We start from the raw sequence: 57671 nt of genomic DNA on the forward strand, positions 1-57671 counted from the left end.
GCGGGCTTTCAGGTCATCGAGCCGAAGGACAGCCACCTGTGCTGCGGCTCGGCCGGCACCTACAATCTCATGCAGCCCGCGATCTCCTCCGAACTGAAGAGCCGCAAGGTCGCCACGATCGAGGCGACCCGTCCGCAGGTCATCAGCGCCGGCAACATCGGCTGCATGATGCAGATCGGTTCTGGCACCGGCATTCCGGTCGCCCATACCGTCGAGCTGCTGGACTGGGCTACCGGAGGTCCGCGGCCGCCGAGCCTTCGGAACCTCGCCGCCGCTCATGCAACGGGGAGCCTGCCGGCCGCGCGTGCAGCGCAGGCGGTCGGCAATCCATAGGGCGGCGGTGCCGCAATTGCATCAAACCAAAAATGGGCACCGTTCTTTGGATAAATTTGATGCACAAACAAAGAGAGAGCAAAATGGCGATTCAGATTTCGCTCTATCGCGCCCCCAGGCGGTTGGATACCGCGCTCGCGGCGTCGGTCACCCAGCGGCCGATCTCGCGGATCCGCGTGTCGGGCATCCTGATTGTCGGACCCGAGATGGAGATGCCCGCCACCGCCTCGCCATGGCTGTTCAGGATCGACGCCGCGACGCAGCGCATGCCGACGGTGCGCTCCTCGTCGTCAAGGGAATAGCCGCGCTGCCGCGTCGTCCGGATGTCCTCGCGCAGTCGCTCCGCCGTCGTGATCGTCTTGTCCGTGAAGCGGTCGAACCTGGCTGTCCGGATGAACGCTTCGAGCCGCTCATCCTCGAAGGCACTCAACAGGGCCTTGCCGATACCGGAGGCATGCAGGGGCGCTCTCGTGCCCGGCGGAAAGAAGGCCCGGATCGTCTCGTGGGTCTCCACCTGGCTGACGAACAGGACATCGCCGTCGCGCTCGATTCCGAGATTGGACGTCTCGCCCGTTCTGACCATGAGCTCTCTCATGACCGAGCGGCTCCGCTCGACGATGTTCGTGCGCCGCAGGAAGGCCGAGCCCAGCCTGAACGCCTCCGGGCCGATGAACCATTCCTGGCGTTCGGGATCGCTTTCGACGTACTGTCGCTGCTCCAGCGTCGCCAGGACGCGATGCATCGTCGCCGCCGATTGCCCGAGATGGACGGCCAGCTCGGTCAGCGTGACGCCTCCATGGGCTGCCAGCGCCTCCAGGACATCGAGCGCCCGGTCGAGGGCCTGAATGGTCGATGCCGGCTGCGCGGACAGCATCCCCTTCGGCCGCCCCCGGCGGCGGGCGGGCTGTTGCATCGAGACACCTCACAACCGCTGATTCCAGATAAAAATATGGCCATGAAATTCGCTTGCGTACAATGAAAAATTATAGGACTTTGATATAAAATGATTATCATCATATATGCGTTGCAATGAAAAAATATTTCAAAAAAATTTACCGGATGGGCGCCCTGTGCTAGTTAGCATTTCACGCAAGGAGGAGCGCCCAGAGGAGCCGCCCATGAGCAGCCAGAATCCGATCTTCATTCCCGGTCCGACGAATATTCCCGAGGTGCTGCGCAAGGCGGTGGACATGCCCACCATCGACCACCGCAGCCCGCTTTTCGGCAAGATCCTGCACCCCGCCCTGGAGGGCGTGAAGAAGGTGCTGAAGACGACGCGGGCGCGGGTTTTCGTCTTCCCCTCGACCGGCACCGGCGGGTGGGAAGCGGCGATCACCAATACGCTGTCGCCCGGTGACAAGATTCTCGCCACGCGCAACGGCATGTTCAGCCACCGCTGGATCGACATGTGCCAGCGCCATGGCCTCGATGTCACCATCGTGCCCCAGAACTGGGGCGACGGCGTCCCCGCCGACCGTTTTGAGGAAATCCTGACCGCCGACAAGGCGCATCGGATCAAGGTCGTTCTGGCCACTCATAACGAGACCGCAACCGGCGTGCGCTCCGACATCGCCGCCGTCCGCCGCGCGCTGAACGCCGCCGGCCATCCGGCGCTGCTGTTCGTCGATGGCGTCAGTTCCATCGGCTCAATGGATTTCCGCATGGACGAATGGGGCGTCGATGTCGCCGTTGCCGGTTCGCAGAAGGGCTTCATGCTGCCGCCGGGTCTGGCGATCGTGGGCGTCTCGCCCAGGGCGATCGAGGCGATCGAGACCGCGACGCTGCCGCGGACGTTCTTCGACATGCGCGACATGGCGAAGGGTTACCTCAACAACGGCTATCCCTATACGCCGCCGGTCGGCCTGCTGAACGGGCTGAAACTCGCCACGGAAATGCTGCTCGAAGAAGGCCTGGAGAACGTCTTCGCCCGGCACTACCGCATCGCGGAGGGCATCCGCCAGGCTGTGGCGGCGTGGGGGCTGGGGTTCTGCGCCGTCCGGCCCGAGCTATACTCGGACACGGTCACCGCCATCCGCGTGCCCGAGGGCTTCGATGCCAACAAGATCGTCGCCCACGCGCTGAACGCCTACGGCGTCGCATTCGGCACCGGACTTGGCGATGTTGCCGGCAAGGTCTTCCGTATCGGCCATCTCGGCAGCCTGACCGACGTGATGGCACTGTCGGGCATTGTGACCGCCGAGATGGTCATGGCCGATCTGGGCCTGCCGGTGAAGTTGGGCTCGGGCGCAGCTGCCGCGCAAGAGCATTACCGTAAGAGCGGAGCCCTGGCGGCACGCAGGAGAAGGCCGCGTGAAGAAGGACGCATCCATGTATATTCCAACGCTTCATGATATGTTGGCGGCGCGCGAGCGGATCGCGCCGCATGTGCACCGCACGCCGGTTCTGACCTCGTGCATGCTGAACGAGCTGACCGGGGCCGAACTGTTCTTCAAGTGCGAGAACCTGCAGAAGGCCGGGGCCTTCAAGGCGCGTGGCGCCTCGAACGCGGTTTTCGGGCTGTCGGAGGAGCAGGCCGCCAAGGGGGTTGCGACCCATTCGAGCGGCAACCACGGCACGTGTCTGTCCTATGCCGCGGGGCAGCGGGGCATTCCCTGCACCGTCGTGATGCCGCGCACCGCGCCGCAGGCGAAGAAGGACGCGGTCCGCGGCTACGGCGGGCGCGTGGTGGAATGCGAGCCCTCGACCTCGAGCCGCGAGGCGGTCTTTGCCGAGGTCGTCAAGGAGACGGGGGCCGAGTTCGTTCATCCCTATAACGACCACCGCGTGATCGCGGGGCAGGCGACCTGCTCGGCGGAACTGATCGAGCAGGTCGAGGGGCTCGACGCCGTCGTCGCGCCGATCGGCGGCGGCGGGATGGTGTCGGGCACCTGCCTGACGCTCTCGAACCTCGCGCCGCATGTGAAGATCTACGCGGCCGAGCCCGAACAGGCCGACGACGCCTACCGCAGCTTCAAGGCCGGCTACATCATTGCCGACGACGCACCGGACACAGTCGCGGACGGGCTCAAGGTGCCGCTGAAGGAACTGACGTGGCACTTCGTCAGCCATTACGTCACCGACATCCACACCGCTTCCGAGCAGGAGATCGTCGACGCGATGAAGCTGATCTGGAAGCGCCTGAAAATCGTCATGGAACCCTCGAGCGCCGTCCCGCTGGCGACGATCCTGAAGCATCCGGAGGTTTTCGCCGGCAAGCGCGTCGGCGTGATCGTCACCGGCGGCAATGTCGACCTCGACAAATTGCCATGGAACTGAGCGCTTTTGGAACTGAGGAGAGGAACGATGAACCTGCCCGCGAAGAATTTGCCCGAGAACCTTGCCGGCCTCGAAGTCGGTTACGACGTGCCCGCCCTGCCGGGCATGGACGAAGCCGATATCCAGACGCCCTGTCTGATTCTCGATCTGGACGCGCTGGAGCGCAACATCAGGAAGCTGGGCGACTACGCCCGGGCGCACGACATGCGCCACCGCGCCCATGGCAAGATGCATAAATCCGTCGATGTGCTGAAGCTGCAGATGGAACTGGGCGGTGCCATCGGCGTCTGCTGCCAGAAAGTGTCGGAGGCCGAGGTTTTCGCCCGCGCCGGCATCAAGGATATTCTGGTCACCAACGAGGTGCGCGATCCGGCCAAGATCGACCGTCTGGCACGGCTGCCGAATTACGGCGCGAGCGTCATCGTCTGCGTCGATGACGTGAGCAACATCGCCGATCTCTCGGCTGCGGCGCAGAAGCACGGCACCGAGCTTGGCGTCTTCGTCGAGATCGATTGCGGCGCCGGGCGCTGCGGCGTGAAGACCACGGCAGACGTCCTCGACATCGCCCGCGCGGCGGCAGCGGCGTCCAATCTGGTCTTCAAGGGGTTGCAGGCCTATCAGGGCGCGATGCAGCACCTCGATCGCTACGAGGACCGCAAGGCCAAGCTGGATGCCGCGATCGCCCAGGTGAAGGAGGCCGTCGAGGCGCTGAAGGCCGAGGGGCTGAAGCCCGAGATCGTCTCGGGCGGCGGCACGGGATCGTATTATTTCGAAAGCAATTCGGGCGTCTACAACGAATTGCAATGCGGCTCCTATGCCTTCATGGACGGCGACTACGGCCGCATCCTGGACAAGGATGGCAACCGCATCGATCACGGGGAGTGGGAGAATTCTCTCTTCATCCTGACCTCGGTCATGAGCCACGCCAAGCCGCACCTTGCGGTGGTCGACGCGGGTCTCAAGGCACAGTCGGTGGATTCGGGACTGCCCTTCATCTACGGCCGCGACGACGTGAAATACATCAAGTGCAGCGACGAGCACGGCGTGGTCGAGGATCCGCAGGGTGTCCTCAAGATCAACGAGAAGCTGCGTCTGGTGACGGGCCATTGCGATCCGACCTGCAACGTCCACGACTGGTATGTCGGCGTCCGCAACGGCAAGGTCGAGACGCTGTGGCCGGTCTCGGCCCGCGGCAAGGGATACTGAAAGGCCGGGGTCGCTCCCCCGAACCGGAGGCAAATCAATGATCATCGTTCCCGAACGCGAGATTGCAGGTCTCATTTCGGCGGCCGATTCCCTCGCCGCGGTCGAGCGGGTCTTTGCCTCCATGGCGAAGAAGTCGGCCTACAACTTCCCCGTCATCCGGGAGGCCATCGGCCACGCCGACGCCCTCTACGGGTTCAAGTCGGGCTTCGACCGCGAAAGCCTGGCTCTCGGCCTCAAGTCCGGAGGCTTCTGGCCGCACAATGGTGAGCGGGGCCTGACGAACCATCAGTCGACGGTGTTCCTGTTCGACGCGGACACGGGCCGGTGCCGCGCCGCGGTCGGCGGCAACCTGCTGACCGCGCTGCGGACGGCCGCCGCCTCGGCCATTTCGATCAAGTATCTGGCGCGCCCGGATTCCCGGGTGCTCGGGATCATCGGGGCCGGCCATCAATCGACGTTCCAGCTCCGGGCCGCGCTCGACCAGCGGCCGTTCGACAGGATCGTGGGGTGGAACCTGCATCCCGAGATGCTGGGCCGCCTCGAAGCGGTGGCGCGGGAAAGGGGTCTTCCGTTCGAGGCGGTTGATCCCGACCGGCTCGGGGCGGAGGCGGACGTGATCATCACCATCACCTCGTCGTTCGCGCCGATCCTCAAGGCCGCGCAGGTGCGGCCGGGAACGCACCTCGCCTGCATGGGAACGGATACCAGGGGCAAGCAGGAAGTCGAGGCCGAGCTTGTTGCCGCCGCTGCCGTGTTCACGGATGAGATCGCGCAGGCGGTGACGATCGGTGAATCCCAGCATGCCGTCGAGCGGGGTCTGATCGCCGCGGGCGACATCGTCGAGATCGGCGCCGTCATCAATGGTGACCATCCGGGCCGCCTCGACGCCGAGGAGATCACCCTGTTCGACGGCACCGGCGTGGGCCTTCAGGACCTCGCCGTGGCCTCCGCCGCCGTCGATCTCGCGGTTTCGAAGGGCGTGGCCATCGAGGTGGATTTCTAGAACTGAGAGGGGGGGAGGGCAGGAGAAAGGTCGCGGCCGCGGACGACAAGAACGCCGCCAGGCGTCAGGAGCGCCCGGCTGCGTGACGAAGCCGATGGCGGGCGGCCGCGACCTTTCGAACGCGTGCAGTTTCAATTCAGGCGGACTATGGATGATCGGGTGTTTCCATCCGGGGGCAAGCGCACTATAGCATCAAACCCAAAAGTGTGCGCACTTTCTGGAAAAATTTGATGCGTTAACAAATGGATAGAGCAAAATAGCGATTCAGGTTCAATCCAATTTGCTCTAAAAGCCTCTACCCGATTTTGTTCTGTCGAAAGAATCCGCATGACCGGCGCCGGAACCAACCATAGCCTTACGCCCATGACGGGCGGGCCGCAGATCATCCTCGTCGAGCCGCAGATGGGCGAGAACATCGGCATGGCCGCCCGCGCGATGGCGAACTTCGGCCTGTCCGACATGCGCATCGTCAACCCGCGCGACGGCTGGCCCAACGAGCGCGCCACGGTGACCGCCGCCAACGCCGCGCACGTGCTGGAGCGGGCGCGGGTTTATCCCGATCTTCTCGCGGCGGTGGCGGACCTCAACGCCGTCTACGCCACCACGGCGCGCGAACGCGGACAGATGAAGCGCGTCTTCGACGCCGACGCCGCCATCGGGCAGGTGCGCGGGCGAATCGCGGGCGGCGAGAAGGTCGGCATCCTGTTCGGGCGCGAGCGAACCGGCCTCGACAACGACGAGGTCGCGCTCGCCGACGCGATCATCACCTTTCCGGTCGATCCCGCCAATGCCTCGCTCAATCTCGCGCAGGCAGTGCTGCTCGTCGGCTACGAATGGTTCAAGCAGGCGCACGGGCAGCTGCCGTTCAACCTGGAGGAGCGCTCCCCGCCGGCGAAGCGCGAGGCGCTGGTGTCGTTCTTCACCTGGCTCGAGGACGAGCTCGACGCCTGCGGCTTCTTCCCCGCCGTGGAGAAGAAACCGGCCATGATCCGCAATCTGCGCGACATCCTGCTGCGCCTCTCCATGACCGAGCAGGACGTGAAGACCCTGCGCGGCGCGGCCGGCGCCCTGCGGCGCGGGCCGGTGGGGCCGGCGAAAAAGGATGATCCGTTAACGGATAAGGACTAGAGTTGCGCCGGATTGGCAGGTGAGGAGCAGTCCGGAATGACCGCTGACCGTGCATCGACAGACACGACCGATGCCCCGCGCGTGCTGGTATTCGATTCGGGCGTCGGCGGGCTGACCGTCTATTCCGAGCTGCGCAAGGCGCGTCCGGACGCGCGCTTCGTCTATGTGGCGGACGACGCGGGCTTTCCCTATGGCGGCATGGAGGCCGACGCGCTGCTGGCGCGGGTCGTGGATCTCATCGCGGGGCTCGTCGGGCGCCTGTCGCCGGATATCGTCGTCATCGCCTGCAATACCGCATCCACGCTCGTGCTGCCGGCGCTGAGAGCGCGCTTCGCGATTCCCTTCGTCGGCACGGTGCCGGCGATCAAGCCCGCCGCCGAGCAGACGGCGAGTGGCGAGGTCACCGTGCTGGCGACCCCCGGCACGGTGGCGCGCGACTACACGCACGACCTCATCCGCAAGTTCGCTGATTCGTGCAACGTGCACCTCGTCGGCTCGACGCGGCTTGCGGGTTTCGCCGAACGGGAGCTCGCCGGCGAGCCCGTTGACGACGCGACGCTGCGCGACGAGATCGCGCCGGTGTTCATCGAGCGCGGCGGCGCGCGCACGGACATGGTGGTGCTCGCCTGCACGCACTACCCGCTGCTGCTCGACCGCCTCATCCGGCTCGCGCCCTGGCCGGTGACGTGGATCGACCCCGCGCCGGCCATCGCGCGGCGGATGGTGCAGCTCATCGGCGGGATGCCGGCGGATGCCCGGCCGGCCGGCCGGGCGACGGCGCTGTTCACCGCGGGCAAGCCCGTGCCCGCGCCCTTGAAGCGGGCGCTGGCCCTGCGCGGGCTCCATGTCGATGAGCGCGAGGATACCGACGAGCACGAGGAGCTGCCGGCGGAAAATCGGCTCTCCGATGTGACAGGCGTTTGACATCCGCCGCAAACGGCGATAGGAAGCACCACCTGCGCGGGCCTTGACGGCTCGCGCTGGCGTTTTGCGCTCCCGTGGCCCGTCCGTTCCGATGAACGGGCCGGCCTGTCGTCTCCCTCGTGGGGGAAGAGGAGGGCGCGTTCCTCATTGTCGAGCCTGTTTGAGAGGACACGCGAATGTCGAAGAGAATTTCGGCCAAGTACAAGATCGACCGCCGTCTGGGCGAAAACATCTGGGGCCGCCCGAAGAGTCCCGTCAACCGCCGTGAGTACGGCCCCGGCCAGCACGGCCAGCGCCGCAAGGGCAAGCTGTCGGACTTCGGCACCCAGCTTCGCGCCAAGCAGAAGCTGAAGGGCTACTACGGCAACATTTCCGAGAAGCAGTTCCACCGCTACTATGTCGAGGCTTCGCGGCTTCGCGGCGACACGGGCGAGAACCTGATCGGCCTGCTGGAGCGCCGCCTCGATGCGGTCGTCTACCGCGCCAAGTTCGTGCCGACCGTGTTCGCAGCGCGCCAGTTCGTCAACCACGGCCACGTCAAGGTCAACGGCCGCCGGGTCAACATCCCGAGCTACCTCGTCCGTCCGGGCGACCTGATCGAGGTCAAGGAATCCTCGCGCCAGCTCACCATCGTGCTGGAAGCCATTTCGCTGGGCGAGCGCGACGTGCCGGAGTATGTCGACGTCGACCACAACAAGCTCACCGCCCGTCTCGTGCGCGTGCCGAACCTCAGCGACGTGCCCTATCCGGTGCACCAGGAGCCGCATCTGGTCGTCGAGTTCTACTCGCGCTGACCCGGTTGCCGGAACGATTGTGGCAGGCCGCCCGCAAGGGCGGCCTTTTCGTTTGGGGTCATGCGGTTTCGGTGTCGCGGCTGCACCAGACGGCGGTCGCCATCAGCGCGCCGATCCACCAGCCCTGCCATGCGCCGTGGAAGACGCTCACCACCGCCGCGGCCGCGACCGTGCTCGCCACCCCTGCCGCCAGCATATGATCGTCGCGGCCGGCGATGGCGCGGAGAACGAAGTAGCCGTTGAGCGCCGCGAGCAGCGCGCCCACGATGCCAAGCTCTGCCCAGATCTGCAAAAACCCGTCATGTGGATGGCCGGCGGCGAGCAGGCGGCCGCGCTGCGGCGGGATATCGGCCGCGAAGGGCGCTTCGGCCATCTTCGCGCTGGTGCCGAACCCCGCCCCCGTCACGGGGCGCTGGTGGACGACGGCGGCGAAATCCTGCCAGATCTCGATGCGGTCAGCGGCGTGGACCGATTCCAGCCGCTCCAGCAGCCAGGCGGGCATCAGCGCACCGAGGATATCGCCCTTCACGGGCGCGACGAGCAGGCTGCCCGCCAGCGTCACGGACGCCAGGACGATGCCCAGACGCCGGCTCCACAGGGCCAGGAGGAAGGCCGGCAGCGCCAGCAGCAGCCCGAGCATGGCCGCGCCCGAGGTGGCGCTCTCGATGGTGAGGATCAGCAGTGCGCCCAGCATCACCGCCCATGCCCGCCAGCGAAGGCGCGCCATATGGATGGCGAGCGGGAAGAACAGCATCAGCAGCGTCATCACCGGGCGGTTGAAAATGAAGGTCTCCGCCCTGAGGCCGAGCGCCTGGCGCGAGGCTAGCCCCAGCGCCAGCTCGACGATGATGACGAGGCAGGCCGCCGCAAACGACAACGCCGCGGTCCGCACCGCCCATGGCGCGAGGCGGCGGGGCAGGGCGGAGAGCAGCAGCGTGCCGCCGATGAAGGGCAGGCCCGCCTCGGCCATCACGAACAGCGACGTCGCAGGGGCGTGACTCCACGTGAGCGACGCCATCGCCCAGCCGATGAAGGCGAGCGCGGCGAAGAGCGCCGGGCCGGCCTCGGGCAGCAGATCGCGCAGCCCGCGCCCCTCTACGAGGCGCGCGGCCAGCGCCAGCGCGCCGGCGACGACCACCACGCCCGCCGCCGAGCGGTTGGCGAACGCCATGACGACCGGCAGGACGGCGAGCAGCGCCAGCGCAGCGTGATCGAGGCGGCGGGAATGGATGGTGCTGGCGGACATGCGGTCTCTGACGGCTGATGGAATCGGCCCAACCGCCATATCACAGATCGCCATCGCCGGCCGCACTCCGCCGGGGCGATCTCATCCATGTGTTGATTGTCCACGTGTTGATTGTCCATGTGTTGATCGTCGATCGCCATTCGGCTGTCGACCGCTCTTAACTGTCGATCGCTCTTGATTGCCGATAGCTCTTGGCCGGCGCCGCGCCATGGTCTATGCATTTGCGTCTTCCCGGTTCCCGACCGTTTCGTCGTCTCCTTGCAGCGCGGGTGTTCATCCTGTCCCGGACTGGTTCTCGCACCTCTTCCATCCTGCTCGCGCTCGCGGAAGGCGACGGCGAACGTTTGACGCTCGGCGAGATCATGCAGGTTCTGGGCCCGCAGACGTTCGGCGTGCTGATCGTGCTGCTGGGGCTGCCCAACTGCCTGCCGATGCCGCCGCCGATTCCCATGATATGCGGCTTCCTGCTGGTCAGCCTGGCGCTGCAGATCGTTTTCGGGCGCAGCACGCCGTGGGTGCCGCGCCGCCTGCTCGACAAATCGGTGTCGCGCGCCGACGCCGCGCGTGCGGTCCATCGCGCCTTGCCCTACGTGCGGCGTCTCGAACAATGGTCGCGCCAGCGCCTGGTGTTCTTCGGCACACCGCTGCGTTTCCGCCTGCTCGGCGTGGGGTTCCTGCTGGTGGCGCTCAGCCTGTTGACGGCAGCGCCGGTCGTCGGCCAGATTCCGCCTGGTATCGCGGTCTGTCTCATCGGCCTCGGCCTCGTGGAGCGCGACGGCCTCGTGGTGCTCAGCGGGCTCGCCGTCGGCGCCGTGGGCGTGAGCCTGAGCGCAAGCTTCATCCTGGCCCTCGTCACCGGCCTGACGGCTGTATTTTGAAGGAGTTGGTCATGCGTCCGCTGATCGGCGTCGTTGCTGACGTCAAGCCGAGCCACAAGCACGTCTGGCACAGGGTGCAGGAAAAATACCTCTACGCCGTGGCGCGCGGCGCCGACGCGCAGGTGGTCATCCTGCCGGGCCGGCTTTCCGCCACCGACGCCGGCGAACCGGTGCTGCCGCCCGATCTCGAACGCCTGCTGCGGGCCGTCGACGGCGTGTTCCTGCCGGGGAGCCCCTCGAACGTCGATCCGGCGGTGTACGGCCGCGGGCTCGATTTCGCCGCCGACCTGCTCGATCACAGCCGCGACGACCTCTCGCTGCCGCTCGTGCGCGCCGCCGTGGAGCGCGGGCTGCCGCTGCTCGGCGTCTGCCGGGGCTTTCAGGAGATGAACGTCGCCCTGGGCGGCACGCTGCATCAGCACGTCCACGCCGTCGACGGCTACGACGATCACCGCGAGCCCGACGGCGATGTCGAGGCGCAGTATGCGACCGCTCACGAGGTCGAGCTCGTCGAGGGCGGCATCCTGCACGGGCTCTTCGGAGAAACGCGCGCGCCGGTCAACTCTCTCCACCACCAGGGTATCGACAGCCTCGCGCCCGGCCTCGCCGTCGAGGCGCGCGCGCCCGATGGCCTCGTCGAGGCGTTCCATGTCGAGGCGGCGCGGGCGCGGGGCGGCTTCGCGCTCGCGGTGCAGTGGCATCCGGAATGGCGTCCGTGGTCCGATCCGCTGTCGTCGGCGCTGTTCGCTGCGTTCGGCGCGGCGGCGCGGGCTTACGCGGCGAACCGCTGACGGGCGCGCACGCCCTGCAGGCGCTGCTGCAGGCGGTCGAACAGCAGGTAGACCGCCGGCGTGGTGTAGAGCGTCAGCAACTGGCTGAGCACAAGCCCGCCGACGATGGCGACGCCGAGCGGCTGGCGCATCTCCGCGCCCTCGCCGAAGCCGATGGCGAGCGGCACCGCCCCCAGAATGGCGGCGAACGTCGTCATCATGATGGGGCGGAAGCGCAGCAGGCACGCCTCGATGATCGCCTCTTCCGGCGACAGGTTCCGGTTGCGCTCGGCGTCGATGGCGAAGTCGATCATCATGATGGCGTTCTTCTTGACGATGCCGATCAGCAGGAAGAGGCCGATCAGCGCCACCAGGCTGAACGCCATGCCGGTGAATATCAGCGCCAGCATCGCGCCGATCCCGGCCGAGGGCAGGGTGGAGAGGATCGTCAGCGGGTGGATGTAGCTCTCGTAGAGCATGCCGAGCACGATATAGATGGTCAGCAGCGCGGCAGCGATCAGCCACGGCATGGAATCGCTCGCCTGCTGGAAGGTGCGGGCCGTGCCCTCGAAGGTGCCGTGGAGCGAGCGCGGCACGTTGAGTTCGGCCGTGATGCGGTTGATCGCGGCGACGGCGTCGCTCAGCTCCGCGCCTTCCGTGAGGTTGAAGGAAATGGTCGAGGCGGCGAACAGGCCCTGATGCTGCACGGATAGCGGCGTGGTGCCGAAGGCATGGCTCGCCACCACCGAGAGCGGGATCATGTCGCGCATCGCCGTGCTCACGGCCGAGCCCGTCGACGCCTGGGTGCGGCCGGTGACCGCGATCTGGTTGAGGCGCTGGTTGCGCACCGGGTCGTTGGCGATGTCCGCGGCGGTGGTGGTGGTGTCGGCGCCGGTCGAGACGGTGCCGGTGAGCGCGCCGCTCAGCTGCGTGGCGCTGATCGTGCCGCCGCGTGCGCTGACATAGACGGCGGCGAGCGATTCGGGATGCTCCAGATATTCCGGCGCGAGCCCCATGATGACGCTGTACTGGTTGAGCCGGTCGTAGATGGTGGACACCGCCCGCTGGCCGAACGCGTCGTAGAGCGCGCCGTTGATCTGGCTCATGCTCAGCCCGAAGCGCGCCACCGCATCGCGGTCGACGGCGAGGTTCACCTGCAGGCCGGATTCCTCGCGGTCCGAATCGATGTCGGTCAGGATCGGTTCCAGCCGCATCGCCTGCGCAACCTTCGGCGTCCACTCGCGCAGGGCGGCGAGATCGTCGCCGCGCAGGGTGAACTGATATTGCGAGCTGCTCTCGCGCCCGCCCACACGCAGGTCCTGCACCGGAAACATGAAGGTGGAGGCGCCCTCGACGGCGGCGAATTGCGGCCGCAGGCGGTCGATAACGCGGCCCGCCGAGATGCCGCGCTCACTGAGCGGCTTGAGCGTGACGTGGAGAAAGGCCGAATTGGCGCGCCCGCCCGTGGAGACGACGACGTTCTCCACCGCCGGGTCGGCGCGTATGATGCGCTCGAACTCCACGATCTTGTCGCGCAGATTGAGGAACGAGGTGCTCTGATCGGCCCGCACGCCGCCGATCAGCGCGCCCGTGTCCTGCTGCGGCAGCAGGCCCTTGGGCACGACCGTGAAGAGATGCACGTTGAGCGCCACCGTTACCAGGAGCGTGAGCACGACGAGCCAGGGATGGCGCAGCGTGATGCGCAGCGTCCGCTCGTAAAACCCGAGCACGGCCCGGCGGCCGCGCGACGGCTCCCTCTGCGCGTGGCCGCGGCGCAGGAGGCGCGCGCACATCATCGGCGTCGTGGTCAGCGAGACGACGAGCGAGACGAGGATCGTCACCGTCAGCACCACGGCGAACTCGCGGAACATGCGTCCCGGCAGCCCGCCCATCAGCAGCAGCGGGATGAACACGGCCACGAGCGACACGCTCATGGACAGCACGGTGAAGCCGACCTCCTGCGCCCCGAGGAGCGCTGCCTTCACGCGGCCCATACCCGCTTCGACGTGGCGCATGGTGTTTTCCAGCACGACGATGGCGTCGTCCACCACGAAGCCGGTGGCGATGATCAGCGCCATCAGCGAGAAGTTGTTGAGGCTGTAGCCCAGCCAGTACATCGCGCCGAAACTGACGATGAGCGACACCGGCACCGCGACGGCCGGGATGAGCGTGGCCCGCCAGTCGCGCAGGAAAAGATAGACGACGAGGATGACGAGCGCGATCGAGGCCAGAAGCGTGAACTGCACATCCACCATGGAGGCGCGGATGGTGGTGGTGCGGTCGAGCGCGATGGTGAGATCGACGCCCGCCGGCACGCTCGCCCGCAACTGCGGCAGCAGCGCCTTCACCGCATCCACCGTCTCGATGATGTTCGCGCCCGGCATGCGCGACAGCGTCAGCAGCACGGCGGGCTCGCCGTTGAACAGGGCGCGGTTGCGCACGTCCTCGACGGAATCGGTGACCGTCGCGACGTCCGCGAGGCGCACCGGCGCGTCGTTGCGCCACGCGATGATCAGCGGCCTGTAGTGCTCGGCGAGCCGGTAGGGCTCGTTGGTGTAGATCTGCCAGCGCCTCGCGCCGTATTCGATCATGCCCTTGGGGCTGTTGGCGTTGGCGGCGGTGAGCGCGGCACGGACATCCTCGAGCCCGATGCCGTGGTGGAAGAGGGCGGTGGGGTTGATGTCCACCCGCACCGCGGGCAGGGAGCTGCCGCTGATGCTGACCTGGCCGATGCCCTTCACCTGCGACAGCTTTTGCGACAGCACCGTCGAGGCCGTGTCGTAGAGCTGGCCGAGGCCGAGCGTCTTCGAGGTCAGCGCGATGAGCATGACCGGCGCATCGGCGGGGTTCGCCTTGCGATAGGTGGGGTTGGAGCGCATGGCGGCGGGCATGTCCGCGCGCGCCGCCGACAGCGCGGCCTCCACGTCGCGCGCCGCGCCGTCGATGTCGCGGTCGAGCCCGAACTGCAACACGATGCGTGTCGAACCCTGCTGGCTCGACGAGGTGATCTCGGTGATGCCGGCGATCTGCCCCAGATGCCGCTCCAGCGGCGTCGCCACGCTGGTGGCCATGATCTCGGGGCTCGCGCCGGCCATGGAGGCCGACACCATGATGGTGGGGAAATCGACCTGCGGCAGGGGTGCGACGGGCAGGCGGAAATAGGCCAGCATGCCAGCGAGCGCCAGCCCGATGGTGAGCAGCGTCGTCGCCACCGGCCGGCGGATGAAGGGCGCGGAGATGTTCACGGCAAGGCCCTCTCCGGCGCGGGGTCGTCCGGATCCTCCTCATCCGGCTCCCACAGGTCCTGCCGGCCGCCGCCGAACGTCCGCGCCAGCCGGTCGAAGGCGAGATAGATGACCGGCGTCGTGAACAGCGTCAGCACCTGGCTGACGATGAGGCCGCCCACGATGGTGATGCCGAGCGGCTGGCGCAGCTCCGAACCCGCGCCCTCGCCGAGCATCAGCGGCAGGCCGGAGAACAGGGCCGCGAAGGTCGTCATCAGGATGGGGCGGAAGCGCAGCAGGCATGCCTCGAAGATCGCATCGCGCGCCGACAGGCCGCGGCTGCGCTCGGCATCGAGCGCGAAGTCGATCATCATGATGGCGTTCTTCTTGACGATGCCGATCAGCAGCACGATGCCGATGATGCCGATGATGTCGAGTTCCCGCTCCAGCCAGATGAGCGCCAGCAGCGCGCCAAGCCCCGCCGAGGGCAGCGTCGAGAGGATCGTCAACGGATGGATGTAGCTCTCGTAGAGCACGCCGAGCACGATATACATCGCCATGACCGAGGCGATGAGCAGCAGCACCTGGCTGACGATCGCCGCCTCGAAGGCGAGCGCCGCGCCCTGAAACGAGGTCGTGACGCTCGCCGGCAGGCCCATGCTGGCGGCGGTCGCGCGGATGACCTCCACCGCCTCGCCCAGCGCCACGCCCGGCGCGAGATTGAACGAGATGGTCGCGGTGGGGAACTGGCTGCGGTGGTTGATCTGCAGCGGCGCCAGCCGCTCGGTGACGGTCGCGATGGCCGACAGCGGCACCTGCCCGCCGCCCGCCGACGGCAGGTAGATGTCGCGCAGCGACTCGGGCCTGAACCGCATGGCGGGATCCGCCTCGAGGATGACGCGGTACTGGTTCGCCTGCGTGAAGATGGTGGAGACGATCCGCTGCCCGAAGGCTGAATAGAGCGCGTTGTCGACGGTCGCCGAGGTAATGCCGTAGCGCGCCGCCGTGTCGCGGTCGATGGAGACCTGCGCGGCGAGCCCGCGCTCCAGCAGGTTGCTCGTCACGTCCGCAAGCTGCGGCAGGGCGGAGAGCGCCTCCACCATGCGCGGCACCCATGCGGAGAGCACCTCGGGGTCCGCGTCGTCGAGCACGAACTGGTATTGGGTGCGGCTGAAGGTGGAGTCGGTGGTGAGATCCTGCACCGGCTGCAGGAACAGGCCGATGCCGGGCACCGACGCCGCGGCGGCAGTAATCTCGCGCGCGATCGCGGCGGCGGAACGGGTGCGCTCGCTGCGCGGCTTCAGCTCGATCTGGAACCGGCCGGTGTTGAGCGTGAGGTTTGTGCCATCTACACCGATATATGAGGTAACGCCGGCAACATCCTCGTGTTTCAGGATGATATCGGAAAGTCGTTGCTGCCTTTCGGCCATGCCGGCGAACGAAATCGATTGTTCGGCCTCGGACACGCCCTGGATCAGGCCGGTGTCCTGCACCGGGAAGAAGCCCTTCGGCACGACGATATAGAGCCACACCGTCAGCGCCAGCGTGCCGGCGGCGACAATGAGCGTCAGCCAGCCGTGATCGAGCACGACATTGAGCACCCGGCCGTAGACGGCGATGAGCCCGTCGAACCAGCCGCGCCGCTCCCGCTGCCGGTGGCTGACCCGGCGCAGGATCTTCGCGCACAGCATCGGCACCAGTGTCAGCGAGACCACGCCGGAAATGAGGATGGTGACGGCCAGCGTGACGGCGAACTCGCGAAACAGCCGCCCCACCACATCGGCCATGAACAGCAGCGGGATCAGCACCGCGATGAGCGAGAAAGTCAGCGAGACGATGGTGAAGCCGATCTGCCGCGCGCCCTTCAGCGCGGCGTTGAGCGGCGTCTCGCCCTTCTCCAGATAGCGGGCGATGTTCTCGATCATCACGATGGCGTCGTCGACGACGAAGCCGGTGGCGATGGTCAGCGCCATCAGCGACAGGTTGTTGAGGCTGAAACCGGCGAGATACATCACCGCGAACGTGCCGACGAGCGACAGCGGCACGGACAGGCTCGGGATGATCGTTGCCGGAATATTGCGCAGGAACAGGAAGATGACGAGCACCACGAGGCCGATCGCCGTCATCAGCTCCACCTGCACGTCGTGCACCGAGGCGCGGATGGTCTCGGTGCGGTCCGACATCACCGCCACGTCGACGGAGGCGGGCAGCGTCTGGGTGAGCGAAGGCAGCAGCGCGCGGATGTTGTCGACCACGTCGATGACGTTCGCCCCCGGCTGGCGACGGATGTTGACGAGGATCGCGGGCACGCCGTCGGCCCACGCGCCGAGACGGTCGTTCTCCGCGCCCTCGATCACCTCCGCGACATCGGACAGGCGCACGGGCGCTCCGTTCCGGTAGGCGACGACGACGGCGCGGAAATCGTCTATATTCCTCAACTGATCGTTTGACTGAACGGAATAAGCTCTTTTGGGACCGTCGAAATTACCCTTCGGCGTGTTGACGTTGGCATTGCCGATGGTCGAGCGCAGATCGTCGATGTTGAGGCCGTAGGCGGCGAGCGCCAGCGTATTGGCGCGCACGCGCACGGCCGGCCGCTGGCCGCCGGCGAGCGTCACCAGGCCCACGCCCGAGACCTGCGAGATCTTCTGCGCCAGCCGCGTGTCGACCATGTCCTGCACCTGCGTCAGCGGCAGGGTGGCGGAGGTGATGGCAAGCGTCATCACCGGCGCGTCGGCGGGGTTGACCTTGGCAAAGATCGGCGGCGCGGGAAGATCGGAGGGCAGGAGGTTGCCGGCCGCGTTGATGGCCGCCTGCACCTGCTGGCCGGCGACGTCGAGGCCGAGATCGAGATCGAACTGCAACGTGACGACGGACGCGCCCGCCGCGCTCGTGGAGGACATCTGCCTGAGCCCCGGCATCTGGCCGAGCTGGCGCTCCAGCGGCGCGGTGACGGCGGAGACCATCACCTCCGGCGAAGCGCCGGGATAGAAGGTCTGCACTTGGATGGTGGGGTAGTCGACCTCCGGCAGCGCGGCGAGCGGCAGTTGGCGGAACGAGACGATGCCGACGATGAGCAGCGCCACCATCATCAGGGTGGTCGCCACCGGCCGCAGGATGAAAGGGCGCGAGATGTTCATGGTCGCCTCTTCATGGCCGCGACGTCGCCGCCTCCACGGGGCTCACGGCGCGACGCCGGGCGGCGGGCGCTGGCCCGAAGGGCCGTTCCCCGGCGCGTTCCCCTGCGGCGCTCGGCGCGGCCGCTGCTGGTCTCCCTGCGGCGGCGTCGTTTCCGACACGACGGGGCGATCGCCCGGCAGCGCGACCTGCATGCCGTCACGCAGGCGGTCGGAGCCGTCCGTCACCACGAGATCGCCGGGCGCGAGGCCGTCCACGACCGTCACCGTGTCGGAGGTGGCGTAACCGGTGGTGATCGGACGGATGCTGACGGTCTTGCTCTCCGGATCGACGAGCCAGGCATAGGTGCCCGGCGCACCGGTGAGGCGGGCGGAGGCGGGGATCGTCACCGCGTCCTCGATCGTGTCGACCAACAGCTCCACGTTCACGAACTGGTTCGGGAACAGACTTTCGTCGTCGTTGTCGAAGATGGCGCGCAGGCGGATCGTGCCCGTGCTCATGTCGATCTGGTTGTCGATGGTCGCAAGCCGCCCCTCGGCGAGCTTGTGCACGCGGTTGCGGTCGTAGAGGGTCACGGGTAGCGTCTGGCCCGCCGCGAGCCGCCGGTTGATCGGCGGCAACTGGTCCTCCGGCACGCTGAACAGCACCGATATCGGCTTCATCTGGGTGATGGTGACGAGGCCGTTCGCGTCGCCGGCCTGGGCGTAGTTGCCCTCGTCTACCAGCCGCAGCCCCGCACGGCCGCTGATGGGCGCGGTGGTGCGCGTGTATTCGAGGTTGAGCTCCGCCGTCGAGACCGCGGCGGCGCTGGCGCGCACGGTCGCCTCGAGCTGGCGCACGGTCGCCGTCTGGGTGTCGAGCTGCTGGCGGGCGATCGCGTTCTGCCGGACCAGCGACCGATACCTTTCGAGGTCGATCTGCGCGTTCGTCAGCTCGGCCTGATCGCGGGCGAGCTGGCTTTTCGCCTGTTCGAGCGCAAGCTGGTAGGGGCGGGGATCGACTTCCGCCAGCAGGGAGTCCTTCTCGACATGCTGGCCTTCGGAAAAGACGACGCGCGTGAGCTGCCCGGTGACGCGGGTGCGGGCGGTGACGGTCGCAAGCGGCGTGACCGTCCCGAGCGCCTGCAGGGTCACCGGCATGTCGTGCCGCGCGACGGCGGCGGCCTCCACCGGCACGCCCCCCGGCGGACCGCCGCGGCCGAACCGGCCCGGCCCGGTCTGCGTGGACGGGTCGGGCCGCCCGTACAGGACGACGGCCGCAACCGCCGCCGCCAGCACCACGAGCCAGACGAAGCGCACCAGCCACGGCCGCTTCCGGCCGGACGTAGCCGTGCGGTCATCGCCCTCAAGATCCGGGTCTTGCCGAGGCCCCGCAGGTGACAGCATCTGCCGCTCCCAGAGCATGATCCCCGCGGGCGGATGCCGCCTTCCGGAGAAAATCATGCATAAACAATAGACCGACCGGGATGGCGCTTCTGCGAAAGGTCATCCCGGCCCGATGCGCCTCGCCCACCGCAGCGCGCATCCCGCGCACGACCGGTAAAGCTGGGCGGATCAACCGGTTAAGGTGCCGGCAGCCATCGCCGCCGATGGCCCGTCCGCGCACCCGACGTCAAAAGCTATGACCCGATGCGGACCACCCAGGCAAGGCTTTTCGGGCGTCACCAGATTAAACATTGCTCATGTTGGCACACCATTGTGGCAAGCTATTGCCCGCTCCCGGGCAGTGGCGCAACTTCCCGCTTTGCATCGCAGCGGCATAGCTGTTACGCTCGCGTCAACGTGCAATGCGGGGATCGTCCCCGCAGACGGGCAGCGATCGGCGGTTTCGCCGCCGCGAGCATCCCGATGGGAACATGGGCCGTGACGGTCGACGATGAAGCTGGTTGCAGCTACAGCGGGACCACGGTCGAGCTGACTGATGAGTGTCAGAGGCGCGGCGTGGTCGCGATTGCGGAAACGTGTGTGCCCGATGCGAAGGGATCGCGCGGGCAAGGGCCGCGCTTTGACCGGCACCATTCCGACCGGCATCACCCTGATCGGCACCATCCTGATCGGCACCGTGGCGGCCGCGAGGGATCGCGCGGGGCGCGCACCTATGCGGCGCTCGATCTCGGAACCAACAATTGCCGCCTGCTGGTGGCGGAGCCGACGCGCGACAGTTTTCGCGTCGTTGACGCATTTTCGCGCATCGTCCGGCTGGGCGAGGGCCTGACCAGCCTCAACCGCCTCGGCGACGACGCCATCTTCCGCGCCATCGAGGCGCTCAAGGTCTGCCGCGCCAAGATGGACGCGCGGCGCGTCGGGCGCGCCCGTCTCATCGCGACCGAGGCCTGCCGCGCCGCCGTCAACGGGCAGGATTTCATCGACAGGGTCGCGAGCGAGACCGGCCTCGCGCTCGAAATCGTGGACCGCAAGACCGAGGCGCTGCTCGCGGTCGCGGGCTGCACCGGCCTTGCCGATCCGCGCGCGGAAAGCGTGATCGTTTTCGATATCGGCGGCGGCTCGACGGAGATCGTCTGGACCACCGCGCGCCGCCGTCACGGCCATGGCCACGGTCACGGGGGCGGACAGGTTCCGCACCGCAGCGGATACCCGCGCCAGCCGGTCGCTCCGCGGGCGAACGGCGATCATCGCGTCAGGGCGTGGGAATCGCTGCCGCTCGGGGTCGTCACGCTGGCGGAGCGGTTCGGCGGCGTGGAGGTGACGCGGGACATATTCGCCGCCATGGTGCGCGAGGTCGAACGCCACCTCGCCTCGTTCGCCCGCAAGGCAAACCATGCGCCGCGCATGCGCGGCTTCCACCTCCTCGGCACGTCCGGCACCGTCACCACGATCGCCGGCGTCCACCTCGATCTGCCCCGCTACGACCGGCGGCAGGTGGACGGACTGTGGATGAACGACGCCGATGTCGCCGAGATGATCGAGTTCCTCGCCGGTTGTTCGTATGCGCAGCGTGTGTCGAATCCCTGCATCGGCGCGGACAGGGCCGATCTGGTGCTGGCCGGATGCGCCATCCTGGAGGCCATCCGCCGCGCCTTTCCGGCGCCGCGCCTGCGCGTCGCCGACAGGGGGCTGCGCGAGGGGATCCTGCTCAACATGATGCAGGAAGACAACGTGTGGAACAGGAGGCCGTCGAGTTGAGCGCCGCCGGCAAGGGAAAGGGCGGTTCCGGCAAGGGCACCGCGAGCGACGGCGTGCGGTCGCTGAAGGTGCGGGTGAAGACGGCCGCCAAGCGCTCTGTCGCATCGGCCCGCTGGCTGGAGCGCCAGTTGAACGACCCCTATGTCGCGCGCGCGAAGCGCGAGGGTTACCGTTCGCGCGCGGCGTTCAAGCTGCTGGAGATCGATGAGAAGTTCGGGCTGCTGAAGCCGGGGCAGCGCGTCGTCGACCTCGGAGCCGCGCCCGGCGGCTGGTCGCAGGTGGCGGCCCGCAAGGTCGGCGTCGCCGCCGGCAAGGGCAGGGTGGTCGGCATCGATCTGCTGGAGATCGAGCCGCTTCCCGGCGTCGATTTCATCCAGCTCGACTTTCTCGCCCCCGAAGCGCCCGACCGCCTGATCGACCTGCTCGGCGGCCCGGCGAACGTCGTGCTCTCCGACATGGCGGCAAACGCCACCGGCCACAAAAAGACCGATCACCTCAGGATCATGGGGCTTGCCGAAACCGCGCTCGACTTCGCGCGGCAGGTGCTGGCGCCCGGCGGCGTGTTCCTGGCCAAGGTGCTGCAGGGCGGCACGGAGAACGCGCTGCTTGCCGACATGAAACGGGATTTCGCGGTGGTGCGCCACGTCAAGCCGGCGGCGAGCCGCAGCGACTCGTCGGAACTCTACGTACTCGCCACGGGCTATCGCGGCCGGTCCTTCCTGCCCGAGACGCCGGACGACGGCGCCTGAACACCGGCGCGCCGCGATTCCGGCGCCAAGCTGATTCCGGCGCCAAGGCAATTTTTGCGCCTGGTCAATCCTGATCCCGAAAAATGGCAGTAATCGCTAGGATTAGCCAAGATCACGGCGTTTGCCAAGCTCCGGGGAGACGGTTTTTCCTGAAACCATCTGAGACAAGAGTCTAGGTTGCGCAACCTGTGCGCTTGGAACATACCTCGTATGAACGTCGATCCGACTACACCATGATCGGCCGAACCGGCAGGCAGCCGCGCGACGCGTCGCGCGCGGCAGACGCCAAAAAGCGGAACGGGCAAGCCCGTCCGCACAGATTCGCATGAATCTGACATATGGTTACGAGGAGGATACCCTAGATGGACACGTCCGTGGCCGCACGTATTGCGGCCGATCCCAATTATCAAATACTGAAATCGACGCGATCCCGATTTGGCTGGTCGCTGACGATCGCCACTCTCGTCGTGTATTACGGCTTCATCCTGCTGATCGCCTTCGGCAAGAACCTGCTGGCGATTCCCCTGGGAAGCGGCGTCATGACGCTCGGTATTCCGATCGGCTTCGGGGTGATCATCTTCACCGTCGTGGTCACCGCCATCTACGTGAGGCGGGCCAACAGCGAATTCGACGTGCTTTCCGAGAAGGTGAAGCAGGAGGCGCTGAAATGAATCGCGTCGCCGACAACGTCTTCAAGACCCTCTCCCTTGCGGCGCTCGTTTGCGCGCCGACGCTTGCCTTCGCCGCGCCCGACATCGGTCCGGCCGAGCAGCAGCCCACCAACTGGACGGCGATCATCATGTTTGCCGTCTTCGTGATCGCCACGCTCTACATCACCAAGTGGGCGGCCTCGCGGACCAAGTCTGCGGCGGACTTCTACACCGCCGGCGGCGGCATCACCGGCTTCCAGAACGGCCTCGCCATCGCAGGCGACTACATGTCGGCGGCCTCGTTCCTCGGTATTTCGGCAGCGGTGATGGCGTCGGGCTATGACGGCCTCATCTACTCGATCGGCTTCCTCGTCGGCTGGCCGGTCATCACCTTCCTGATGGCGGAGCGGCTGCGCAACCTCGGCAAGTTCACCTTCGCCGACGTCGCCGCCTTCCGCTTCTCCCAGACGCCGGTGCGCATCTTCGCCGCCTCGGGCACGCTCGTCGTCGTCGCCTTCTATCTCATCGCGCAGATGGTCGGCGCGGGCCAGCTCATCAAGCTGCTGTTCGGCCTCGAATACTGGATCGCGGTGGTGATCGTCGGCGTGCTGATGATGGTCTACGTGCTGTTCGGCGGCATGACCGCCACCACCTGGGTGCAGATCATCAAGGCCTGCCTGCTGCTGGGCGGCGCGACCTTCATGGCCTTCATGGTGCTGTGGAACTACGGCTTCAGCCCGGAGCGCCTGTTCGCGGCCGCCGTCGACGTCAAGACGGGCATCGCCGCAGAAGCGGGCGCCGGCGCCGAGGAAGCACGGGCGAGTGGCCTGTCGATCATGGCGCCGGGCAACTTCATCACCGATCCGATCTCGGCCATCTCGTTCGGCATGGCGCTGATGTTCGGCACGGCGGGCCTGCCGCATATCCTGATGCGCTTCTTCACCGTGCCGAGCGCCAAGGAAGCGCGCAAGTCGGTGATGTGGGCGACGGGCTGGATCGGCTACTTCTATCTGCTCACCTTCATCATCGGCTTCGGCGCCATCACCTTCGTGCTGACCAACCCGTCGTTCCTCGACGCCGGCGGCGGCCTGCTGGGCGGCAGCAACATGGCGGCGGTTCACCTGGCGCAGGCGGTGGGCGGCAATATCTTCCTCGGCTTCATCTCGGCCGTGGCGTTCGCGACCATCCTCGCCGTGGTGGCCGGACTGACGCTCTCCGGCGCGTCCGCCGTGTCGCACGACATCTATTCGACCGTGCTCAAGGGCGGCAAGGCCGACAGCGCGTCGGAACTCCGGGTGTCGCGCATCACGACGGTGACGCTGGGCGTGCTGGCGATCGCTCTCGGCATCGCCTTCGAGAAGCAGAACATCGCGTTCATGGTGTCGCTCGCGTTCGCCATCGCCGCGTCGGCCAACTTTCCGGTGCTGTTCCTGTCGATCCTGTGGAAGGACACGACGACGAAGGGCGCCGTCATCGGCGGCTTCCTCGGCCTGATCTCCTCCGTGGTGCTGACGGTGCTGTCGCCGTCGGTGTGGGAAGCGACGCTCGGCAACCCGAAGGGCTCGGCGCTGTTCCCCTACACCTCGCCGGCGTTGTTCTCGATGACGATCGGGTTCGTGGGCATCTGGCTGTTCTCGGTGCTCGACAGGGGCAAGCGCGCGCGGCTCGACCGCGAGGGCTTCCTGGCGCAGCAGGTCCGCTCGGAGACGGGCATTGGCGCCGCCCAAGCTTCCTCCCACTGAGCCTCCTCCCAACGATCCGCATTCCCTCCCGCCGGAAAACGCTCCGGCGGGAGGCCCCGCTTCCCGGGACGAAGTCGGTCCCCCCGCCGCGGGGCGGGCCGGTTTCGCGCGTGAGCGGCGCGAGCTCGCGTCGCTGATGACGGCACGGGTGCGCGACGCCCACATCCGCCAGCCCCTCATCGTGGACGGCGGGATGGACCTCGTGAGCGTCTGCCGCCTGCTTTCCGAGCGCGGGATCGGCGATGCGCTGGTGCGCGACGGCGCGCGGCTCGGCGTCTTCACCACCACCAATCTGCGCGACGCGCTGCTGCGGCCCGAGCCACCCTCGGTGCTTCCCGTCAGCGCCGTCTCGTCGTTCGAGACGGTGTCGGTGTCGCTCGACGACGAGCTCTATCGCGCGCTGATCCTGATGTTGCGCCACCGCATCCATCGTGTCATCGTGATGGATGGCGAGGAGGTGGCGGGCTTGTTGAGCCAGTACGACCTGATGGCCTTCATGGCGCGCCACTCGCAGCTCACGACGCTGCAGGTGGCGGAAGCGCCCGATATCGCCGCCCTGCAGGCCGCCGCCCGCCAGGTCGACAGCCTGATCGCCGTTCTGCACGAGGACGGCGTGCGCGTCGACGTGATCGCCCGGCTCGTCGGCGCGCTGAACCGCCAGATCTTCGACAGGTTGTGGCAGCTTCTCGCGCCCGAGGAGCTGCGCGCCAACTCCTGTCTGATCGTCATGGGCAGCGAGGGGCGCAGCGAGCAGATCGTCAAGACGGATCAGGACAACGCCCTGCTGCTGCGCGACGGTTTCGCCCACCCCGATCTCGAAAAGGTCACGGAGGCGTTCACCGCGGCGCTGATTTCCCTGGGCTACCCGCCTTGCCCCGGCGGCATCATGCTGAGCCGTCCGCTCTGGCGCCAGTCCGTGGCCGATTTCAGCGCGACGCTGGCGCGCTGGATCCACGGCGGCGATCCCGAGGGGCCGATGAACCTCGCCATCTTCCTCGATGCGGCGGCTGTGGCCGGAGACGAAACGCTGCTTGACGCGGCGCGCGCGCGCGTCGACAAACTGCTGATGAACGACGACGGCTATTATGCCCGCTTCGCGGCCGCCATCGAGCAGTTCGACAGCGGCGGCTGGTGGTCGCGCCTGCCGGGGCTTTCCGGCCGTGCCGCGGCGCAGATCGACCTGAAGAAGCGCGGCCTGTTCCCGCTGGTGCACGGCGTGCGGGCGCTGGCGCTGCAATATCGCACCGGCGGGACCTCCACCGTGGCGCGGGTCGCGGCGCTCGAATCGGCCGGCCATATCGACGCGTCGTTCTCCCGCGACCTCACCGACGCGCTGCATTTCCTGATAGGGCTGAAACTCACCAGCAATCTGCGCCAGATAGCGGAAGGCCGCGCGCCCGACACCATGGTGCGCCTTGAGGATCTGGGCACGCTCGACCGGCAGGCGCTCAAGGATTCGCTCGCCATCGTCCGCCGCTTCCGCCAGTGGCTCCGCCTGCACTACCGGCTCGATGTGCTCTGAGGGGGCGCCCAAGGGGATGCAAAGAGGGTTGCAAAGGGGGGTGCCATGACCACGCGTATCTCGCTCGTGCTGAGCGCTATCGCTTTGCTCCTGCTGAACTTTCCGCTCATTCTCATCTGGGATCGCGATATCGCCGTCGCCGGGTTGCCGCTGCTGCCCGTCGCGCTGTTCGGCATCTGGGCGGCACTGATCGTGCTCGTCGCCGTCATGGGGGAGGCGCGCCCGCCGCGCCGTCCGCCTTCCGCGGGTTGAGGGATCATGTCCGCCCCGCTCATTCTCGGCGTCTCGTTCGGCTATCTGCTGCTGCTGTTCGCGGTCGCGGCCTACGCCGACCGCCGTGCGGCGGAGGGTCGCTCGGTGATCGGCAGCGGGCTGGTCTACGGCCTGTCGCTCGGCGTCTATTGCACGGCCTGGACCTACTTCGGCAGCGTCGGGCAGGCGGCGACGAGCGGCGTGTGGTTCCTGCCGACCTATCTCGGCCCGATGCTGGCGATGCTGCTCGCCGGCGTCGTCATCCTGCGGATGATCCGCATCGCCCGCACCTACCGCATTACCTCCATTGCCGACTTCATCGCCAGCCGCTATGGCAAGAGCCCGCTGCTCGCTGCCCTTGTGACGCTGATCACGGTGGTGGGGATCGTGCCCTATATCGCCCTGCAACTGGAGGCGGTTTCCACCGGCTACCGGCTGATGACGGCAGCCGAGGGGGGCGAGGGCGCATCCGCCTGGTGGCGGGATACGGCGTTCTACATCGCGCTGGCGCTCGCCGCCTTCACCATCCTGTTCGGCACGCGCCATCTCGACAGTGCCGAACGCCACGAGGGCATGGTGGCCGCCATCGCCTTCGAGTCCATGGTGAAGCTCGCGGCGTTCCTGGCCGTGGGTGCCTTCGTCACCTGGGGGCTGTTCGCCGGCCCGGCCGACATCTGGGAGCGGGCGCAGCAGGTGCCCGAGCTGCGCGATCTGGGGCGGCTCGGTGCCGGCAGCGGCGCGGGCGGCTTCGCGCACGCCCAGTGGTTCGCGATGATCCTGCTCGCCACGCTGTCCGTGCTGCTGCTGCCGCGCCAGTTCCAGATGATGGTGGTCGAGTGCGTGGACGAGCGGCATCTGAAGCGCGCTGCCTGGGTGTTTCCGGCCTATCTTTTCCTGATCAACATCTTCGTCCTGCCCATCGCCATCGGCGGCCAGCTCCATTTCGGGCGCGACACGGTCAATCCCGACACGTTCGTTCTGCTGCTGCCGCTGGCGGAAGGCGCGCGGCTTCTGGCGCTCTTCGTCTATGTGGGCGGGCTGTCGGCGGCGACCGCCATGCTGATCGTCGAGACCATCGCCATCTCCACCATGCTGTGCAACGATCTCGTCATGCCGGCCCTGTTCCGCTGGCGCGGCTTCGGCGCGCGCGTGGACGGCGAGCTCACCGGCCTGCTGCTCAACATCCGCCGGGTGTCGATCCTCGGCATCCTGCTGCTGGGCTATGTCTATTTTCGCGTGGCCGGCGGCGGGCACGAGCTCGTCAGCATCGGCCTCATCAGCTTCGCGGCGGTGGCCCAGTTCGCGCCGGCGCTGTTCGGGGGCATGTTCTGGAAGGACGGCACGCGGCTTGGTGCGTTCGGTGGCCTCGTCGGCGGGTTCTGCGTCTGGGCCTACACGCTGATGCTGCCCTCGTTCGCCCGCTCGGGCTGGATATCGGCCGATTTCGTCGCCCACGGACCGTGGGGGCTCGATCTTCTCGCGCCGGAAGCGCTGTTCGGGGTCGCGGGGCTCGACAACATCACCCACGCGCTGCTCTGGAGCCTGCTGATCAACGGCGGCCTCTATGTCGGCCTGTCGCTGTGGCGGGCGCCCACCGCGCGCGAGACCAGCCAGGCGCTGCTCTTCGTGGACATCATGAAGCGCGGCCACGACGGCGGCGAGGCCCCGGTGTTCTGGCGCGGCCGGGCGCGGATCGCCGACCTCAAGGCGTTGGCCGTGCGCGTGCTCGGGGAGGAGCGCGGCGGGTTGCTGTTCGCGGGCGAAGGCGGGTCCGCGCCCGGCGGTCCGCTGGCGGATGCGCGCCTCGTCGACCGCGTCGAGCGCCAGCTCGCGGGGGCGGTGGGTTCGGCCTCGGCGCGGGTGCTGGTGGCATCCGTCGTCGAGGAGGAGGCGCTCGACATCGACGACGTCATTGCCATCCTCGACGAGGCGACGGAGCTGCGCGCCGCCAACGAGAAGCTGAAAAGCCTCGACCAGCTGAAGGACGATTTCATCTCCTCCGTCACCCACGAGCTGCGCACGCCGCTGACCTCGATCCGGGCGCTGAGCGAACTCATGCTCGACACGCCGGACATGGATGAGGCGCAGCGCACCGAATTTCTCGGCATCGTGGTGGCGGAGAGCGAGCGTCTGAGCCGGCTGGTCAACCAGGTGCTCGACATGGCCAAGCTCGAGTCGGGCCATGCCGAATGGCACACCAGCGACGTCGACATGCGCGCGCTGATCCTCTCGGCGGTGGGCGGGATGGCGGGGCTCTTCGCGGAGCGCGGCACCGAGGTGGTGACGGAGCTGCCCGACGCGGTGCCGCCGATCCGCGCCGATGCCGACCGGCTGACGCAGGTGCTGCTGAACCTGCTGTCGAACGCGGTGAAATTCGTGCCCGAGGGCAGCGGGCGGATCGTGGTATCGCTTGCCGTGAATGACGATCACCTCGTCGTGCGGGTGCGCGACAACGGGCCGGGCGTGCCGCCCGCCGATCGCGCTCACGTGTTCGAGCGCTTCCGCCAGGGCGGCGACGCGCTGACGCGTCCGTCCGGCACCGGGCTCGGGCTTCCGATCAGCCGCCGGATCGTCCATCGTCTGGGCGGCGAGATGTGGCTTGAATCGGAGCCGGACCAAGGGGTAAGCCAGAAGTCGGGCCAAGAGTCGCAGCAAGAGTCGGGCCAGGGGGCATGCTTCGGCTTCCGGCTGCCGTTGCCGCCCGCGCGGGAAACGACAGGAGCGGAAAGAACAGAATCGGGGAGGACGGAACAATGAGCGCCACGGTGCTGATCGCCGACGATGAGCCGAACATCGTCATTTCGCTTGAGTTCATGATGAAGCGCGAGGGGCACCGCGTGCTGGTGGCGCGCGACGGAACGCAGGCGCTGGCGCTGATCCGCAGCGAGAAGCCGGCGCTGGTGCTGCTCGACGCCACCATGCCCGAACTCTCGGGATTCGACGTGTGCGAGGCGGTGCGCGCCGATCCCGAGATCGCCGGAACCCGCATCCTGATGCTGACCGCAAAGGGCCGCGAGACCGATGTCGCGCGCGGCCTCGGCGCGGGGGCGGACGCCTATGTCACCAAGCCCTTCGCGACGCGCGAGCTTCTGGAGCGGGTGCGGGAGATGCTGGCGTGAGACGCGATCGCCGCAGTTCCCGCGCTCATCTGCCGCTGCTGCTGATCGTGCCCGGCGTGCTGTTGGCGGCGTGGGAGGCGGTCGCGCTGTTTCTGGTGTTTTCCGGCTCCGATCCGGCCGCGCGGCCGACGTTGCTCGCGGCGCTCGCCGGACAGGCGCCGGTGCTCGTCGTCTGGTGGCTCGCGGCGGCGGGGGCGGCGGCGTTCGGCCTCTACCACCTGTATGATGCCTTCATCGCCGGGCCGGCCCGGCTCGCGGACGCAACCCGCGTGCTCGCCGGCGATCCGCTCGCGCCCGCGCTTCCGGCGCAGGAGAACGCCACGCTGGGGACGTTGACGGAAGCGATCAACGCCTTGGCCGGACGCAACCGCGCGCTGCGCCATGAAATGGATGAGCGCATCGCCGCCGCGAGCCGGGCCGTCGCCTATCAGCGCGACCAGCTCGCGGCGCTGATGGCCGAGCTCGAACAGGGCGTCATCGTCTGCAATCTCGAAGGCCGCATCCTGTTCTACAACCAGAGGAGCAGCGCGCTGTTCGCGCCCTCGGGCGGCACGGTGGGGCTCGGGCGGTCCGTCGATACGCTGCTCGACGCGGCGCTCATCGCCCACGCGCGCGAGGGGCTTGAACGGGGAACGGTCGGCGGCGCGCCGGCGCGTTTCGTGACCGGCCTTCCCGATGGCCACCTGCTGCGGGTGAGCATGGCGGGCGTGCGCCCGGCCGGCGAAGATGGCGGCGACGGCAGCGGCGGTGCCGCCGCGCTGACGGGCTTCGTGCTGCTGATCGACGACATCACCGAGGACCACCGCGCCCACGCCAGCCGCGACGCCCGGCTGCTGGCGCTCACCGAGGCGAGCCGCGCCTCGCTCGCGGCCATGCAGGCGGCGCTCGACCTTCTGGACTATCCCGACCTCGCCGAGGACGAACGGGCGCGTTTCCAGGCCATCGTCCGCGACGAGGTGGCGGCCATGAGCGCCCGGCTGGAGACGCTGGCGGCGGACGCGTCCGAGGACCTGAAAGGCCGCTGGCCCCTGCAGGACATGCTGGGCACGGACCTCATCGCCGCCGCTGCACGCCGGATCGCCGCGACCTCGGGGCTCGTGGCGGAGAACGACGCGGCGCAGGGGCTGTGGCTGCGGGTGGACAGTTTCGCCATCATCAGCGCGCTGGCCTTTCTGGTCGCCCGGCATGGCGCGCGCGCGCAAGATCCGCGGCTTTGGCTGCGGCTGCGGCGCGCGGGCGCGCGGGCGCATCTCGATCTGCTGTGGCGGGGCGAGGGGCCCGATCCCGCGACCGGCTGGCAGACGGAGCCGATGGAGGTCGGGGACGAGCGCCTGCCGCTCACGGTGCGCGACGTCGCCGAGCGGCACGGCGGCGAAGTGTGGTTCGGCCGCGAGGGCGGCGACCGTTTCGTGCGCTTCCTGCTGCCGCTGGCGGCCGGCGCGCCGGCGATGCCCGCCGCGCCGCCGGGCAGCCGCCCGGTCTATTACGATTTCGACCTGTTCAAGGCCAGCGCCGCAAGTCGCGCGCTCGACGAGCGGCCGCTCACCGACATCAGCTACACGGTCTTCGACACCGAGACGACGGGGCTCGACCCCGCGGGCGGTGACGAGATACTCCAGATCGGCGCGACCCGCATCGTCAACGGCCGGCTGCTCGAGGGCGAATGCTTCGACCGGCTCGTCGACCCCGGCCGCTCCATCCCGGAGGCGTCGATCCCGATCCACGGTATCACGCCCGACATGGTGCGCGGCAAACCGCCGATCGGCGAGGTGCTGCCGGCGTTCCACGCCTTCGCCGCCGACACGGTGCTGGTGGGGCACAACGTGGCCTTCGACATGCGCTTCCTGCAGATGAAGGAGGCGGCGACCGGCATCCGCTTCGACCAGCCGGTGCTGGATACGCTGCTGCTCGCCTCGATCGTGCATCCGCGCGAGGACGCGCACGGGCTGGAGGCGATGGCGGCGAGGCTCGGCATCGACATCGCCGCCCGCCACAGCGGCAAGGGCGACGCGTTGATGACCGCCGCCGTCTTCCTCAAGCTGCTGCCGCTCCTCGCCGAGAAGGGAATCACCACCCTGGGCGAGGCCCGCGCGGCTTCCGCCAACTCCTTCTACGCCCGGCTGAAATACTAGAGCGCTTTCCGAGCAGATGGAAATCTGACCGATAAGAATTCGCTCGAAATCAGGAAGCGAGAGCATTTCAGCGTTTCCTTGAAACGATGAAATGCTCTCGCGGATCACGCCACCTGCAGCGCCGGGTGGCTTCCGGCCAGTTCCCCGGCGACGCGCAGCGTGGTGTCGAGCGTGGTTTCGCTGTGGCTGCCGATGGCGTCGGTCGCCGGAAAATCGGTGCGACAATGCCCGCCGCGGCTTTCCCGCCGCAGAAGTGCGCCGGTGGCGACCATCAGCGCGACCGCGGCGCGGTCATCGCGCCCGTCGATGGCGAGATCGTGGAGCCGGCGCACGGCGCGGGAGAGGCCCCCGGCGTCGCGCACCACGCCGACCGTTTCATCCATCAGCGCGCGGATGTCCCTGCCGGCATCGGGTGCAGGGCGGCGCGGGGCGGACGACGCGGGCAGGGGGGAGCCGGACGCAAGGGCGTCCGCGCGGATGTCGTCGGCGATCCATTCGGCGAAGGCGAGCGCTTCGAGGAGCGAATTGCTGGCGAGGCGGTTGGCGCCGTGCAGGCCGGTGGAGGCGACCTCGCCGCAGGCCCACAGCCCGGCGACGGAACTGCGCCCCGCGCCGTCCACCCGGATGCCGCCCATGTGATAATGCGCCGCCGGACGCACCGGGATCGGCCGGCGCAGCGGATCGAGCCCCTGCGCGCGGCTCAGCGCCACGACGCCGGGGAAGCGCCGCTCCAGGCCGTCGAGGCGCGCATCAAGGAACACCATCCGCCCCGCCGCGATCCGGCCGAAGATGGCGCGCGCCACCACGTCGCGCGGCGCGAGCTCGCGGCCGGGCACCGCCTCCATGAAGCGCTCGCCTCGGTCGTCGATCAGGATCGCGCCCTCGCCGCGCAGGGCCTCGGTCGCGAGCGGCATGGGATCCGAACCCCCCATGATCGCCGTGGGATGGAACTGCACGAACTCCATGTCGCGCATCACCGCGCCGACCCGGGCCGCGAGCGCCAGCCCGGAGCCGACGGCGCCGAGCGGGTTGGTGGTCGATGCGTAGAGAGCGCCGAGCCCGCCCGTAGCCAGCACCACGGCGCGGGCATGCAGCGTCCCGGTCTCGCCCGACGGCGCGGCCACCACGAGGCCCGCGATGCCGCCGTTCGAATCGCGCAACAGGGCGTCGGCGCGCAGGTTCTCGACGATGGTGACATGCGGCGCGGCGCGCGCCGCGCGGATCAGTGTCTCCAGCACCGCGAAGCCGGTCTTGTCGCCGCCGGCATGGGCGATGCGGCGGCGGCAATGGGCGGCCTCGAGGCCGAGCGCGAGTTCGCCCCGCGCGTCGCGGTCGAACGGCGCCGACAGACTCACCAGCCAGTCGATGGCCTTTGCCGCCGCCCGCGCCACGCGCCGGGCAACGGAGGGGTCGGACAGTCCGGCGCCGGCCGCGAGCGTGTCCCCGGCATGGAGTTCGGCATCGTCGTCCGGCCCGATGGCCGCGGCGATGCCGCCCTGCGCCAGCGCCGTCGCCGCGCTCTTGCCGAGCGGACCGCCGGCGATGACCGTCACCGGCAGGGGGGCGAGGCGCAGCGCCGTGGCAAGGCCGGCGACGCCCGCGCCGACGACGAGAACGCGGTCGGATCCTTCCATGATGGCCACCCCGGTCAGCGGATGGCGAGCATGCGCTCGACCGCGGCGCGGGCGCGCTCGGCAACCGATGCGTCGATCTCGATCGCGCCTTCCATGGTTTCGAGCGCATGGCGGATTTTCGGCAGGGTGATGCGCCGCATGTGCGGACACAGGTTGCAGGGGCGCACGAAGTCGACATCCGGATGCTGCACCGAGACGTTGTCGGCCATGGAGCATTCGGTGATCAGCACCACCCGGCCCGGCTTGCGGTCGCCGACATAATCCGCCATGGCGGCGGTGGAGCCGGCGAAATCGGCCTCCGCCACCACCTCCGGCGGGCATTCGGGATGGGCGAGCACCACGAGGCCGGGGTTGATCTCGCGCAGGTCGCGGATGTCCTGGGGCGTGAAGCGCTCGTGCACCTCGCAATGGCCCTTCCAGGCTATCAGCTCGATCTCGGGCACTTCCTTCTGCACGTTCTGCGCCAGATATTCGTCGGGCAGCATCAGGATGCGATCGACACCCCATTCGCGCGCGACATGGCGCACCACCTTCACGGCGTTGCCGGAAGTGCAGCAGTAATCGCTCTCGGCTTTCACCTCGGCCGAGGTGTTCACATAAGTGACGACCGGGACGCCGGGATAGCGGCTACGCAACAGGCGGATGTCCGCGCCGGTGATGGAGGAGGCAAGCGAACAGCCGGCCTCCGCATCCGGGATCAGCACGGTCTTCGACGGATTGAGGAGTTTCGCCGTCTCGGCCATGAAATGGACGCCGGCGAGCACGATGACGTCGGCATCGACGGTCACGGCCTCACGCGCGAGCGCCAGGCTGTCGCCGACGATGTCCGCCACCGTGTTGAAGATCTCCGGGGCCTGATAATTGTGGCCGAGCACGACGGCGTTGCGCGCCTTCTTCAGGCGCTCGATCGCCTCGACCTCGCGGGCGATCGCCGGCCACTCGCCCGGCAGAAGGTGTCTCGATACGCGCGCATAGAGATGCGGCAGCGGGAAGTCGCCGCCGGCGGGCGCGGGCGGGAAGGCGGGGGCGGTTTCCTCACGGGGTGCGAAGTTTGCATCGAGCATCGCATCATCCTTGTGCTCGAATTGAGCATAATGGGGACAAAAGAAACACCGGGCTGGATTGCCCGGTAATCTCTTATGCTAAAACTGAGCATAACGGGTTGTCAACAGAATGTCATAAAATTTCTGGCGGCGGCCAGTCATGGGCTTCCGTGTCTTGCAAGATCGCTTCGTAGTCCTGGCCGCCGGAGAACACCCGGACGATGACGATGGCGTCGCCGGTGAAGCGATACGCCACCACGATCCGCCGGAACATCGGGTAGATGCGAAGCCCTTCGCCGAGGTCGTTGCGCGCCGGCCCCAGCATGGGATGATCGCATAACAGGCGGCACCTGGTGCGGATGTCAGCGACAAAACTTGCGGCCCGCAAAGGATTATCCGGCTCGATGTAGTCGAAAATCGCGTCAAGGTCGGACAGAGCGGCGGGACGAAAGACCAGCCTATGCATCGGCCTTTTTCGCCGCCAGTGCTTTTTCCAGCCGCCGTCTGAAATGCCGCTCGACTTCTTCCTCGGTCAGGGACGGTCTGGGATCGGTGTCGGCTTCCGCGATCCGGGCGCGGATGGTGTCGAGGTGCGCGATGCGGATCTGCTCCCGCTCCTGCCATGTACGCACGGCTTCGCGGATGACCTCGCTGTTCGAGGCATAGTGTCCTTCCTCGACTTTCTGTCGGATCAGCCGCGCCATGTCGGCCGGAAGGGTGATGCTCAGACGCTCCACGTTCGCCATATCATTCTCCATTCGGGAATGATGGCATGAAATCATACTTGATGCCATTGAATTCACATGTCCTCACCGCCGCCCTCCGGCAACCGGCAGGCGCACGCCCGGCGCGGGGCGTTCCAGCACGACCTCGCGGCGGAAGCGCACGAGGCGCGCGGGGCGGCCGCCGGTCTCGGCGGTGGTCTCGCCGGTCTCCTCGACGAGACGCTGCTGCTCCACCAGCCGGCGGAAGTTCTGCTTGTGCAGGCGCACGCCGGATAGCGCCTCGACCGTGCGCTGGAGTTGCAGCAGGGTGAAGTGGGGGGGCATCAGCTCGAACACCACCGGGCGGTACTTGATCTTGCCGCGCAGGCGGGCGATGGCCAGCGCCAGCATGCGCCGGTGATCGACCGCCATCTCGATGCCGATCGGGTGCGCGGCGAGATCGGCCACCGCCCGCGCGGCACCGCGCTCACGCCGGGCCTCGCCCACGAGTCCGGCCTCGTAGAGCAGTTCGTAGCGTTCGAGCGCGCGTTCCTCGTTCCAGACGCCGCGCTCGTCCGAATCGGGCTCGCCGAAGCCGAAGGTGAGCGAGAGCCGCTCGACGCGGGTGGTGGCAAGCCGCGCATCGGAGGTGGCCCAGGCGCGCAGGGACGGCTCAAGCGCATCGAGCACGCCGGGGCGGCCGTCGCGCCAGTCCTCCCATGGGAAATAGCGGTACCAGCTCTCCCAGGCCGCGTCGGCGTCGGCCGTGTCAGCATCGCCGGCGGGACGCGCCTCGCGCACCAGGGCGAGATAGGCGACGGAGAGCGCGCGCGTCGCATGGGCGCCGTCGGTTTCGCTGCGGTCGCGGTCGCCGAAGGTGTAGAGCTGCTCGACGTGACCGAGCTTCTGCAGCGTCTGGCGCTCCACCCAACTGCGCAGGCCGGTTTCGAGTGTGCGATGGCCGCGCTCCAGCGGACCGGAGGGCAGCGCCTCGCGGTTACCGCCGCGGCGGACGACCAGCACTTTCGGATCGTCGCCGGTCACCGCCACGATGACGGCGCTGAGGCCGATGGCGATGTGATCCTCCTGCGCGGCCGGCTCTGGTGCTTCGCGCGGGGAGGGGGGACCCGGTCGGGGCGAGGTTGGCATGATTTTCCGTGGCGCGGGGGTGTTTGACGGACGGTGATGCTATAGATAGCACGGTTGCGTGCGGCGTCCCATGAGCGCTGCACAGAAAAGCTGCACGGAAAACACGTGCTTTCGCACAATGATGGCCGGGGGAATCGCATGTATGACAAGTTCAACGTCCTGCGCCAGATCGACCAGTGGCTGGCGGAGGATATCGGCCATGCCGATCTGACGACGCAGCTCATGGTCGACCCGCAGGCGACGGCGACATTCCAGATGAACGCGCGCGAGCCCATGATCGTGGCGGGCGTCGAGATCGCGGCGATGGCGTTTTCGCGATACGATCCCGTCTGCGCGGTCGAGCTGCGCGTCCGCGAGGGTGACGCCGTCGACAGGGGCGCGGTGCTCGCGGTGGTCTCCGGGCCGGCGCAGTCGCTGCTGACGGTCGAGCGCACGGCGCTCAACATCGCCCAGCGTCTTTCCGGCATCGCGACGGAGACGGCGCGCTACGTGCGCTCAATCGCGCATACCCCGGCCCGGCTGCTCGACACCCGCAAGACGACCCCCGGCCTCAGGATGCTGGAGAAGCACGCCGCCTGCTGCGGCGGCGCGCTCAATCACCGGCTCGGGCTCGACAGCGGCATCATGCTGAAGGACAACCACATCGCCGTCTGCGGCGGCATCGCCAACGCCGTCAGGCGTGCGCGCGAGCGGACGCCGGTGCTCACCATGATCGAGGTCGAATGCGACCGTCTCGATCAGGTGGGGGAGGCGGCGGCGGCGGGCGCCGACGTCATCATGCTCGACAACATGAGCGTTCCGGATATGGCCGAGGCCGTGCGCCTCGTCGCCGGACGGGCGAAGCTCGAAGCCTCGGGCGGCATCCGGCTGGAGACGATCGCGGCGGTCGCCGAGACCGGCGTGGACTTCATCTCGACGAGCCGTCCGTTTCAGTCCGCTCCAGCGGTCGATATCGGGCTGGATCACGGGGCGTCCGGATGAACGGTTCGAGCTGTGCCGCCAGCGCGCTGCCGGGATGGATGAACCAGAAATTGTTCAGGTAGCGGCGGGTGTCGCCGAGGCGGTAGCTGAAATGTTCGCGCGCCACATCCTCCGGCTTCTGGATGTCGAGAAGGTCACGTTCCGTCTCGATGGCGACCGGTTCGAGTTCCCCGCCGACGCGTGACACGTAGGCGCGATAGCCGCGCGCGGCGAGATCCGCGAATATCGCGACGCCAGCGGGGTTGCAGCGCAGTTCGATCTCGATCAGCAGCACGGGATGGGCGGCGGCGATGGTCTCCGCCATGCCGGCGAGCACCTTGCCCTCGACGCCCTCGACGTCGATCTTGACGAAATCGACCGTCGCGGGGTCGAGGCCCGCGTGCGCCTGCCAGAAGTCGTCGAGGCGAATCGTGCGCACCTCGACGTTTGTCGATTGCGGAAAGACCGTGCGCAGGGTGGCGAGCGCCATCTCCGCGCCACCCCCCTGAAGCGGCACGGACAGATTCGCGGTGCCGTTGCTGTCGGACAATGCGCGATCGTCGATCACGACATGCCCGGCGCGGCCCAGCAGCCTGTGGAGCAGGCGGGACATGAACGGCACGGGCTCGAAACAGATCAGGCGCTCCGACACGCGCGCCAGTGCGAGCGCATAGGTGCCGGCATTCGCGCCGACATCGACAGCGGTGCGGATGGCAAGCCGCGGGATGAGCAGCTCGTCGGTGTCCCCGTGACGGCCGAGAAATGGATAGTACCATTTCCGGTAGGCATATTGCGCCAGCAGGCTATTCTTGAGGAGGGTCTTCAGGCGGCGGGGCGACACGGTCACGGACGGGATTTCCTTGAACTCACGGTGACATCGCACGGGTATATATGCGGGGCATCCAACGTCAATGACGGCTTGGCTTTCCAGCGGCAATGGCAGGCATCCGGGAACAGGTATTTCGGGCCATTGTTTCCGGCCACCTGCATTTTTTGCCGGTTCATGCTTGACCGATCGTTTCGTCTGGACTAGTTTTCCTGCAACTTTCAGGAAAGTGCGGCTATGATGCGGTTCAACCTTATTGTATCGGGGGCGCCATCGACGGAGCGGGAATGACCCGCTGATCCGGCTGATGGCGCATAGGGTCCTTCGGGGCCCTTTTTTATTGCCTGAAACGGATCCCGCCACACCACAAGAGACAGTTTAACGCCGGAAGGCCGAGGAAAGAGTTTGGAGGAAGGCGATGAGTGAGACGATAACCGGAGCCGAAATGGTCATCCGCGCGCTGCAGGACCAGGGTGTCGAGCACATCTTCGGCTATCCGGGCGGGGCGGTGCTGCCGATCTACGACGCGCTGTTCCACCAGGAGAAGGTGCACCACATCCTCGTGCGTCACGAGCAGGCGGCTGTGCATGCGGCGGAGGGCTATGCCCGCTCCACCGGCAAGGTCGGCTGCGTGCTGGTGACGTCGGGGCCCGGCGCCACCAACGCCGTCACGGGCCTCACCGACGCCCTGATGGATTCGATCCCGCTCGTCGTCATCACCGGCCAGGTGCCCACCTATCTCATCGGCTCCGACGCCTTCCAGGAGGCGGATACGGTCGGCATCACGCGCCACTGCACCAAGCACAACTATCTGGTGAAGGACATCGCCGACCTGCCGCGCGTCCTGCACGAGGCGTTCTATGTGGCGAGCAACGGCCGGCCGGGGCCGGTGGTGGTCGATATCCCCAAGAATATCCAGTTCGAGACCGGCACCTACGCGCGCCTCGCCGACAACCAGCACAAGACCTATCGGCCGAAGGTGGAGGGCGATCCGCGGCGGATCGAGGCGGCGGTCGAGCTGATGACACGGGCGCGGCGGCCCATCTTCTACACCGGCGGCGGCGTCATCAACGCCGGACCCGGCGCTTCCTCCCAGTTGCGCGAGCTTGCGGCGCTGACGGGCTTTCCCGTGACCTCCACCCTGATGGGGCTCGGCGCCTTCCCGGCCTCGAACCCGCAGTTCCTCGGGATGCTGGGCATGCACGGCACCTACGAGGCCAACCTCGCCATGCACGACGCCGACCTCATCATCGCGGTGGGCGCGCGCTTCGACGACCGCATCACCGGCCGCCTCGACGCCTTCGCACCGCATGCGCGAAAAATCCACATCGATATCGATCCCTCGTCCATCAACAAGACTGTGAAGGCCGATATCGGCATCGTCGGCGACTGCGCCCACGTGCTGCACGAGATGGTGCGGGTGTGGAAGGAGACCGCGCCCGCCATCGACAAGGCGCGGTACGCCCCCTGGTGGGCGGACATCGCCCGCTGGCGCGCGCGCAACTGCCTCGCCTACCGCAAGGACGGCCAGTTCATCAAGCCGCAATACGCGCTGGAGCGGCTGGAGGCGCTGACCAGGGGCCGCGACCGCTACATCACCACCGAGGTGGGCCAGCACCAGATGTGGGCGGCGCAGTTCCTGCACTTCGAGGAGCCGAACCGCCTGCTGACCTCGGGCGGGCTCGGCACCATGGGCTACGGCCTGCCGGCGGCCATCGGCGTGCAGATCGCGCACCCCGACGCGCTCGTCATCGACGTGGCGGGCGAGGCGTCGATCCAGATGAACATCCAGGAGATGTCCACGGCGCTGCAATACCGCCTGCCGGTGAAGGTCTTCATCCTGAACAACGAGTACATGGGCATGGTGCGCCAGTGGCAGGAGCTGCTGCACGGCGGGCGCTATTCGGAGAGCTATTCCGACGCGCTGCCCGATTTCGTCAAGCTGGCGGAAGCCTATGGCGGCACCGGCATCCGCTGCGACAAGGCGGACGAGCTCGACGCGGCCATCACGCGCATGCTCGATACCCCCGGCCCGGTGATCTTCGACTGCATCGTCGATCCGGCCGAAAACTGCTTCCCGATGATCCCCTCGGGCAAGGCCCATAACGAAATCCTGTTGGGCGACGCGGCGGCCGACATCGGCTCCGTCATCGACGACAAGGGCAAGGCGCTGGTGTAACGCCCGCGCACGCAAGATTGGATATGGTCGTGTCATGAAACATATTGCACCTTCAGAAGTGTCACCGTTGTCATCCCGTTCGCCCGCGGCCGGGAGTCATTTTTCCGGAATCCTTTCCATGCCATCGATTTATTCCGACGCCCCGCCGCCCACCCCGGTTTTCCGCCACACGCTGGCGGTGATCGTCGACAACGAGCCCGGTGTGCTGGCGCGCATCGCCGGCTTGTTCTCGGGGCGCGGCTACAACATCGAGAGCCTCACCGTCTCCGAGACCCAGCACGAGGCGCACCTGTCGCGTATCACCATCGTCACGGCGGGCACGGCGGCGGTCATCGTGCAGATCAAGGCGCAGCTCGCGCGCCTCGTGCCGGTGCACCGGGTGATGGATCTCACCATCGAGGCCGACGCTGTGGAGCGCGAGCTGGTGCTGCTCAAGATCGTGGCGCAGGGCGAGCAGCGGCTGGAGGCGATGCGCCTGGCGCAGGCCTTCGGCGCGCGCACCGTCGACGCGACGCTGAAATCGTTCGTCTTCGAGCTGACCGGCTCCTCCGACGAGGTCGAGCGGTTCATCAGCGTGATGGCCGAATGCGGCCTCGCCGAGGTGTCGCGCACCGGCATCGCCGCGTTGAGCCGGGGCGGCGAGGTGCTGTGATCTCAGGCGCTGAACCCGCCCTCGTCGAGGAACGCCTGCTCCTCCTGCGTCGTGGCGCGCCCGAGCGCGGGATTGCGATGCGGGAAGCGGCCGAAGCGGGCGATGATGTCTCGGTGCTCGCAGGCGAATTTGAGACCGTAGTCGTCCCGCGCTGCCTCGTAGAGCGCCACGCAGCGCTCCTGGTCCCCGAGGTCTTCGGAATGCATGAACGGCAGGTAGAAGAAACCGCGCAGGTCGCTCGCCACCCGGGCATCGTACCCCGCCTCGATGGCGCGGCCGGCGACGGCGCGGGCCTGGGCGTCCAGGGCGAAGGCGCGCGCCGTGCCACGGTATATCTGGCGCGGAAACTGGTCGAGCGCGATGGTGAGCGCGAGCGCGCCGTCGGGCCGGGCCTCCCACGGATGCCCGCGGGTGAGCAGGTGTTCCTCGCCGGCGAGCGTTTCGAGCAGGGGCCGGTAGCGTTCGCGCACCGCCGCGTCGAAGGCGTCGTCGCCGGCGAACCACAATTGGGGCCCGGCCTCGCGCCAGAAGGCAAGGATGTCCTCGGGCGTGCCGATGGCAAAGGTGCCGGTCTGGCTTCCTGTCATGTCGCTTCCTCCTCGTTACGTGTGGCGACGGTATCGTTTCCACGTCTCCGATTCATGGCGCCATTTCATGGCACCGATTCAGGGCGCTTTGCGGAAATCCCTCTTGACCGTTCCGCCCCGGGCTCATTATCAGCAGGGCGGGACAATAAACTAGCCGTGGATGGAAACTTGCCGACAATGGCTTGAGTCCATAACGAAATTGCCAGGGAAAGGGCAGATTATGCGTGTTTATTACGATCGTGACGCCGACATCAACCTCATCAAGGGCAAGAAGGTCGCGATCATCGGCTATGGCAGCCAGGGTCATGCCCATGCGCTCAACCTGCGCGATTCCGGCGTGAAGGAGATCGCGGTCGGCCTGCGCGCGGGTTCCGCGACCGCGAAGAAAGCCGAGGCCGAGGGCCTGAAGGTGCTCACCCCCGCCGAGGCGGCGAAGTGGGCCGATGTCGTCATGCTGCTGACGCCCGACGAACTGCAGGCCGACATCTACTACGAGAGCCTGCACGACAACCTGAAGCAGGGCGCGGCGCTGCTGTTCGCCCACGGCCTCAATGTCCACTTCAACCTCATCGAGCCGCGCAAGGACCTCGACGTGCTGATGGTCGCGCCCAAGGGGCCGGGCCACACGGTGCGTTCCGAATACCTGCGCGGCGGCGGCGTGCCGACGCTGATCGCCATCGCGCAGGACGCGACGGGCAACGCCCACGACATCGCGCTCTCCTACGCGTCGGCCAACGGCGGCGGGCGCGCCGGCATCATCGAGACGACCTTCAAGGAAGAGTGCGAGACCGACCTCTTCGGCGAGCAGGTGGTGCTGTGCGGCGGCCTCGTGGAGTTGATCCGCGCCGGCTTCGAGACGCTGGTGGAAGCGGGCTACGCGCCCGAGATGGCCTATTTCGAGTGCCTGCACGAGACCAAGCTCATCGTCGACCTCATCTACGAGGGCGGCATCGCCAACATGAACTACTCGATCTCGAACACGGCGGAATACGGCGAATACGTCACCGGCCCGCGCATCATCACCAAGGAGACCAAGGCGGAGATGAAGCGCGTGCTGGAGGACATCCAGTCCGGCAAGTTCACGCGCGACTGGATGCTGGAGAACAAGGTCGCCCAGACCTCGTTCAAGGCGACGCGCGCCCGCAACAACGCCCACCAGATCGAGGAAGTGGGCGCCAGGCTGCGCGCCATGATGCCCTGGATCCAGGAAAAGGCGCTCGTCGACAAGACGAGGAACTGACCTTTCGCCGCGCCCCTCTCCGCCGCCGCGCTGCCCTCGGCGGCCGGCCGTTGCGGAACGGCAGGGCGCGGAATCGAAGATACGAACAAGGGCCGCCGGCACTTCCAGCGGCCTTTTTTGCGCCACGCGCGGCTCCGGCGCTCGACGGACGGACCGCCACAAAAAAGCCTTGCCGCGCGCCACATGTGGCGTTATTATGGCACGGAAAGGCGATGAATGTGGCATTTTGGCATTCTGAACCCAAGTTGCAGAGTTTCTCGTATTTGTTTTTAGTGTTCGCGTTTATTGCGTCTTTGTAACGCCGCCGTTTATTGCGCTGCCCGGATTATTGTATTTATTGTTTGGGGAATTGCTATGTCTTTCTCTGAGAATCGATTTGTCTCTGACATTGGCGCTTTATATTCCGCTGCTACGCCGCCTCCGGACGATCCGAAGCAGCAGATCGCTACCATTGTCGCTTGCCTGTTCGCTCTGATCGAACAAGCCGTGCACCAGCGCATGGAGCACAAGGGATGGAGCGACGTATCTACAGCAGCGGCGGACCGTCCGACTCAGAAGCAGCGTACAGTAACACGCACCGATCTGACGACACGAACATGGAGCGCCCGGCCTCTTCCACCGTTACCGGGCCGGTCGCGCATTGGAATGAAGAGTGGCCCCGGGCAAAGCGTGGCCCCCGTTGTGTCGCCTTCCACGCCCCCTCTCACCTCGCGTCCCGGACCTCGTCCCGCATCGCCGGCCATCCCTTCAGCGTCTTTCGACGAGGCTGAGCACATTGAACTGGTGCTGGCGCTGAATGAGAGTGCAAATCAAACTGATCTCTCGACGTCTATCAGGGAATGGCTGGGCAAGAGCAACAGCGAATTTTCATCTGCACGGAAACGGGAACTCGTGGTCAGCCTTCTCAAAGGGGACATAAAAGCGCCGGGAGGCGAGAACAAGCCGTATAACTGGGAAAAGATTGCCGAGATTTGCGGTGACGCTCTGGACTATCCGGCAGGTCAGGGGCACGGGAATGTGTTCTACATCAAGGGAACGACCTTTGCCGTCAAGCGGAACCTGCCGAATACGGAACTGGGCGTATACAGGGAACTGGACTTCTACGACAGGGCCGTACAGGCATGGAAAGAGGCTAGCAAGCAGCAGCAAGACCCGAGAGCCGCCGTTGCTGCCCTATATGAAGTCGAGGTGCAAGGAACAACCTTCGTTAAGAAGGAGCTTACGCAAACAGAACCAGCTTTCGAGGTAAGTTATACCTTTGGGAAAGGGGACACGCTCAAACAAGATGGAGCCCACGCGAAGCTTAACAGGAAGCTGGAACTCTATAATGAGGCTAATGCCGTTATAGGGGACGCGAACAAGTCAAAACAGGAAAAAATAGAATACTTACAAGCTTTTCTTGCCGATAACCATCAAGAATTGCTTTCCAAATTCAACAAAAGACTAGCCACGTGGTGGCGGACGAAGAGCGGCGCCATGAGCTATGTCGTCGATCGCTTGCGCGAGGAAGCCCGCAAGGCGGGCGTCTACAGGCCGAATATTCCCGGGAAGAAGCGCTTCCTGGAAGTTATCGAGCAATTGGCAAAACTGCGGCAAGACGGCTCCGCGGCCTACAGGCCCGCTCAGGTGCACGAGATGACGAACGGCGACGCCTTCGTCGTCATGCATAACTCGTTGTACGACGATCAGGGCAACCAGATTAACACCTATGCTGACTATGACACTGTCAAAGACAAAAACGGCCGAAGGAGATTGATAAGCCACAATCTTCTTGACATCAAAATAGGCGAGCAAGGCGCTTCCAGCGGCGAGCAGAAATACAATGCCATGGCTGCGAATACAGCCCAGCAGGCAGGTCTGTGGCAGAAGCTGTCCAATATCTTCAAGAAGGCGCGAGTTGCCAAGAACCATGCGACAACCGAGGACAGACAGGCCGCGGTGGTCGGAAAGAAGGGCGTCCTTCTCGACGGCGAGAAACTGTCCAGCGGTGGCCGCAGCTCCGCTACCGAAACAAGAAATATTGTAACTGCCTATGTGCGGAAGATGAATGCAAAGCAACGTCAGCACGTGCTGGACCGGTTGGAGAAGATCATAAAGGAGGCGAATGTTCTGCCGCTGGGCTTCATCGGTTCCAGCGTCCTCATCACCCTGCCGCAGGATACGACGGATGACAGTACAGTGATGCCGGGCGTAATGCCGATCGACTATGCCCACCCTGTTTCACAGTGGGATACGGATACGAAATTGACGAACGACAAGGTTTCTTCGAGAACAATTCCGGGAATGCTGCATCCCGACAAATTCGAGGGCATAAGGGGTAATTATACCGACGGTCTCGTGTTCATAAAGTCCGTGTTCGAGCAGGAAATTCTCAAGGCGAACAGGGTTCCTCGCGATGGCAACACGGATAGCGCGCCGGCGTTGGATCGGATCGATTCCACGCGCTGACGGAGCGTTGAGCATCACGCCCCGCCCGCTACCCCACCTCCAGCCGCACCAGCCTCACGCCCGCATCGTCCGGGTCCGGGCGGGAGGTGAAGCCGAGCTGGGCGCACATGGCGAGCATCATGGTGTTCTCGCGCAGCACCTGCGCCTCCACCGCCTTCAGGCCCTCGGCCTTGGCGTATTCGATGATCGAGGTCATCAGCAGCCAGCCGAGGCCCTTGCCGCGCATGTCGGTGCGGGTCATGATGCCGTATTCGCCGGCCTCGTAGTTGGCGTCGGCGTGCAGGCGCACCGCGCCCAGCATCTCGCCCGTCGCCTTGTCGATCACCACGAGGGCCATGGCGCGGCCGTAGTCGAGCTGCGTCAGGCGGGCGATGAAGGTATGGCTGAAATCCTTGATCGGCGTGAAGAACCGCAGCCGCAGATCGTCCGGCGTCACCTGCGTGAAGAAATGGCGGAACATCTCCTCATCCTCCGGCCGTACCGGCCGCATCAGGATCGGCGTGCCGTCCGAGAGCTCGAGGTGGCGCTCCCACTCCTGCGGATAGGGGCGGATGGCGAAGCGCGGATGGCCGGACGGCCCCTTCGCCTTCTCCGTCACCGGCACGACCTTCACCCGCCCGTCCACGGCGATGACGCCGGTGTGGTCGGCGAGCAGCGGGTTGATGTCGATCTCGCGCACTTCCGGCAGGTCGGCGGCAAGCTGCGCGAGCTTGACGAGGGTGAGCGCCACCGCCTGCTCGTCCGCCGCCGGCACGTCGCGATAGGCCTTGAGGCGGCGCGCCACGCGGGTGCGCGAGATGAGGTCGTGCGCGAGGCGCAGGTCGAGCGGCGGCAGCGCGATGGCACGGTCGTTGATGACCTCCACCGCCGTGCCCCCGCGCCCGAACACCACCACCGGCCCGAACACCGGATCGTCGGCGACGCCGGCGATGAGTTCGCGCGTCTTGGGACGCACCATCATCGGGTGCACGGTGAGGCCGTGGATGCGGGCCTCGGGGCGCAGCCGCGCCGCGCGCTCCAGGATCTCGCCCGCCGCCTCGCGCACCGCGTGGGCGTTGGCCAGGTTGAGGCGCACGCCGCCGATGTCGGACTTGTGCACCACGTCGGGCGAAAGGATCTTGACGGCCACCGGCAGCCCGCGGGCGAAGAACTGCTCGGCAGCGGCGACCGCCTCGTCCGCATCCCGCGCGAAGCGCGCCGGCGTGATCGGTATCTGGTAGGCGTCGAACAGCCGGCCGACCTCCAGCGGGTCGAGCCATGTCCGCCCGGACGTCAGCACGCCGTCGATCACGGCGCGGGCGGCCTCGGTGTCCGGCTGGAAATCGGCCGGCAGGCTCGGCGGCGTCTCCATGAGCTGGGTCAGCGCCTCGCGGTAGCGCACGAGATGGGTGAAGCCGCGCACGGCCTCGGCCTCGTTGGAATAGTTCGGGATGCGCGCAGCGACGAACTGGTCGGCGGCCTCACCCGCGTCGCCGTACCACACGGTCAGGATCGGCTTGGCGTTATGGCGCTGCTTGCGATAGGCGGCGGCGGTCTCGATCACCGCGCGCGCCACATCGGCGGATGAGGCCGGCCCCAGCGGCACGTTGAGCACCAGCACGCCGTCGTTGGCGCGGTCGTTCAGCACGTGCTGCAGCGCGGTGGCATAGCGCGCAGGATCGGCGTCGCCGCCGAGGTCGAGCGGGTTGGAGCGCGACCAGCGGCCGGGAGGCAGGTCCTTGTCGAGCGCCTCAAGGGTGAGGGGGGAGATCTCGGCCAGCGCCCCGCCGAAGTCGAGCAGCCGGTCGACGGTGAGCATGCCGATGCCGCCGCCGTTGGTGACGATGGCGAGCCGCTTGCCCGGAAAGGGCCGTACCCGCCCGAGCGTCTCGGCGGCGGAGAACAGCTCATCGAGATCGATGACGCGCAGCAGGCCGGCGCGCCGGAACGCGGCATCATAGACGGCATCGGGCGTGGCGAGCGCCGCGGTGTGCGTGTCGGCGATCTGCTGGTGGAGCTTGTGTCGGCCGGACTTGATCACCACCACCGGCTTGGCGCGTGCGGCAAGGCGCGCCGCCGACATGAACTTGCGCGCGTTCTCCACCGTCTCGACGTAGAGCAGGATCGCACGCGTATGCCTGTCGAGCGCGAAGTAGTCCAGCAGGTCGCCGAAATCGACATCGATCTTCGCGCCGACCGACGCCACGGCCGAGAAGCCGATGGCGTTCTGGCTCGCCCATTCGATGACGCCGGCCGCCAGCGCCCCCGACTGGGAGACGAGCGCGAGGTCGCCGGCTATGGGCGTGCTGCCGGCGAAGCTGGCGTTGAGCCTCGCGTGGGGGGCGATGAGGCCGATGCTGTTGGGGCCCATGAGGCGCAGGCTGTGGCGGCGCGCCGCCGCCTCGACGCGGGCGAACAGGTCGGCGCCGGCCGCGTCGGCCGCAAGCTCCTCGGACAGGATCACCGCGCCGCCGACGCCCTTCGCACCCGCCTCCTCGACGCGCGCCAGAACGTGTTCGGCGGGGGAGGCGATGATGGCGAGATCCGGCGTGAACGTCAGCGCGTCGATGGAGGGGGCGTGCTCGAAATCCGCAAGGGAAGCGCCGGAGGCAACGCCGCCCGCCGTGCCGACGAATCCGCGCTGGCCGGCAAAGCCGGAACCGATGATGTTGCGCGCGAGCTTGTCGACCGGGCCTGCATGCGAGCCCTCATCGGCGACGATGACGAGGGAGCGGGGAGAGAAAAGACGCTCAAGGCGATAGGTGCTCATCGGTATCCGTCAGCGATCTGGCGGGCGCGATCCATCGTCGAGGCGCCGCGCGTCCGGCCCAAGACGGCGATACCTCACTTGGTTTTCAATGCCACGAACCCGTCGCCGATGCATCAATTTGCCGGCAACCGGGCATAGAAAGCACGCGATCGCGGCAGAAATAGCGCAGTCCCGGAAACGCGCCGCCGCCCCATCTATGCCGCAACGCGCACGCATGCTTCAAAGCCGCCGTGCATGGGCGCCCGGTGATGACGGAACGGGCATTTTGAGCAATGATGCCGGCGAATCGCCGCCCGCGCCGGCGGCGCGGCGACAGATGCAGGAAGGATGGCTTCATGACTTTCACCACAAGGCCGGATCGCAGGCAGCACGCAAGGAAGCAGCGCAGCAGGATCGGCGGCGCCACGCTCGCCGCCTTCATCGGCGGCGCCATCGTGGGGCTGGCGGCGTGGCCGCTCACGGCGGCGGCGCAGCAGGGCGACACCGCCCAGCAACGCGCGCCGCGCGTCATCAGCGTTGCGGGCGAGGGCGTCGTCGAGGCCGTTCCCGATATGGCCAGCGTCGTCATCGGCGTCGTCACCCAGGCCAAGACGGCGCGCGAGGCCGTGAGCGAGAACAGCGCCGCCACCGAGGCGGTGCTCGCAAGCCTGAACGCGGCGGCAATCGAGAAGCGCGACGTGGCGACGAGCGGGTTCTCCGTGCAGCCGCGCTACAACTACCCGCGCAACGGCAGCGGCGAGGCGCCGAAGATCGACGGCTACGAGGCGCGCAACACCCTCACCGTGCGGGTGCGGGACCTCGCCAAGCTCGGCGGCATTCTCGACACCGCGGTGACGACCGGCTCCAACCAGATCGGCGGCATCAGCTTCGACGTGGCCGAGAAGACGCCCCTGCTCGACAAGGCCCGCAGCGAAGCCGTCGCCGACGCCCGCCGCAAGGCCGATATCTTCGCTACCGCCGCCGGGGTGAAGCTCGGCCGCGTGCTCGCCATCGAGACCGGCTCGCTCCGTTCGCCGCCGCGCCCGATGTACGCACGCGCGGACGCGCTGGCCGCCAGCGCGCCGGTGCCGGTCGAGGCGGGCGAGCAGTCGTTCCGCGCCACGGTAGAAGTGACGTGGGAAATCGTCGACTGACGTGCGACGATCCGGGACGGACGCGCCGCATGGCTGATTTGCCGCCATGATCGGTTTCCGTCCCGGTGAAATTGCTATAAACAGAGTGTTTCGAAGCGCCTGACCGGGGGAGGAACGGCGATCGAGCCATCGCCGGCACGCCGCGCATCACACGAAACCGCGCAACCGGCGCTGTCGCATGAATTCAGCGCATCTGCGCTATATATTCGAGTGCTGCGAGAGGTCAGGATGCCAGTCTACCGTTCCCGAACCACCACCCATGGGCGCAACATGGCGGGCGCGCGCGGCCTGTGGCGCGCCACAGGCATGAAGGACGACGATTTCGGCAAACCGATCATCGCGGTCGTCAACTCCTTCACCCAGTTCGTGCCGGGACATGTGCACCTGAAGGATCTCGGCCAGCTTGTGGCGCGCGAGATCGAGCAGGCGGGAGGCGTCGCCAAGGAGTTCAACACCATCGCGGTCGACGACGGCATCGCCATGGGGCACGACGGCATGCTCTACAGCCTGCCCTCGCGCGAGATCATCGCCGATTCGGTGGAATACATGGTCAACGCCCATTGCGCCGACGCAATGGTGTGCATCTCGAACTGCGACAAGATCACGCCCGGCATGCTGATGGCGGCGCTCAGGCTCAACATCCCGGCGGTGTTCGTGTCGGGCGGGCCGATGGAGGCCGGCAAGGTCGTGCTCAAGGGCAAGGTGAAGGCGCTCGATCTCGTCGACGCCATGGTCGCCGCCGCCGACGACAGCGTGTCGGATGCCGACGTGCGGGCCATCGAACGGTCGGCCTGCCCGACCTGCGGCTCGTGCTCGGGCATGTTCACGGCCAATTCCATGAACTGCCTCACCGAGGCGCTCGGCCTGTCGCTGCCGGGCAACGGCTCGACGCTCGCCACGCATGGCGACCGCAAGCGCCTGTTCGTCGAGGCCGGCCACCTCATCGTCGATCTGGCGCGCCGCTACTACGAGCAGGACGACGACAGCGTGCTGCCGCGCTCCATCGCCACGTTCGCGGCTTTCGAGAACGCCATGGCGCTCGACATCTCCATGGGCGGCTCCACCAACACCGTGCTGCACCTGCTGGCGGCGGCGAACGAGGCCGGCGTCGATTTCACCATGGCGGACATCGACCGCCTGTCGCGCCGCGTGCCGGTGCTGTGCAAGGTGGCGCCCGCCGTGGGCGACGTGCACATGGAGGACGTGCACCGCGCCGGCGGCATCTTCGCCATTCTGGGCGAGCTCGACCGCGCCGGGCTGCTCGACACCTCGTTGCCGACGGTGCACAGCCCGACACTGGGCGCCGCCATCGACCGCTGGGACATCACCCGCGCCAACAGCGAGAGCGTGCGCAACTTCTACCGCGCCGCGCCCGGCGGCGTGCCGACGCAGGTGGCGTTCAGCCAGGAATCGCGCTGGGAGGATCTCGACACCGACCGCGAGTCCGGCGTCATCCGCAACGCCGAGCACGCGTTCTCGAAGGACGGCGGCCTCGCCGTGCTCTACGGCAATCTGGCCGAGGACGGCTGCATCGTGAAGACCGCGGGCGTGGACGAATCGATCCTCGTCTTCTCCGGCCCCGCCCGCATCTTCGAGAGCCAGGACGCGGCGGTGGACGCCATCCTGCGCGGGCGCATCAACAAGGGCGACATCGTGCTGATCCGCTACGAGGGGCCACGCGGCGGGCCGGGCATGCAGGAGATGCTCTATCCCACGAGCTACCTGAAATCGAAGGGGCTCGGCAAGGCCTGCGCGCTGATCACCGACGGGCGCTTTTCCGGCGGCTCCTCGGGCCTGTCCATCGGCCACGTCTCGCCGGAGGCGGCGGAGGGCGGCGCGATCGGCCTCGTGGAGGAGGGGGACATCATCGACATCGACATCCCGCAGCGGCGCATCAATCTCGCGATATCCGGCGACGAACTGGCGCGCCGGCGCGCGGCCATGGAGGCGCGCGGCCCCGACGCCTGGCAACCCGGCCCGCGCAAGCGCAACGTCACGGCGGCGCTGAAGGCCTATGCGGCCATGACGACATCGGCGGCGCGCGGCGCGGTCCGCGACGTCGACGGCGCGCTGGCCAGGCGCAAGTGAAGCTGCGCGTGACATCGTGCCGATAACCTCCCGCCCGCCGATGCCGTTCGAGATCACCGATACCCGGATCGTCCACGAGGGCTGGGGGCGCTTCCTGATCGCCTCCATCAGGCTGCCCGACGGGCAGGTCATCCGCCGCGAGATCGAGGACCACGGCGCGGCGGTCGCGGTGCTGGCCTATGACGAGGAACGGCGCGTGGCGCTACTGGTCAGCCAGTTCCGGCCGGCGGTCTATCTCGCTTCCGGCGCGGAGGCGGTGCTCGAGATCATCGCCGGCGGCCTCGAGGACGAGACGCAGGAAGAGTGCGTCCGCCGCGAGGCCATGGAGGAGGGCGGCCTGCGGCTGGGCGCGATCGAGAAGATCGTCGACGCCTGGCCGATGCCGGGCATCTCGACCGAACGCATCGCGCTCTTTCTCGCCCGCTACACGGCGCAGGACCGCATCGCGCAAGGCGGCGGCCTGGAGGAGGAGCATGAAGGCATCACCGTGGTCGAACTGCCGCTCAAGGAACTCGCCGCCATGGCGGACAGCGGCGCGCTCAGCGATCTCAAGAGCTATGCGAGCGTGCAGGCGCTACGCCTGAAGCGGCCGGACCTGTTCACCTGAACGAGCCGCTGCCGCTGAACGGGCTGGAGCCGCGGCCGGCGTTGCGCTGCTGCACCTGGACATATTCGGGCACGCCGAGCTGGCGTTCCGCCCGTTGCTGCGGCGTGAGCGTGAGGCCGGCGCAACCGGCGAGCGAACCGGCGATCAGGGCGATGGAGAGCAACGAGACGAGGCGCGGCATGAAAAAGTCCAAAGTACGAGAAACGATCAGGCGCTTATAGGACAAACCGGGCGGATAATAAACAGCAGAGCTGCGGTGGACGGATTTTCCCTGCCATCAACCGGCGGTTGCAAGGAAAGTATCGGGAATGGCGCGTGTTTCAGCCATGGCCGCATGGAATGGAGGACAGGAAACCGGGGCTGCCATTCCATCTCTTTGTCAAGCATCGAATTTATCCCGAAACCGGCCCCGTTCCGGTTTAGAGGTTCGGGGGATCGGTTCTCTTGAAATCGCTCACCATTTGCAAAAAATACTTCTTCTAAAATTGTTTCTTTAAGCTGCAACATAGTCAATACATATATAATAAATATTTTATACAATCAAGAAATATTTCTTACAGCTGTAGCTATACAATAAATATTTCTGAACATGAATTTCAAGCTTATTTTTATATTAGAATAGTTAAAATAGATCGTAGTTGATCATAGCTTTCCTTGAGCGTACAACGCCGATCGTGACGATTTTGCGGATCCTGTTGAGGAAGATCCTGCGGCCAGCGAGCAGTCCGGCGCATGATGTCGCCAGCCTGCAGCGTGGCAGGCCGCAGCGTGTATTGAACGGCAGCCCGCGTCGCGAGAGACGAGAGTGAGAACTGAACTGATGGCTACAGAACCGGTTTCGTGCTTGCGTGTTTCATACGGAGGTGCTCCGCTGCGCCGTCTCGCCCTTGCGGCCGCAATGGGACTGTGTCTGTCACCCGCCTGTCTGTCGGTCGCAGCCGCCCAGACCCTCTCGCCCGAAGCCGCACCGGCACAGCAGACCGCGCCCGCGCCGACGCCGCAGGTCGAGCCATCCCAGGTAACGCCACCCCAGGAAACGTCAGCGCCTGCGCCGCAGCCGCCGGCGGCCGTCGCGCAGCAGCCCGCGACACCGGCAGCGCCGCAGGAGAGCGCACCCGCTTCCGTATCGGCGCCGGAGCAAGCCCCGGCTCCTGCCTCGTCGCCCGAGGCGACGTCCGGCGCCGCGCCGTCCGATGCCGGCGGAGGCTTGCAGCCGCAGGCGATATCGCCGTCGATCCAGCAGACCGAAACGGCGGAGCCGGACGCTTCCTTCACCCAGACGGACGTCCTGCCGGAGCTTCCGTCGCTGACGCCGCCCGAGGGCGAGGAGGGGCTGCAGGACCTTTCTCCCTGGGGGATGTACCAGCAGGCGGACATCGTCGTGAAGGCGGTGATGATCGGGCTGGTGTTCGCCTCGCTCGTCACCTGGACGGTGTGGGTGGCGAAGTCGCTGGAGCTGTTCTTCGCCCGCCGCCGCGCCCGCAAGGGGCTCGACGTCATCAGGCGCTCGCAGACGCTCGCCGAGGCGGAGGCGACGTTCCGTGTCGGCCGGTCGGGCGGCGGCACGGTGCCGCGGCTCGTGCGCGGCGCGCTCGACGAGGCGCAGCGTTCCGGCGACCTGCCGGCCGACGGCATCAAGGAACGCGCCGCGATCCTGCTGTCGCGCGTCGAGGCACGGGCCGGGCGCAGGATGGGCGTGGGCACTGGCGTGCTGGCGACCATCGGCTCCACGGCGCCGTTCGTCGGCCTGTTCGGCACGGTCTGGGGCATCATGAATTCGTTCATCGGCATCGCCAAGTCCAACACGACGAACCTCGCCGTCGTCGCACCCGGCATCGCCGAGGCCCTGCTGGCGACCGCCCTCGGCCTCATCGCCGCCATCCCGGCGGTGATCGTCTACAACGTCTTCGCGCGTTCCATCGGCGGTTATCGGGCGCTGCTCGGCGATGCCTCGGCGGAGGTGCTGCGGCATCTGTCACGCGATCTCGACCGCGCCGCCGCGGGCCGCCATCACGGACAGGCGCAGGTCGCGAACCTGCGGTCCGCAGCGGAGTAGGCGCCATGGCGGGACGCATCGAGGACGGCGACGAGCTGTCCGAAAACAGCGAAATCAACGTCACGCCGTTCATCGACGTGATGCTGGTGCTGCTGATCATCTTCATGGTGGCCGCGCCGCTGTCGACGGTCGACGTGCCGGTGGACCTGCCGGCGTCGAACGCCCAGCCGCAGCAGCGGCCGGACAAGCCCCTGTACCTCACGGTGCAGGGCGATCTTACCCTGTCCGTCGGCGAGGAGACGGTCCAGCGCGCCCTGCTCCAGCAGGAGCTCGACCGGTTCACCGAGAACAACCGCGAGGAGCGCATCTTCCTGCGCGCCGATAGGGAAGTCGCCTATGGCGAACTCATGGAGGTGATGAACCTCCTGCGTTCCGCCGGCTATCTCAAGGTCGCGCTGGTCGGCATGGAGGCCGCGCCGGCAGGCGCCGCCGACGGCACGCTGCCGCCTGCCACCCCGGCCCCCGCACCCGCTGCGCCCTGACCGTCCGCTTCCGTCACGGATCTATCGCCTGCCCGTGCATTGACTTGTGCGGGCAGGCGCTGTTCATTATTTGAACGACTCCAGTGTTCATCGCGCTGGCCGACCCGCGCCAACAAGAACGACAGGGCCATGACGAACACCGCTTTTCCGGCTCCCGATCCCGACATCGTCGCCAGGCGCGAGACCATCTGGGCGGATCTCGGGCGGCTGCTTCCCGCCGGCGGCCTGATCACCAGCGAGGAGGAGCGGCGCGCCTTCGAAACCGACGCGTTCGCCGCCTATCGCCAGATGCCGCTTGCGGTGGTGCTGCCGTCCACGACGGATGAGGTCGCGGCCGTGCTGGCCTATTGCAACCGCGAGGGCGTCAAGGTGGTGCCGCGCGGGGCGGGCACGTCGCTCGCCGGTGGCGCGATCCCGCAGGAGGACGCGGTGGTGATCGGCCTGTCGCGCATGCGCCGGGTGCTCGACATCGATTACGCCAACCGCACCGCGCGGGTGGAGGCCGGCATCACCAACCTCGCCATCAGCGATGCGGTCACGGCCGAGGGGTTCTTCTACGCGCCCGATCCGTCGAGCCAGCTCGCCTGCACCATCGCGGGCAACATCGCCATGAACTCGGGCGGCGCGCATTGCCTGAAATACGGCGTGACCACCAACAATCTCCTGGGCGTGCGCCTCGTGCTGATGGACGGCAGCGTGGTGGATATCGGCGGCGATCATCTCGATTCCCCTGGCTACGACTGGCTCGGCCTGCTCACCGGCTCGGAGGGGCAGCTCGGCATCGTCACCGAGGCGACGGTGCGCATTCTCCCCCAGGCGGAGGACGCGCGGCCGCTGCTCATCGGCTTCGCGTCGAGCGAGGTCGCGGGCGCGTGCGTGACCGCCATCATCGCGGCCGGCATCATCCCGGTGGCGCTCGAATTCATGGACGGGCCGGCGATCCGCATCTGCGAGGAGTTCGCCAAGGCGGGCTACCCGGTCGAGGCCGAGGCGATGCTGATCGTCGAGGTCGAGGGCGCGGAGGCGGAGATCGCCGACGAACTGGCGAAGATCGAGGCCATCGCCCGCCAGTTCGACCCGCTGGTGCTCAGGGTGTCGCAGTCGCCGGCCGAGAGCGCGGCGATCTGGAAAGGGCGCAAGTCCGCCTTCGGCGCCATGGGCCGCATCGCCGACTACCTGTGCATGGACGGCACCATTCCCACGGGTCAGCTCTCGCTCGTGCTGCGGCGCATCGCCGAGATCTGCGCTGAGAACGGCGTCGGCGTCGCCAACATCTTCCACGCCGGCGACGGCAACCTGCATCCGCTCATCCTCTATGATGCGGCCAAGCCCGGCGATCTGGAGCGCGCCGAGAAGGCGGGGTCCGAAATCCTCAAGCTCTGCGTCGATGTCGGCGGCTGCCTCACCGGCGAACACGGCGTCGGCATCGAAAAGCGCGACCTGATGACCTACCAGTACGGACGCGCCGATCTCGACCAGCAGATGCGGGTGCGCGCCGTCTTCGATCCGCGCTGGCTGCTCAATCCGGCCAAGGTGTTTCCGCTTGAGGCGCGTCTGCAACCATGACAACCACGGATAACGGACTGGACCGCCAAAAGGAACAACGCCCAGGGGGAGAGCGCAAGGTGGAGAACGAGAGCATCCGCGCCCCGGCGTCGGAAGCGGAAGCGGCGGACATCATCCGTCAGGCGCAGGAAGCGGGCGAGAAGCTTGCGATCGCGGGCAGGGGGTCGAAGGCCGGCATCGGCCGGCCCGGCGAGGCGGGCCGGTGCCTGAGCTCGCTCGCGCTCAGCGGCATATCCCTTTACGAGCCCTCCGAGATGGTCGCTGCCGCCTATGCGGGCACGCCGCTCTCCGTGCTCGAAGCGCATCTGGCGTCAAGCGGACAGCGGCTCACGTTCGAGCCCGCCAGTCCGGCCACGCTGTTCGGCAACGACGGCGAGCAGACCATCGGCGGCATCGTCGCCGCCAACTGGTCCGGTCCGCGCCGCATCCAGACGGGTGCCTGCCGCGACAGCCTCATCGGCGTGCGTTTCGTCAACGGCCGGGGAGAGATCGTCAAGTCGGGCGGGCGGGTGATGAAGAACGTCACCGGGCTCGATCTGGTCAAGCTCATGGCGGGCTCGTGGGGCACGCTCGGGTTTCTCACCGAGGTGACGTTCAAGGTCGCGCCCATCCCGGAGGCCGAGGCGACGCTGGCGCTCGTCGGGCTCGACGACCGGCGTGCGGTCGCCGCGCTGTGCCGGGCCATGGGATCGCCCTACGGCGTTAGCGGCGCCGCCCATGTGCCGGGCGGCTGGAGCAGCGGCGGTTCCGCCGATCCGGCGCTGACGCTGCTGCGGCTCGAAGGATCGGCGTTTTCGGTGCGCCACCGCGTCGGCGCGCTTGCCGGGCACCTTGCCGAGTTCGGCGGCCATTCGCTGCTCGAGGGCGACGACAGCCGCCTCATCTGGACGGGCGTGCGCGATTGCGCGCCCATTGCCCATCCCCACGAGCGCGCCGTCTGGCGCCTGTCGACCGCACCCACGCGCGGCCCCGACGTCGTCGCCGCCATCGCCGGGCAGCGCGACATCCGCCATTTCTACGACTGGAGCGGCGGGCTGGTCTGGCTGTCGACGCCCGCCGAGGGCGACGCCGGGGCGGCGGCGGTGAGGGGCGCGGTCGCGGCCCATGGCGGGCATGCGACGCTGATCCGCGCGCCTCTGGCCGTGCGGCAGAGCGTGCCGGTGTTCCAGCCCCGGACGGGTCCGCTGGCGCGGATCGCCGCCGACGTGAAACGGGCGTTCGATCCCGCAGGCATCCTGGAGGCCGGCCGCATGGAGGCGGGAGGGTGAGATGCAGACCAATTTCCGGCCCGAACAGCTCAACACGCCCCAGATGCGGGAGTCCGAAAAGATCCTGCGCACCTGCGTGCACTGCGGCTTCTGCACCGCGACCTGCCCGACCTACCTGCTGCTTGGCGACGAGGCGGATTCGCCGCGCGGGCGCATCTACATGATCAAGGAGATGCTGGAGAGCGGCAAACCCGCCACCGAGGCGGTGGTCACGCACATCGACCGCTGCCTCTCGTGCCTGTCGTGCATGACGACCTGCCCGTCGGGCGTGCACTACATGCATCTCGTCGACCACGCGCGCGCCCACATCGAGACGACGTGGCGCCGGCCATGGGCCGACAGGCTGGTGCGGGCGCTGATCGCCCGCGTCCTGCCGTACCGCGAGCGGTTTCGTCTCGCCCTGCGGGCGGCCGCCGTGGCGAGGCCCCTCTCGCGGCTGATCGCCGGTATTCCCGGGGTGGGCGGAAGGCTCGGTGCGATGCTCGCGCTCGCCCCCGCGCAGATACCCGCCGCCGATGCCAACGGCCGGCGGGTGATACCGGCGGAGGGAGCGCGCCGGGGCCGCGTCGCACTGCTGGGTGGCTGCGCGCAGCCGGTGCTCGATCCCGGCATCAACGCCGCCGCCGTGCGCCTGCTGGCGCGCAACGGCATCGAGGTCGTTCTTGCGGACGAGGGCTGCTGCGGCGCGCTGGTGCACCACATGGGCCGCGAGGCGCAGTCGCACGCCCTCGCCCGGCAGGCCATCGCGGCCTGGACGCGCGAGATCGACGGCGAAGGTCTCGATGCGATCATCATTACCGCCTCGGGCTGCGGCACGACGATCAAGGATTACGGCTTCATGTTCCGCGACGATCCCGAATGGGCGCAGCCGGCCGCGCGCGTCTCGGCGCTCGCCCGCGACATCACGGAATATGTTCCGGCGCTGAGCCTCGACTGGCCGAACGCGGGCCTTGCCACGGTCGCCTATCACTCGGCCTGTTCGATGCAGCACGGCCAGCAGATCCGCGAGGAACCCAAGACCCTGCTCAAGGCCGCCGGATTCAAGGTCAGGGACGTGCCGGAAGGCCATAT

48 protein-coding genes (2 of these 48 cut by a window edge) are annotated in these 57671 nt (G+C 67.4%); 32 read left to right on the forward strand and 16 right to left on the reverse strand.

Annotated features, from left to right (window positions below):
- A protein-coding gene (gene glcF / locus ACUSIJ_RS11920) for a glycolate oxidase subunit GlcF (protein ID WP_449308609.1) crosses the window boundary here: on the forward strand, window positions 1-333 show its 3' end. The gene continues 1023 nt to the left of window position 1, outside the view; only the last 333 of its 1356 coding nucleotides appear in the window; its start codon lies beyond the left edge, outside the window; it ends in the stop codon at window positions 331-333.
- A gap of 103 nt (window positions 334-436) precedes the next feature.
- Here the strand turns inward: glcF (ACUSIJ_RS11920) and bhcR are convergent, their stop codons facing one another.
- Window positions 437-1246, reverse strand: coding sequence for an HTH-type transcriptional regulator BhcR (gene bhcR / locus ACUSIJ_RS11925; RefSeq protein ID WP_449308610.1), 810 nt, complete (start codon window positions 1244-1246; stop codon window positions 437-439).
- A 205-nt stretch (window positions 1247-1451) separates the two neighbouring features.
- Between bhcR and bhcA the strand changes: the two genes are divergently transcribed.
- The 7 genes from bhcA to rpsD all read left to right on the forward strand — a co-directional run bounded on the left by bhcA (window position 1452) and on the right by rpsD (window position 8664).
- Window positions 1452-2684 (forward strand): L-aspartate--glyoxylate aminotransferase BhcA, encoded by a 1233-nt coding sequence (bhcA, locus tag ACUSIJ_RS11930; protein WP_449308611.1) that lies wholly within the window; start codon window positions 1452-1454, stop codon window positions 2682-2684.
- Window positions 2662-3609: a beta-hydroxyaspartate dehydratase BhcB gene (bhcB, locus tag ACUSIJ_RS11935; RefSeq protein WP_449308612.1), complete on the forward strand. Its 948-nt coding sequence runs from the start codon at window positions 2662-2664 to the stop codon at window positions 3607-3609. Before bhcA ends, bhcB begins: the two co-directional genes overlap by 23 nt.
- A gap of 27 nt (window positions 3610-3636) precedes the next feature.
- Window positions 3637-4815: a 3-hydroxy-D-aspartate aldolase BhcC gene (gene bhcC, locus ACUSIJ_RS11940; RefSeq protein ID WP_449308613.1), complete on the forward strand. Its 1179-nt coding sequence runs from the start codon at window positions 3637-3639 to the stop codon at window positions 4813-4815.
- A gap of 37 nt (window positions 4816-4852) precedes the next feature.
- The gene (gene bhcD, locus ACUSIJ_RS11945; RefSeq protein WP_449308614.1) at window positions 4853-5818 is read left to right on the forward strand and encodes an iminosuccinate reductase BhcD; all 966 of its coding nucleotides are present in this window, start codon (window positions 4853-4855) and stop codon (window positions 5816-5818) included.
- A gap of 327 nt (window positions 5819-6145) precedes the next feature.
- Window positions 6146-6946, forward strand: coding sequence for an RNA methyltransferase (locus tag ACUSIJ_RS11950; protein ID WP_449308615.1), 801 nt, complete (start codon window positions 6146-6148; stop codon window positions 6944-6946).
- Between the two features lie 36 nt (window positions 6947-6982).
- A complete protein-coding gene (murI, locus tag ACUSIJ_RS11955; protein WP_449308616.1) occupies window positions 6983-7870 on the forward strand; it encodes a glutamate racemase in 888 nt (295 codons plus the stop codon).
- Between the two features lie 176 nt (window positions 7871-8046).
- The gene (rpsD, locus tag ACUSIJ_RS11960) at window positions 8047-8664 is read left to right on the forward strand and encodes a 30S ribosomal protein S4 (RefSeq protein WP_449308617.1); all 618 of its coding nucleotides are present in this window, start codon (window positions 8047-8049) and stop codon (window positions 8662-8664) included.
- Window positions 8665-8722: 58 nt separating this feature from the next.
- Here the strand turns inward: rpsD and ACUSIJ_RS11965 are convergent, their stop codons facing one another.
- On the reverse strand, window positions 8723-9910 hold the full coding sequence (locus ACUSIJ_RS11965) for an O-antigen ligase family protein (protein ID WP_449308618.1): 1188 nt from the start codon (window positions 9908-9910) through the stop codon (window positions 8723-8725).
- 269 nt (window positions 9911-10179) lie between these two features.
- On the opposite strand from ACUSIJ_RS11965, the gene ACUSIJ_RS11970 reads away from it, so the two are divergent.
- Both ACUSIJ_RS11970 and ACUSIJ_RS11975 read left to right on the forward strand, forming a co-directional pair.
- Window positions 10180-10788 carry an exopolysaccharide biosynthesis protein gene (locus ACUSIJ_RS11970; protein WP_449308619.1) on the forward strand — a complete coding sequence of 203 codons (609 nt, stop codon included), beginning with the start codon at window positions 10180-10182 and terminating at the stop codon, window positions 10786-10788.
- A gap of 11 nt (window positions 10789-10799) precedes the next feature.
- The gene (locus ACUSIJ_RS11975; protein WP_449308620.1) at window positions 10800-11579 is read left to right on the forward strand and encodes a gamma-glutamyl-gamma-aminobutyrate hydrolase family protein; all 780 of its coding nucleotides are present in this window, start codon (window positions 10800-10802) and stop codon (window positions 11577-11579) included.
- On the opposite strand, the gene ACUSIJ_RS11980 is transcribed toward ACUSIJ_RS11975, so the two are convergent.
- From ACUSIJ_RS11980 to ACUSIJ_RS11990, 3 genes are read right to left on the reverse strand one after another with little or no spacing between them, the layout of a single operon-like run.
- Window positions 11561-14803, reverse strand: a complete 3243-nt coding sequence (locus tag ACUSIJ_RS11980) for an efflux RND transporter permease subunit (RefSeq protein ID WP_449308621.1) — start codon at window positions 14801-14803, stop codon at window positions 11561-11563. The two genes, ACUSIJ_RS11975 and ACUSIJ_RS11980, sit on opposite strands and share 19 nt — an antisense overlap.
- Window positions 14800-17922, reverse strand: coding sequence for an MdtB/MuxB family multidrug efflux RND transporter permease subunit (locus ACUSIJ_RS11985; RefSeq protein ID WP_449308622.1), 3123 nt, complete (start codon window positions 17920-17922; stop codon window positions 14800-14802). Before ACUSIJ_RS11985 ends, ACUSIJ_RS11980 begins: the two co-directional genes overlap by 4 nt.
- A 42-nt stretch (window positions 17923-17964) precedes the next feature.
- On the reverse strand, window positions 17965-19305 hold the full coding sequence (locus ACUSIJ_RS11990; RefSeq protein WP_449308623.1) for an efflux RND transporter periplasmic adaptor subunit: 1341 nt from the start codon (window positions 19303-19305) through the stop codon (window positions 17965-17967).
- 477 nt (window positions 19306-19782) lie between these two features.
- Between ACUSIJ_RS11990 and ACUSIJ_RS11995 the strand changes: the two genes are divergently transcribed.
- The 9 genes from ACUSIJ_RS11995 to ACUSIJ_RS12035 all read left to right on the forward strand — a co-directional run bounded on the left by ACUSIJ_RS11995 (window position 19783) and on the right by ACUSIJ_RS12035 (window position 31229).
- On the forward strand, window positions 19783-21063 hold the full coding sequence (locus ACUSIJ_RS11995) for a Ppx/GppA phosphatase family protein (RefSeq protein ID WP_449308624.1): 1281 nt from the start codon (window positions 19783-19785) through the stop codon (window positions 21061-21063).
- Between the two features lie 53 nt (window positions 21064-21116).
- Window positions 21117-21812: an RlmE family RNA methyltransferase gene (locus ACUSIJ_RS12000; protein ID WP_449308705.1), complete on the forward strand. Its 696-nt coding sequence runs from the start codon at window positions 21117-21119 to the stop codon at window positions 21810-21812.
- A gap of 362 nt (window positions 21813-22174) precedes the next feature.
- Window positions 22175-22483, forward strand: a complete 309-nt coding sequence (locus tag ACUSIJ_RS12005) for a DUF485 domain-containing protein (RefSeq protein WP_449308625.1) — start codon at window positions 22175-22177, stop codon at window positions 22481-22483.
- Window positions 22480-24204 carry a cation acetate symporter gene (locus ACUSIJ_RS12010; protein WP_449308626.1) on the forward strand — a complete coding sequence of 575 codons (1725 nt, stop codon included), beginning with the start codon at window positions 22480-22482 and terminating at the stop codon, window positions 24202-24204. Before ACUSIJ_RS12005 ends, ACUSIJ_RS12010 begins: the two co-directional genes overlap by 4 nt.
- Window positions 24205-24340: 136 nt before the next feature.
- Window positions 24341-25726, forward strand: a complete 1386-nt coding sequence (locus ACUSIJ_RS12015; protein WP_449308627.1) for a DUF294 nucleotidyltransferase-like domain-containing protein — start codon at window positions 24341-24343, stop codon at window positions 25724-25726.
- Window positions 25727-25771: 45 nt separating this feature from the next.
- Window positions 25772-25978 (forward strand): hypothetical protein, encoded by a 207-nt coding sequence (locus tag ACUSIJ_RS12020; RefSeq protein ID WP_449308628.1) that lies wholly within the window; start codon window positions 25772-25774, stop codon window positions 25976-25978.
- Between the two features lie 6 nt (window positions 25979-25984).
- Entirely contained in the window at window positions 25985-28735 is a 2751-nt protein-coding gene (locus ACUSIJ_RS12025) for an ATP-binding protein (protein WP_449308629.1), read from the forward strand.
- Window positions 28732-29097: a response regulator transcription factor gene (locus ACUSIJ_RS12030; protein ID WP_449308630.1), complete on the forward strand. Its 366-nt coding sequence runs from the start codon at window positions 28732-28734 to the stop codon at window positions 29095-29097. Before ACUSIJ_RS12025 ends, ACUSIJ_RS12030 begins: the two co-directional genes overlap by 4 nt.
- A complete protein-coding gene (locus ACUSIJ_RS12035; protein ID WP_449308631.1) occupies window positions 29094-31229 on the forward strand; it encodes an exonuclease domain-containing protein in 2136 nt (711 codons plus the stop codon). The genes ACUSIJ_RS12030 and ACUSIJ_RS12035 overlap by 4 nt, the downstream gene beginning before the upstream one ends.
- 104 nt (window positions 31230-31333) lie before the next feature.
- Here ACUSIJ_RS12035 and ACUSIJ_RS12040 read toward each other — a convergent pair whose 3' ends face one another.
- The 5 genes from ACUSIJ_RS12040 to ACUSIJ_RS12060 form a co-directional block, all read right to left on the reverse strand.
- Window positions 31334-32863: an L-aspartate oxidase gene (locus ACUSIJ_RS12040; protein WP_449308632.1), complete on the reverse strand. Its 1530-nt coding sequence runs from the start codon at window positions 32861-32863 to the stop codon at window positions 31334-31336.
- 14 nt (window positions 32864-32877) lie between these two features.
- Complete coding sequence (nadA, locus tag ACUSIJ_RS12045) at window positions 32878-33927, reverse strand: quinolinate synthase NadA (protein WP_449308633.1); 1050 nt, start codon at window positions 33925-33927, stop codon at window positions 32878-32880.
- A 112-nt stretch (window positions 33928-34039) separates the two neighbouring features.
- A complete protein-coding gene (locus ACUSIJ_RS12050; protein WP_449308634.1) occupies window positions 34040-34372 on the reverse strand; it encodes a type II toxin-antitoxin system RelE/ParE family toxin in 333 nt (110 codons plus the stop codon).
- On the reverse strand, window positions 34365-34652 hold the full coding sequence (locus ACUSIJ_RS12055; RefSeq protein ID WP_449308635.1) for a type II toxin-antitoxin system ParD family antitoxin: 288 nt from the start codon (window positions 34650-34652) through the stop codon (window positions 34365-34367). The genes ACUSIJ_RS12050 and ACUSIJ_RS12055 overlap by 8 nt, the downstream gene beginning before the upstream one ends.
- Window positions 34653-34715: 63 nt before the next feature.
- Window positions 34716-35759 (reverse strand): NUDIX hydrolase, encoded by a 1044-nt coding sequence (locus tag ACUSIJ_RS12060; RefSeq protein WP_449308636.1) that lies wholly within the window; start codon window positions 35757-35759, stop codon window positions 34716-34718.
- A 138-nt stretch (window positions 35760-35897) separates the two neighbouring features.
- On the opposite strand from ACUSIJ_RS12060, the gene nadC reads away from it, so the two are divergent.
- The gene (gene nadC, locus ACUSIJ_RS12065) at window positions 35898-36740 is read left to right on the forward strand and encodes a carboxylating nicotinate-nucleotide diphosphorylase (RefSeq protein ID WP_449308637.1); all 843 of its coding nucleotides are present in this window, start codon (window positions 35898-35900) and stop codon (window positions 36738-36740) included.
- Here nadC and ACUSIJ_RS12070 read toward each other — a convergent pair.
- Window positions 36667-37566: an FkbM family methyltransferase gene (locus ACUSIJ_RS12070; protein ID WP_449308638.1), complete on the reverse strand. Its 900-nt coding sequence runs from the start codon at window positions 37564-37566 to the stop codon at window positions 36667-36669. The two genes, nadC and ACUSIJ_RS12070, sit on opposite strands and share 74 nt — an antisense overlap.
- A gap of 397 nt (window positions 37567-37963) precedes the next feature.
- Here ACUSIJ_RS12070 and ACUSIJ_RS12075 point away from each other — a divergent pair, with 397 nt between their 5' ends.
- Both ACUSIJ_RS12075 and ilvN read left to right on the forward strand, forming a co-directional pair.
- A complete protein-coding gene (locus ACUSIJ_RS12075; protein WP_449308639.1) occupies window positions 37964-39724 on the forward strand; it encodes an acetolactate synthase 3 large subunit in 1761 nt (586 codons plus the stop codon).
- Window positions 39725-39842: 118 nt separating this feature from the next.
- Entirely contained in the window at window positions 39843-40376 is a 534-nt protein-coding gene (ilvN, locus tag ACUSIJ_RS12080; protein WP_449308640.1) for an acetolactate synthase small subunit, read from the forward strand.
- Between the two features lie 2 nt (window positions 40377-40378).
- Here the strand turns inward: ilvN and ACUSIJ_RS12085 are convergent, their stop codons facing one another.
- Window positions 40379-40963: a DUF924 family protein gene (locus ACUSIJ_RS12085; RefSeq protein WP_449308641.1), complete on the reverse strand. Its 585-nt coding sequence runs from the start codon at window positions 40961-40963 to the stop codon at window positions 40379-40381.
- Between the two features lie 220 nt (window positions 40964-41183).
- On the opposite strand from ACUSIJ_RS12085, the gene ilvC reads away from it, so the two are divergent.
- Window positions 41184-42203 carry a ketol-acid reductoisomerase gene (ilvC, locus tag ACUSIJ_RS12090; protein WP_449308642.1) on the forward strand — a complete coding sequence of 340 codons (1020 nt, stop codon included), beginning with the start codon at window positions 41184-41186 and terminating at the stop codon, window positions 42201-42203.
- A 354-nt stretch (window positions 42204-42557) separates the two neighbouring features.
- On the forward strand, window positions 42558-44651 hold the full coding sequence (locus ACUSIJ_RS12095; RefSeq protein ID WP_449308643.1) for a hypothetical protein: 2094 nt from the start codon (window positions 42558-42560) through the stop codon (window positions 44649-44651).
- Window positions 44652-44679: 28 nt separating this feature from the next.
- Here the strand turns inward: ACUSIJ_RS12095 and ACUSIJ_RS12100 are convergent, their stop codons facing one another.
- Window positions 44680-47400, reverse strand: coding sequence for a bifunctional acetate--CoA ligase family protein/GNAT family N-acetyltransferase (locus ACUSIJ_RS12100; RefSeq protein WP_449308644.1), 2721 nt, complete (start codon window positions 47398-47400; stop codon window positions 44680-44682).
- A gap of 85 nt (window positions 47401-47485) precedes the next feature.
- Window positions 47486-47737: a hypothetical protein gene (locus ACUSIJ_RS12105; protein ID WP_449308645.1), complete on the reverse strand. Its 252-nt coding sequence runs from the start codon at window positions 47735-47737 to the stop codon at window positions 47486-47488.
- On the opposite strand from ACUSIJ_RS12105, the gene ACUSIJ_RS12110 reads away from it, so the two are divergent.
- The 3 genes from ACUSIJ_RS12110 (at window position 47736) to ACUSIJ_RS12120 (ending at window position 51228) form a co-directional block, all read left to right on the forward strand.
- The gene (locus ACUSIJ_RS12110; RefSeq protein ID WP_449308646.1) at window positions 47736-48533 is read left to right on the forward strand and encodes an SIMPL domain-containing protein; all 798 of its coding nucleotides are present in this window, start codon (window positions 47736-47738) and stop codon (window positions 48531-48533) included. The genes ACUSIJ_RS12105 and ACUSIJ_RS12110 overlap by 2 nt on opposite strands.
- A gap of 228 nt (window positions 48534-48761) precedes the next feature.
- The gene (gene ilvD, locus ACUSIJ_RS12115) at window positions 48762-50621 is read left to right on the forward strand and encodes a dihydroxy-acid dehydratase (protein WP_449308647.1); all 1860 of its coding nucleotides are present in this window, start codon (window positions 48762-48764) and stop codon (window positions 50619-50621) included.
- 40 nt (window positions 50622-50661) lie between these two features.
- Window positions 50662-51228: an NUDIX domain-containing protein gene (locus ACUSIJ_RS12120; protein ID WP_449308706.1), complete on the forward strand. Its 567-nt coding sequence runs from the start codon at window positions 50662-50664 to the stop codon at window positions 51226-51228.
- Here ACUSIJ_RS12120 and ACUSIJ_RS12125 read toward each other — a convergent pair.
- The gene (locus tag ACUSIJ_RS12125) at window positions 51221-51409 is read right to left on the reverse strand and encodes a hypothetical protein (protein ID WP_449308648.1); all 189 of its coding nucleotides are present in this window, start codon (window positions 51407-51409) and stop codon (window positions 51221-51223) included. The two genes, ACUSIJ_RS12120 and ACUSIJ_RS12125, sit on opposite strands and share 8 nt — an antisense overlap.
- 26 nt (window positions 51410-51435) lie before the next feature.
- The gene (locus ACUSIJ_RS12130; RefSeq protein ID WP_449308649.1) at window positions 51436-51735 is read right to left on the reverse strand and encodes a hypothetical protein; all 300 of its coding nucleotides are present in this window, start codon (window positions 51733-51735) and stop codon (window positions 51436-51438) included.
- A 391-nt stretch (window positions 51736-52126) separates the two neighbouring features.
- Here ACUSIJ_RS12130 and exbB point away from each other — a divergent pair, with 391 nt between their 5' ends.
- The 5 genes from exbB to glcF (ACUSIJ_RS12155) form a co-directional block, all read left to right on the forward strand.
- Window positions 52127-53284, forward strand: a complete 1158-nt coding sequence (gene exbB / locus ACUSIJ_RS12135; RefSeq protein WP_449308650.1) for a tonB-system energizer ExbB — start codon at window positions 52127-52129, stop codon at window positions 53282-53284.
- Between the two features lie 5 nt (window positions 53285-53289).
- Window positions 53290-53766, forward strand: coding sequence for a TonB system transport protein ExbD (gene exbD, locus ACUSIJ_RS12140; protein WP_449308651.1), 477 nt, complete (start codon window positions 53290-53292; stop codon window positions 53764-53766).
- A 129-nt stretch (window positions 53767-53895) separates the two neighbouring features.
- Window positions 53896-55332 (forward strand): FAD-linked oxidase C-terminal domain-containing protein, encoded by a 1437-nt coding sequence (locus tag ACUSIJ_RS12145; RefSeq protein ID WP_449308652.1) that lies wholly within the window; start codon window positions 53896-53898, stop codon window positions 55330-55332.
- A gap of 59 nt (window positions 55333-55391) precedes the next feature.
- Window positions 55392-56600 (forward strand): FAD-binding protein, encoded by a 1209-nt coding sequence (locus ACUSIJ_RS12150; protein WP_449308653.1) that lies wholly within the window; start codon window positions 55392-55394, stop codon window positions 56598-56600.
- Between the two features lies 1 nt (window position 56601).
- On the forward strand, window positions 56602-57671 hold the 5' portion of the coding sequence (gene glcF / locus ACUSIJ_RS12155) for a glycolate oxidase subunit GlcF (protein WP_449308654.1). 301 nt of this gene lie beyond the right edge of the window; 1070 of the gene's 1371 nt are visible here — the first part of the coding sequence; it begins with the start codon at window positions 56602-56604; its stop codon lies off the right edge, out of view.

The organism is Pseudochelatococcus sp. B33, from assembly GCF_053570585.1.

Bases quoted from the DNA above. Each gene is read 5' to 3' on its own strand.
- ACUSIJ_RS12105 (WP_449308645.1), bottom strand. From the start codon at position 47,737: ATGAAGCCATCCTTCCTGCATCTGTCGCCGCGCCGCCGGCGCGGGCGG.
- ACUSIJ_RS12110 (WP_449308646.1), top strand. From the start codon at position 47,736: ATGACTTTCACCACAAGGCCGGATCGCAGGCAGCACGCAAGGAAGCAG.
- ilvC (WP_449308642.1), top strand. From the start codon at position 41,184: ATGCGTGTTTATTACGATCGTGACGCCGACATCAACCTCATCAAGGGC.
- ACUSIJ_RS12015 (WP_449308627.1), top strand. From the start codon at position 24,341: ATGACGGCACGGGTGCGCGACGCCCACATCCGCCAGCCCCTCATCGTG.
- rpsD (WP_449308617.1), top strand. From the start codon at position 8,047: ATGTCGAAGAGAATTTCGGCCAAGTACAAGATCGACCGCCGTCTGGGC.
- ACUSIJ_RS11975 (WP_449308620.1), top strand. From the start codon at position 10,800: ATGCGTCCGCTGATCGGCGTCGTTGCTGACGTCAAGCCGAGCCACAAG.
- ilvD (WP_449308647.1), top strand. From the start codon at position 48,762: ATGCCAGTCTACCGTTCCCGAACCACCACCCATGGGCGCAACATGGCG.
- ACUSIJ_RS11965 (WP_449308618.1), bottom strand. From the start codon at position 9,910: ATGTCCGCCAGCACCATCCATTCCCGCCGCCTCGATCACGCTGCGCTG.
- ACUSIJ_RS11985 (WP_449308622.1), bottom strand. From the start codon at position 17,922: ATGAACATCTCGCGCCCTTTCATCCTGCGGCCGGTGGCGACCACCCTG.
- bhcB (WP_449308612.1), top strand. From the start codon at position 2,662: ATGTATATTCCAACGCTTCATGATATGTTGGCGGCGCGCGAGCGGATC.
- ACUSIJ_RS11950 (WP_449308615.1), top strand. From the start codon at position 6,146: ATGACCGGCGCCGGAACCAACCATAGCCTTACGCCCATGACGGGCGGG.
- ACUSIJ_RS12075 (WP_449308639.1), top strand. From the start codon at position 37,964: ATGAGTGAGACGATAACCGGAGCCGAAATGGTCATCCGCGCGCTGCAG.
- exbD (WP_449308651.1), top strand. From the start codon at position 53,290: ATGGCGGGACGCATCGAGGACGGCGACGAGCTGTCCGAAAACAGCGAA.
- ACUSIJ_RS12050 (WP_449308634.1), bottom strand. From the start codon at position 34,372: ATGCATAGGCTGGTCTTTCGTCCCGCCGCTCTGTCCGACCTTGACGCG.
- ACUSIJ_RS12130 (WP_449308649.1), bottom strand. From the start codon at position 51,735: ATGTTGCAGCTTAAAGAAACAATTTTAGAAGAAGTATTTTTTGCAAAT.
- ACUSIJ_RS12030 (WP_449308630.1), top strand. From the start codon at position 28,732: ATGAGCGCCACGGTGCTGATCGCCGACGATGAGCCGAACATCGTCATT.
- ACUSIJ_RS12145 (WP_449308652.1), top strand. From the start codon at position 53,896: ATGACGAACACCGCTTTTCCGGCTCCCGATCCCGACATCGTCGCCAGG.
- ilvN (WP_449308640.1), top strand. From the start codon at position 39,843: ATGCCATCGATTTATTCCGACGCCCCGCCGCCCACCCCGGTTTTCCGC.
- ACUSIJ_RS11990 (WP_449308623.1), bottom strand. From the start codon at position 19,305: ATGCTGTCACCTGCGGGGCCTCGGCAAGACCCGGATCTTGAGGGCGAT.
- exbB (WP_449308650.1), top strand. From the start codon at position 52,127: ATGGGACTGTGTCTGTCACCCGCCTGTCTGTCGGTCGCAGCCGCCCAG.
- nadC (WP_449308637.1), top strand. From the start codon at position 35,898: ATGTATGACAAGTTCAACGTCCTGCGCCAGATCGACCAGTGGCTGGCG.
- ACUSIJ_RS12055 (WP_449308635.1), bottom strand. From the start codon at position 34,652: ATGGCGAACGTGGAGCGTCTGAGCATCACCCTTCCGGCCGACATGGCG.
- bhcR (WP_449308610.1), bottom strand. From the start codon at position 1,246: ATGCAACAGCCCGCCCGCCGCCGGGGGCGGCCGAAGGGGATGCTGTCC.
- bhcA (WP_449308611.1), top strand. From the start codon at position 1,452: ATGAGCAGCCAGAATCCGATCTTCATTCCCGGTCCGACGAATATTCCC.
- ACUSIJ_RS12100 (WP_449308644.1), bottom strand. From the start codon at position 47,400: ATGAGCACCTATCGCCTTGAGCGTCTTTTCTCTCCCCGCTCCCTCGTC.
- murI (WP_449308616.1), top strand. From the start codon at position 6,983: ATGACCGCTGACCGTGCATCGACAGACACGACCGATGCCCCGCGCGTG.
- ACUSIJ_RS12005 (WP_449308625.1), top strand. From the start codon at position 22,175: ATGGACACGTCCGTGGCCGCACGTATTGCGGCCGATCCCAATTATCAA.
- nadA (WP_449308633.1), bottom strand. From the start codon at position 33,927: ATGCTCGATGCAAACTTCGCACCCCGTGAGGAAACCGCCCCCGCCTTC.
- ACUSIJ_RS12095 (WP_449308643.1), top strand. From the start codon at position 42,558: ATGTCTTTCTCTGAGAATCGATTTGTCTCTGACATTGGCGCTTTATAT.
- ACUSIJ_RS12010 (WP_449308626.1), top strand. From the start codon at position 22,480: ATGAATCGCGTCGCCGACAACGTCTTCAAGACCCTCTCCCTTGCGGCG.
- ACUSIJ_RS12025 (WP_449308629.1), top strand. From the start codon at position 25,985: ATGTCCGCCCCGCTCATTCTCGGCGTCTCGTTCGGCTATCTGCTGCTG.
- ACUSIJ_RS12125 (WP_449308648.1), bottom strand. From the start codon at position 51,409: ATGCCGCGCCTCGTCTCGTTGCTCTCCATCGCCCTGATCGCCGGTTCG.
- bhcD (WP_449308614.1), top strand. From the start codon at position 4,853: ATGATCATCGTTCCCGAACGCGAGATTGCAGGTCTCATTTCGGCGGCC.
- bhcC (WP_449308613.1), top strand. From the start codon at position 3,637: ATGAACCTGCCCGCGAAGAATTTGCCCGAGAACCTTGCCGGCCTCGAA.
- ACUSIJ_RS12020 (WP_449308628.1), top strand. From the start codon at position 25,772: ATGACCACGCGTATCTCGCTCGTGCTGAGCGCTATCGCTTTGCTCCTG.
- ACUSIJ_RS12040 (WP_449308632.1), bottom strand. From the start codon at position 32,863: ATGGAAGGATCCGACCGCGTTCTCGTCGTCGGCGCGGGCGTCGCCGGC.
- ACUSIJ_RS12120 (WP_449308706.1), top strand. From the start codon at position 50,662: ATGCCGTTCGAGATCACCGATACCCGGATCGTCCACGAGGGCTGGGGG.
- ACUSIJ_RS12085 (WP_449308641.1), bottom strand. From the start codon at position 40,963: ATGACAGGAAGCCAGACCGGCACCTTTGCCATCGGCACGCCCGAGGAC.
- ACUSIJ_RS12060 (WP_449308636.1), bottom strand. From the start codon at position 35,759: ATGCCAACCTCGCCCCGACCGGGTCCCCCCTCCCCGCGCGAAGCACCA.